Genomic DNA, 57,671 nt, shown 5'->3' with positions numbered 1-57,671 from the left:
CAGCATGCCCATGTGGTCGCCCACAACGCGGTTCATACCCGCTTTCGCCAGGCCAGCACCACGGAATAAGTTACCGCCACCAATCACCACACCAACCTGAATACCCAGTTCCACCAGTTCTTTGATTTCCTGAGCCATACGATCCAGTATGCTTGCATCAATACCGAAGCCTTCCGAACCCTGCAGAGCTTCGCCACTCAATTTAAGCAGAATACGTTTATAGACGGGTTTTGCATTGGTAGCCATGTTTCTTTCCTGAGACTGTCAACGATTGAGATGAGTTAATTCCGGCGACATTGTATGTCGACTTTCAGCATGCCCACTAGAGCGACTGGCTGATTTTACACATTAAGCACAAAAAGAAGCCGCCCTCAGGCGGCTCCTTTAGAAAATTAAGACTGCTTGGACATCGCAGCAACTTCTGCTGCAAAATCACTCTCAACTTTCTCGATACCTTCACCCACTTCAAAGCGGATGAAGCCAGTGACGTCAGCGTTGTGCTCTTTCAGCAGTTGACCAACGGATTTGCTCGGTTCCATAACGAACGGCTGGCCGGTCAGAGAAACTTCGCCGGTGAATTTCTTCATGCGGCCTTCAACCATTTTCTCTGCGATTTCTTTCGGCTTGCCAGACTGCATGGCGATGTCCAGCTGAACCTGGTACTCTTTTTCTACCACGTCAGCAGACACATCTTCCGGTTTAACGAATTCAGGCTTGCTTGCCGCAATGTGCATCGCCAGCTGTTTAACCAGCTCTTCACTCGCGCCTGTAGCCGCAACCAGAACGCCGATACGCGCGCCGTGCTGGTAGGACCCCAGAACCTCGCCTTCCAGAGAAGAAACGCGACGGATGTTGATGTTCTCACCAATTTTCGCCACCAGCGCAACACGTTCTTCTTCGAACTGTGCTTTCAGCACTTCAACATCAGTGATTTTGCCAGCAACTGCTGCATCCAGAACCTTGTTAGCAAACGCCTGGAAACCACCATCTTTAGCAACGAAGTCAGTCTGGCAGTTAACTTCCAGAATAATGCCATAGGTGCCGTCGATTTTAGTAATGATCACGCCATCAGCAGCAACGTTACCTGCTTTTTTCGCTGCTTTAATCGCACCAGACTTACGCATGTTTTCGATTGCCAGTTCGATGTCGCCATTCGCTTCAGTCAGCGCTTTTTTGCAATCCATCATGCCTGCGCCGGTACGCTCGCGCAGCTCTTTTACCAGGGATGCGGTAATTTCAGCCATTCTTTAATCCTCGGGAGATGTAATCTGCCCGGTTCAGGGAACCAGACAAACTTGAAAGTGAAAAAGGGGCCGCGAAGAGGCCCCTATTTATACACGGTACTAAATAAGGGTATGCCTTATTATTCAGCTTCTACGAAGCTTTCTTCCGCTTGAGAAGCCAGATCCTGGGAACGGCCTTCACGAACGGTAGCAGCAACAGCGCTCAGGTACAGGCTAACTGCGCGGATTGCGTCATCGTTACCCGGGATAACGAAATCAACGCCGTCCGGATCGGAGTTAGTATCAACGATAGCAAATACCGGGATACCCAGGTTGTTTGCTTCTTTGATTGCGATGTGCTCGTGGTCAGCGTCGATAACGAACAGTGCGTCCGGCAGACCGCCCATATCTTTGATACCGCCCAGGCTGTTTTCCAGCTTGTCCAGCTCACGAGTGCGCATCAGCGCTTCTTTTTTGGTCAGCTTGTCGAAAGTACCGTCCTGGGATTGCGTTTCCAGGTCTTTCAGACGTTTGATAGACTGACGAACGGTTTTCCAGTTAGTCAGCATACCGCCCAGCCAGCGATGGTTCACGAAGAACTGGTCGCAGCTGTTAGCCGCGTCTTTTACCGCTTCGCTTGCAGCGCGCTTAGTACCAACGAAAAGGATTTTACCTTTACGAGCAGCAATCTTGTTCAGTTCAGCCAGCGCGTCGTTGAACATCGGTACCGTTTTCTCAAGGTTGATGATGTGAACTTTGTTACGCGCGCCGAAGATGAAAGGCTTCATTTTCGGGTTCCAGTAACGGGTCTGGTGACCAAAGTGAACACCAGCCTTGAGCATGTCGCGCATGGAAACAGTTGCCATGTTTAAAACCTCTATAGATAAAAGTTGGGGTTATGCCTCCACGTATCCCATATTACCGACCCCAAAGGGCACCCCGGAATATGTGCCGATACGTGTGTGTTGTTACACAAAGTGAGATTTATCGCTTCCGTCCATCTTGTGTAGTCTTCGAATGGAGCAGAAGTCCGGCGCGCTTTATACCACAAAACAGGACCGGAAACCAACAGTTGTTGACGCGGCCTTGCCGTTAATGATTCTCAATTTGGCAGCAGGACACCCGGACTGTTAACATTGATCGCACATCATTTATTATTGTCGCAAAAACGACGCAGCTGGACACTATCCATGGCTATTTCTATCAAGACACCTGAAGACATCGAAAAAATGCGCGTTGCTGGCCGTCTGGCCGCTGAAGTGCTGGAAATGATCGAACCCTATGTGAAACCGGGCGTCAGCACCGGCGAGTTAGATCGTATCTGCAACGATTACATCGTTAACGAACAAAAAGCCGTCTCTGCCTGCCTCGGCTATCACGGTTTTCCCAAATCCGTCTGTATCTCTATCAATGAAGTGGTATGCCACGGGATCCCTGACGACGAAAAGCGGCTGAAAGATGGCGATATCGTCAACATCGACGTCACCGTGATTAAAGATGATTTCCACGGCGATACCTCAAAAATGTTTATCGTCGGCAAACCAACCATTCTTGGTGAGCGTCTGTGCCGTATCACCCAGGAAAGCCTCTACCTGGCGCTAAAAATGGTCAAGCCTGGCATCAACCTGCGAGCCATCGGCGCGGCAATCCAGAAATTCGTTGAAGCCGAAGGATTCTCCGTCGTACGCGAATATTGCGGTCACGGTATCGGCCGCGGCTTCCACGAAGAGCCGCAGGTATTGCATTACGACTCCCCGGAAACCAACGTGGTGCTCAAACCGGGTATGACCTTCACTATTGAACCGATGGTCAACGCGGGTAAAAAAGAGATCCGCAGCATGAAAGACGGCTGGACGGTAAAAACCAAAGACCGGAGCTTGTCTGCGCAATACGAGCATACTATTGTGGTAACAGATAACGGCTGCGAAATCCTGACGTTACGTAAGGATGACACCATCCCGGCGATAATCTCGCACAACGAATGATGAGAAGCCGGCGCCAGCCGGTTTTTTTATGACGGGCACGCCCGATACCTTCGGGCAGCCACAAGCGATTGTTGATGACGGGCGCCCTGCCCGTCCCCCCTTGGGCCGCCGCAAGCGACGTTAAAAATCGCTCCCGGCGATTTTTTATGGGCGATAGTTTTTTTATGGTGACGCAATGAGCAACTCTTTACCTGACGCTGTCCCCCCCGACCTGTCCGCTCAACCGGATAATCCGGGAGACTGGCCGCAGAGCGACTTTAACTGTGCCGACATTAAAGCGCATCTCGACACTTTCCAGCACTGGCTGGGAGAGGCTTTTGATAACGGTATCGCCGCAGAAAAGTTGATCGAAGCGCGTACCGAATTTATCGATCAGTTGCTCCAGCGACTGTGGATTGAGTACGGTTTCGGTTCGGTTAACCATATCGCTCTGGTGGCGGTCGGCGGCTACGGTCGCGGCGAGCTTCACCCGCTCTCCGATATCGACCTGCTGATTCTGAGCCGTCACAAGCTGCCCGATGGGCAGGCGCAAAAAGTCGGCGAATTGTTAACCTTATTGTGGGATATCAAGCTGGAAGTCGGCCACAGCGTGCGCACGCTCGAAGAGTGCCTGCAGGAAGGGCTGTCAGACCTCAGCGTCGCCACCAACCTGATTGAGTCCCGCCTGCTTATCGGCGACGTCGCGCTCTTCCTTGAGCTGCAAAAGCATATATTCAGCGATGATTTCTGGCCATCGGAAACGTTTTTTGCGGCAAAAGTCGAAGAGCAGAATGCACGTCATCAGCGCTATCACGGTACCAGCTATAATCTTGAGCCGGACGTCAAAAGCAGCCCCGGAGGCCTGCGCGATATCCACACACTGCAGTGGATTGCCCGTCGTCATTTCGGCGCCACTTCGCTGGATGAAATGGTCGGCTTCGGCTTCCTCACAGAAGCCGAACGGAACGAGCTTAACGAGTGTCTGCACCAGCTCTGGCGCATTCGCTTCGCCCTTCATCTTGAGCTAAATCGCTATGACAACCGACTGCTATTTGACAGGCAGTTCAGCGTCGCCCGCCGACTGCGCTATGAAGGCGAATGCAATCAGCCTATCGAGCACATGATGAAGGATTTCTTCCGCGTCACGCGACGGGTGAGTGAGCTGAACCATATGCTGATCCAGCTGTTCGAAGAGGCGATTCTCGCGCTCACTGAGGATGAAAAGCCGCGGCCAATTGATGATGATTTTCAACTACGTGGGACGCTTATCGATTTACGTGATGACACGCTGTTTATCCGCGAACCGCAGGCTATCCTGCGCATGTTCTTCACGATGGTACGCAACAGCAGTATTACTGGCATCTACTCCACCACCCTTCGCCACCTGCGCCACGCCCGGCGTCATCTGACGCAGCCGCTGTGCTACATTCCGGAAGCGCGCACCATTTTTCTCAGTATGCTGCGCCATCAGGGCGCGGTGAGCCGGGGACTGCTGCCAATGCACCGCCATAGCGTGTTGTGGGCCTATATGCCGCAGTGGTCGCATATTGTCGGCCAGATGCAGTTCGACCTGTTTCACGCCTATACCGTGGATGAACACACCATTCGCGTGCTGCTCAAGCTCGAAAGTTTCGCCAAAGAGGAGAACCGCGGCATTCATCCACTCTGCGTGGAACTCTGGCCACGCCTGTCGCATCCAGAACTGATTCTTATCGCTGCCCTCTTCCACGACATCGCCAAAGGGCGCGGCGGCGATCATTCGATTCTCGGCGCCCAGGACGTGCTCAAATTTGCCGAACTGCATGGCCTTAATTCCCGCGAAACCCAGCTGGTCGCCTGGCTGGTACGCCATCATCTGTTGATGTCGGTAACCGCCCAGCGCCGGGATATTCAGGACCCGGAAGTGATCAAGCAGTTTGCCGAAGAGGTACAGACGGAAAACCGACTTCACTATCTGATCTGTCTGACCGTTGCCGATATCTGCGCCACCAACGAAAATTTGTGGAACAGCTGGAAACAAAGTCTACTGCGCGAGCTCTATTTCGCCACCGAAAAACAGCTTCGTCGCGGCATGCAAAACATCCCGGATATGCGCGAGCGGGTTCGCCACCACCAGCTACAGGCGCTGGCGCTATTGCGAATGGAAAATATTAATGAACAGGCGCTGCACCAGATCTGGAACCGTTGTCGCGCCAACTATTTTGTGCGTCACACGCCAAACCAGCTCGCCTGGCATGCGCGCAACCTGCTGCAACACGATCTCAGCAAACCGATGATCCTGCTGAGTTCCCACGCTACGCGCGGCGGCACCGAGATTTTTATCTGGAGCCCGGATCGCCCATACCTGTTCGCGGCGGTCTGCGGCGAGCTGGATCGCCGTAACCTTAGCGTCCACGATGCGCAAATCTTTACGACCCGCGACGGTATGGCGATGGATACCTTCATCGTTCTTGAGCCGGATGGCAGCCCGCTTTCCACCGACCGGCACGAGATGATTCGCGTGGGCCTGGAACAGACCATCACCCAGCGCAGCTGGCAACCGCCGGCTCCTCGTCGCCAGGCATCGAAACTCAAACACTTTTCGGTCCCGACCGAGGTTAATTTCCTGCCGACGCATACTGAGCGGAAATCCTTTCTTGAGCTTATCGCCCTCGATCAGCCGGGTCTGCTAGCCTGCGTCGGCCAGGTGTTTGCCGACCTCGGGATCTCACTCCACGGCGCGCGAATTACGACAATCGGTGAGCGAGTAGAAGATTTATTTATAATCGCCACCGCAGACCGGCGTGCCCTTAATAATGAGCTGCAACAAGAAGTGCAACAACGGTTGACAGAGGCCCTCAATCCAAACGATAAAGGGTAGTGTGTTTATTCATATGGAAAGAGTTTAACAATGCAGCAGTTACAGAACGTTATTGAGTCCGCTTTCGAGCGTCGCGCCGACATCACGCCGGCAAACGTGGATACCGTAACCCGTGAAACGGTTAACCAGGTCATTTCTTTGCTTGATTCCGGCGCGCTGCGTGTCGCTGAAAAAATCGACGGCCAGTGGGTAACGCATCAATGGCTGAAGAAAGCGGTTCTGCTCTCTTTCCGTATTAACGATAACCAGGTTATCGATGGTGCGGAAAGCCGCTACTTCGATAAAGTCCCGATGAAGTTTGCGGATTATGATGATGCGCGTTTCCAGAAGGAAGGTTTTCGCGTGGTTCCGCCAGCGGCCGTGCGCCAGGGGGCGTTTATCGCTCGCAATACGGTACTGATGCCCTCCTATGTGAACATCGGCGCATTCGTTGACGAAGGCACCATGGTGGATACCTGGGCAACCGTCGGTTCCTGCGCGCAAATCGGTAAAAACGTTCACTTGTCCGGCGGCGTCGGCATCGGTGGCGTACTGGAGCCTCTGCAGGCTAACCCGACCATCATTGAAGACAACTGCTTTATCGGCGCGCGTTCTGAAGTCGTTGAAGGCGTTATCGTCGAAGAAGGCTCGGTTATTTCTATGGGCGTGTACATCGGTCAGAGCACCCGTATTTATGACCGTGAAACCGGCGAAATACATTATGGCCGCGTACCGGCAGGCTCCGTGGTGGTGTCGGGCAACCTGCCGTCAAAAGATGGTAAGTACAGTCTGTACTGCGCCGTCATCGTGAAAAAGGTCGATGCGAAGACCCGCGGAAAGGTCGGAATCAACGAACTCCTGCGAACCATCGACTAAGCAGTGTAAAAGCGGGATATCTCCCGCTTTTTTTCTCTTTGACGCTGGCGGAAATAGATTTTTTCGTTAATTATTCATAGATTACGATGACATCAAAGGTACCGTTATGTACGATAATCTGAAAAGTCTTGGTATTACCAATCCTGATGAAATCGATCGCTATAGCCTGCGACAGGAAGCCAACAACGACATTCTGAAAATCTATTTTCACAAGGATAAAGGCGAGTTTTTTGCCAAAAGCGTTAAGTTTAAATATCCGCGTCAGCGCAAAACCATTGTTGCTGACGGCGTGGGTCAGGGGTATAAAGAGGTTCAGGAAATTAGCCCCAATCTGCGCTATATCATTGATGAGCTGGATCAAATCTGTCAGCGCGATCGCACTGAAGTCGATCTGAAACGCAAGATCCTTGACGATCTGCGTCATCTGGAAAGCGTCGTTACCAACAAGATCAGCGAAATTGAAGCCGATCTGGAAAAACTGACGCGCAATAAATAAGTTTTGCTCTGTTTCCGGCGGGGATCAGCTCTGCCGGGAACAGCAGACTATCTTTGCTCATCAAGCTGCAGCGCGATATACAGCAACAGACGATCGTCAAAACTCCCCAGATTCAGCCCCGTCAGTTCAGCAATGCGATTCAAACGATATTCCAGGGTATTACGGTGAATAAATAGCGCCTTTGAGGTTGCCAGCGGCTGTACATTATGCCGAAACCATGCCAGCAAGGTACGCCGCAACAGACCGTTATTATCCATCGCTTTCAGGCGCACAAGAGGACGCGCCAGCTCGTTGGCCTGCCAGCCGCCACGCAGGCTATCGAGCAACACCGGCAGCATCAAATCCTGGTAATAATAGCTCCGGCTCTCCGGTATTCTCTGTTTGCCGACCATCATTGTGGTCCGGGCGGTACGATAAGAACGCGCGATGCTGCCCGGGCCGGTGAAGAAGTTGCCCAGCGCCACGCGAAAACGCAACTGGCCATTCTCTTTCATTCTGCTAATTAGCTGCTCAACACGTTTGCGGTGATCTTCCGCATCCCAGCGACCAAAAGCATTCAGAGCCGGTTTCAGCACCACCATTTCAGTCAGCGAAACAATGGCCACCAGATTATTTCGATCCGGGGTTGTCAGCGCGGTTTGTAACTGCTGAAGCTCCGCCATCGCGCTATCGACGCCCAACTGGCCGCTATCCACCTCAATCGTCGCGACCACGCGCGGCTGGTTCAGATCGATCCCCAGGCGCTGCGCCCATTCAGTCAGCGCTGGCGTATTCTCTTCCGCCTGAATCAGGTTCATGACCAGCTCTTCACGCAAACGGCTATCCTGGGCCAAAAGATGCATCAACCGTGATTGCTCCAGCATCATCTCGGCAGTCATACAAACCAGTTCGCCATATTTACGTAGCGACTCCGGTTCACCGGTCAGGCCGATAACGCCAACGATTTCGCCTTCCAGACGCAACGGCAGATTGATCCCCTGACGCACGCCGTGCAGATGCCGGGCTACGGCATCATCAATATCCACAACGCGTCCCTGAGATAATACCAACAGCGCCCCTTCGTGCAATTCCCCAATTCGTTCGCGGTCTCCGCTGCCAATAATGCGCCCGCGAGCATCCATTACGTTAATATTGGTATCAATGATGCGCATCGTGCGCGCCACGATATCCTGCGCCATTTTGGTATCAAGATGCCAGCCAGCCATGTAACCCTCCCGTGAGCAGGCTAACAGAATAGAAGAGTTGGCAACACGTCGCATTGTGCATTTGCACAAAGCCGGAAGAATAAGTATGGAGTTGTGGGAAGCATCACAGAACGCCGGAGAAAATAACCGGCAGCGCCCAAAAAGCCCCTTCCCTTCGCAAGAAGAAAAGAGGCTTCAGCGACAGAGAACGATTACTGCATCAGCAGATAGATAGACGTGTCGCCACGCTGAATATTCAGAGCCAGAACCGACGGTTTGGAATCGAATATTTTGCGCAGGTCGGCAATATTTTTCACCGGCTGCTGGTTAGCGCCAACAATAATATCGCCTTTCTTCAGACCAATCTGCGCAGCCGGGGTGCCAGCTTTTACGCTGCTCACCACCACGCCTTTATTCTGGCCTTTATTGCTCATTTCCGCCCCTTCAATACCATTGAAGATGGTGCTGGAGTCAACCTGATTCTGGTTGCTTTGCTGCAGTTCAACGGTCACGGTGACCGGTTTACCCTCACGCAACAGCCCAAGCTCAACTTTGCTGCCGACAGGCATCGTCCCCACCTGAGCACGCAGCGCGGCAAAACTGCTGATCGCCTTGCCATTCAGAGAGGTGATCACATCCCCCGCTTTAATGCCCGCTTTAGCAGCCGCAGAATTCGGCAGAACCTGGCTCACGAATGCCCCGCGCTGAGCGTCAACTTTCATCGCTTTCGCCAGTTCGGAATTCAGCTCGGTTCCCATGATCCCCAGTTCGCCACGTTTAACCTGACCATACTTAATCATCTGATCGGTCAGGTTTTTCACCATGTTGCTGGGGATCGCGAAACCAATACCAATGTTGCCGCCATCCGGCGCCAGAATCGCAGTATTGATACCGATCAATTCACCGTTCAGGTTAACCAACGCTCCGCCGGAGTTACCGCGGTTAATTGCCGCATCGGTCTGGATAAAGTTTTCATAATTTTCAACATTAAGCCCACTACGACCTAATGCGGACACGATCCCTGACGTCACGGTTTCACCCAGACCAAAAGGGTTACCAATCGCCACGGTGTAATCCCCAACGCGCAGAGCATCGGAGTCAGCCAGCTTAATCGCGCTCAGGTTTTTTGGATCCTGGATTTGAATCAGTGCGATATCGGAGCGCGGGTCTTTACCCACCACTTTCGCATCAAATTTGCGCCCATCGCTCAGTTGAACCTTGATGGTGGTGGCATTCTCTACAACGTGGTTATTAGTGACGACATAACCTTTAGCGGCATCAATAATTACCCCAGAGCCGAGAGCCATAAATTTCTGCTGCTGGCTACCATCGTTATTACCTGACGCGCCGCCCTGACAGAATGGAGAACCCTGGAACGGCGAACCATCCTGGCAGAACGGTGAATTATCGCCGAAGAACTGCTGGAAGTTACGCGGCATCCGCGGGGTATTAACGGTGGTGCTCCCCTCAACGTTAATGCTCACAACCGACGGCATCACCTTTTCCAGCATTGGCGCCAGACTCGGCATCTGCTGTGCATTCGTAGCCGAAGAAGCCGTTTCCGCCGCGCTCGCAGAGAGAGGGGACAACGCCAGACCTAAACTCAGAGCCAGAGCACTCATTGCTAACGTGGTTTTTTTCATATGTTTCAATCTCGATTTCAGATAATGAATAGTTGCTGTGTACGTGACTATCAGAGTCATTTTATAGCGCGAAGTTCCGGCATGATGTTTCGGCAAAAAGTAAAAATTTATTGTCCGTCTTTACAAAACTCATGCTTATTCCACGGCCATCAGTCGTCGATATTCATCCCATGCGTACAAATCAGTCATCCCGCTGATATAGTCCTGAATGAGACGGCAGCGATAATAATATTCCATCACCGGAAATTCTTTGCTGTCACGCGGGATCTTATTTACGGCTTCGACATAAGCCAGCCGATGACGGGCTGAAAGTTTCTGCAACAGGCGTGATGCGATGGGTAAGCTTCGCACCCGCTCTTTTTCCACCAGCAGACTGAACTCATCCAGCGATAATTTGAGCAGCGGCTGGTAAATATCTAACAAACCACTAATAACGCGGTAGCCCTGCAATTCCAGCTGCTCAACATCAGGATGACTAAACACATGTTTCACTGCGACATTTTTATAAAGTTCAAGCAACTGACTGCAGTCACTATCATCCTCAAGCAGCGCGTGATTAAAATCGCCGTGAAAAATTCTCGGCAAGTTATCAATAAATCTACGGGCCGCATATGGCGCCAGCCTATTCAGCGTATTGACCCGTAAATACATAAAGAATTGATCTTCAGTGCCTCGACTAAGAGAATTCGCACGCGATTTTTCCCAGGCATTTTCGACAATTTGATTAAACAGAGAACCTTTTTCGTGAACGCCCCAGGCATCATACAAATGTTGATAAAGCTGTTCCACGCTGAAGATCCGTTTTTCTACCGCGTCCTCAAGATCGGCGACACAATATGAGATGTCATCCGCCGCTTCCATAATCCAGGTTAACGGGAATCGATTGTAAGGGGCCAGATCAAGTTCTTTACGCAACCTCGCGACATACTCTTCTTCGGCTAAATAATAACCAGGCTTCTTCATTAAATAATTATGGCTAACCGGCGGTTCGCCGCGCCACCATGCCGGACGAGTATATTTTAAAATACAGCCTACCTGCGCCCAGGTCAGATTCATACGCATCAGGGTATGAACTAAACGAATACTCTGCGCATTTCCTTCAAACCAACATAAATCCTGGCGAACTTTACGGCGTAAGTCATTCAACGGGCTCTCCCCTTCCAGCAAACGCAGCACCTCAACCACGCAGCGATCGTCCGTTAATGGCTGGCTGGCCGCATCGCCGGGAAACAGCCGCTGGCTGAACCAGTCATTAATCGCCGCCTCACCAAAATGACCAAATGGCGGATTGCCAATATCGTGCATCAGGCAGGCCATCTCGACGATACTTTCGAACGGCCCGGTGAGCTCATCCAGCCCATAGCTCTCGAGCAGCTTTTGCTCTTTCAGACGACTCAGCACCTCTTTAGCGATGTAGCGCCCAACCTGCTGGACCTCAAGGGAGTGGGTGAGACGCGTACGCACCGCTGCATTACGCTCCAGCGGAAAAACCTGGGTTTTTTGCTGCAATCGACGGATCGCCGGTGAATTGATGATACGCCCGCGATCGCTTTCAAAAATGCGCAGGATTTCATGCTCCGTTTTGACCCCTTGCGGTGAACGGTAGCGGCGATGCCAGTTAATCTTATTGCGAAAATCAATCTTTGCCATGATCTCCCCCGAGCGAGCAATACGTTTCCTTCTAAGCGCATGATAGACTATGCCGTTAAAACCCACACATCGCGAGTAAATCTATGAAAATCGGCATTATTGGCGCTATGGAAGAAGAAGTTACCCTCCTGCGCGACAAAATCGACAACCGTCAGACTATCGCTATCGGCGGCAGCGAAATCTACACCGGCCAGCTTCAGGGCGCCGATGTCGCGCTACTGAAATCGGGTATTGGTAAAGTTGCCGCCGCCATGGGAGCGACTCTGCTGATGGAACACTGTAAACCAGATGTGGTTATTAATACCGGCTCAGCAGGCGGTCTGGCGTCGACCCTGAAGGTTGGTGATATCGTTGTCTCCGACGAAACGCGCTACCATGATGCCGACGTCACCGCGTTTGGCTATGAGTATGGTCAACTGCCGGGCTGCCCTGTTGGTTTCAACGCCGACGAAAAACTGATTGCCGCCGCGGAAACCTGCATCAAAGCGCTGAACCTTAACGCGGTACGCGGCCTGATTGTCAGCGGCGACGCCTTTATCAACGGCTCCACGGGTTTGGCCAAAATCCGTCACCATTTCCCGCAGGCCGTCGCGGTAGAAATGGAAGCGACCGCCATCGCACATGTCTGCCACAGCTACGGTGTGCCCTTTGTTGTCGTTCGCGCCATCTCCGATGTTGCCGATCAGCAGTCTCATCTGAGTTTCGATGAATTCCTCGCCGTCGCCGCTAAGCAGTCCACCCTGATGGTGGAAAACCTGGTGCAGCACCTGTCCCGTGGTTAAGTCGTTTAAAACAGCGCTTGCCGTTCTGCTGCTGGTTCCGGCGTGGCTATTCGCCGCGCCGCGAGTGATTACCCTCTCTCCCGCCAATACCGAACTGGCATTTGCTGCCGGCATTACGCCTGTTGGCGTGAGTAGCTATTCCGATTACCCTCCCGAAGCCGCAAAGATAGAGCAGGTTTCCAGCTGGCAGGGAATGAATCTGGAACGCATCGTCGCACTCAAACCGGACATGGTGCTGGCGTGGCGCGGCGGCAACGCGGAACGACAGGTCAACCAGCTAAGCTCGCTTGGGATTAAGGTTATCTGGGTCAAGACTTCGACCATCGAAGACATCATTGCCACGCTTCGTCAACTGGCGCAGTGGAGCCCGCAGCCAGAAAAAGCGCGACAGGCGGCGCAGAAGATGGAAGAGGCGTACCTGACGCTGAAAGCCCGCTATGCCAGAACGCCCAAAAAACGCGTGTTTTTACAGTTCGGAGCTAACCCTCTCTTTACCAGCAGCAAAGGATCGATTCAGGATCAGGTGCTGACGCTGTGTGGAGGAGAAAACATTTTTGCCGGCAGCCGGGTCCCCTGGCCGCAGGTCAGCCGTGAACAGGTGCTGGCAAGGCAACCTCAGGCGATTGTCATTGCTGGCGACGCCAGTGAACTTCCCGCCGTTGCCCGCTTCTGGCGGAATCAGTTAAAAATTTCGCTTATTGCGCTACATGGCGACTGGTTTGAACGGGCAAGTCCACGTATTATCCTCGCCGCAAAACAACTCTGTACGGCGCTTGAGCAGATAAAATAATCACCTGCTAACCAGGTGTCAGGAGCCTATCCCGGTAGGCGTAATTGTTGCAGCCAGTTTGGACACGCACAGCGCGGAACAACCGGAGTGTACATGCAGTACGTGAGGATTGTGAGCGCTGCCTGAGGCCAAAATGGCAAATAAAATAGCCTAATGGGATAGGCTCTAAGTGGAAACTAACGATGCTTGTCTATTGGCTCGATATTATTGGCACTGCCGTATTTGCCATCTCCGGCGTCCTGCTGGCCGGAAAGCTGCGTATGGACCCTTTCGGCGTGCTGGTATTAGGCGTGGTCACCGCAGTGGGCGGCGGCACGATTCGCGATATGGCCCTCGCTAACGGGCCGGTATTTTGGGTAAAAGATCCCACCGACCTGGTGGTGGCGATGGTCACCAGTATGCTCACTATCCTGCTGGTTCGCCAGCCGCGTCGGTTACCTAAATGGGTGCTGCCGGTACTGGATGCCGTCGGCCTGGCGGTATTTGTCGGCATTGGCGTCAACAAAGCGTTTCTTGCCCATAGCGGGCCATTAGTGGCCGTCTGTATGGGCGTGGTTACCGGCGTCGGCGGTGGGATTATCCGCGATGTGCTGGCGCGTGAAATCCCGATGATTCTGCGCACGGAAATCTACGCCACGGCCTGCATCATCGGCGGTATCGTACACGCAACGGCGTATTACATCTTTCATGTTCCGCTAGAAAATGCGGCAATGACCGGAATGGTCGTTACACTGACAATTCGACTGGCGGCAATTCGTTGGCACCTGAAGCTGCCAACTTTTGCGCTTGATGAGAACGGGCGCTGAAAATCTTCTCCGGCGGAGGAATATCCGCCGGGGCAAGTATCAGATGCTGAACGAAGACCCACAGCCGCAGGTGCTTTTCGCATTCGGGTTAGTGACGATAAAACGCGACCCTTCAAGGCCTTCAGTATAATCGACGGAACCGCCGACCAGATACTGCAGGCTCATTGGATCAACCACCAGGCCAACCCCCTGCTTCTCGATAGTCATATCCCCATCGTTAACCTGATCGTCAAAGGTAAAACCGTACTGGAAACCGCTGCAACCACCACCGGTGATATACACCCGCAGCTTCAGGTTCGGATTATCTTCATCCGCAATCAGATCTTTTACTTTTATCGCTGCGGCGTCGGTAAACTCAAGCGGCAACGCTACATCATCACTCATTTTATGCTCCCATTGATACTTCTGACCGGTTAAAGAATGACCCGGTCTTTTGAGCCATTATCCAATACCCGAGTAATTCGTTCAAGTATTCTCCCCACCGACCGGCTGCGCCTTTGCTGCCTGTTCAGCCTCTTGTTTCGCCAGAGTACGCTGCAGAATTGTCGAGTATAAAGGCTTGCCGCCGAGGAACTGCGCCAATAGTGTTGCGCCGAGACAGGTAATAATCATTGGCAAAATGAGCTGATAGTTGTCGGTCATCTCCAGCACCAGCACAATACCGGTCAATGGCGCACGTACCGAGGCTGCAAGCAATGCCCCCATGCCGGCGATGGCAAAGGTTCCCGCATCCAGATGATACGCCGGAAACAGCGGCATCGCAGCCATACCGAATGCCGTTCCCAACAGCGTCCCCAGCGCCAGCATCGGCGCAAAGATACCGCCAGGCGCGCCGGAAGAGAAGCACAGCAGCGTGGTAATCACCCGGGCGATAAAAATAAACAGTAGCAAACCAACAGAAAAGTTGCCTTCTGCGGCAATTGGAATCAGGTTAAATCCACCTCCCGCCGCCGCTGGCTGAATAAAGCCAAGAACGCCGCAGCATCCACCAATCAAGCCGCCAATCAGTACCCACTTCCGGGTATTTCCGCCATGAATATACTGGAACATATCCTGGGTACGCAGCACCAGAGTATTAAACAACGGGCCGATACAGCCAAAAATCATCCCCAGAATCAAATAGAGCCACAGCGTGTTAACCGGCGCATTGCTCAGTTTACCGACTTCAATAATCGCGTTCTCGCCATTAAAAATGCGATAAACAATGGTCGCCATAATCACGCCGGTAAACACAGCTTTAATGGAGATCAGATTGTAGCGAAACTGCGGGCGCATCTCTTCAATAATAAACAGAATACCGGCCAGCGGCGCGTTAAACGCGGCGGAAAGCCCGGCCGCCGCGCCGGTGGCCAGCAGCGTATGCCGGGCTTCCGCACTGCGCATGCGGAAAATATCGACCACCATACGCCCGATATTGCCGCCAAGCTGCACCATCGGCCCTTCACGCCCCAGCACCATACCTGCGCCCAGCGTTCCCATCCCGCCAATAAATTTTACCGGCAGCACGCGCCACCAGCGTACGGGCCGCAGTTCCTCCAGCGCGCCCTCAATTTCCGGGATCCCGGAGCCCCCGGCTTCCGGCGCAAAAAGACGCACCAGCAAATACCCCACCATCGCCAGCAAGCCGGAAAAAACAAAAGCCAGCAGCCAGACCAAAAAACCGTGGTCCGCCACCTCAACCAACGTACCGATACGTATGTTTTGCACCCAGTTAACGCTTTTCTCAAAAGCGACGCCAATCAGCCCGGCCAGGATGCCAACTACAGCCGCCATTAATAAGACCGCGAGGGGCGTTTTATCACGCTGAATCAGTCGCCGCACAGCATCGCCACGGCGAATCCGCACAAACTGATGTTCTGCATAAGAGGGGTTTTCTGCTTTCATGCCATTATCAATTATTGGTAATACAAATGGAAAGAGGGCATTTTAGCCGCACTAATCGGTTCCGTCGCCAAAAAAATGCACAATTGCCATACTGTTTCACTTGGGCAAAGCTTTTATACCTTAAATAATTCGAGTTGCAGGACAAAACGGTTAACCGTTTTGAACAGCGCTTGCGCGGGCCTCACAGAGGTGAGGCCACAGGCGGAATCACGCGGCGACGCAGTGAATCTCCGGGAGCGTACTCCAGTGCGTGACAGGGGTGAGCGACAAATCTGTCAGGAACAGATTTGCACGTCGCCGGGCGACGGCCCGTAAGAGTGAGTCTCATGGATGAGACGAGTCGCTCAGAAGCCAGGGCACATGCAACAGAAGTATGACGGGTATATAACCTTTCGGGAATAACTTAGAATAGCCAGCAAAACATTTTTCACGAACCAGGACCCTGGCAATGAGCAAATCTGAAAACCTGTATAACGCTGCGCGTGAACTCATCCCCGGCGGCGTGAACTCTCCGGTACGCGCCTTCACCGGCGTCGGCGGAACGCCGCTGTTTATCGAGCGCGCCGACGGCGCCTATCTCTACGACGTCGATGGTAAAGCGTATATCGATTATGTCGGTTCCTGGGGCCCGATGGTTCTGGGGCACAATCATCCGGCAATCCGCAACGCGGTTATTGAAGCGGCCGGGCGTGGTCTAAGTTTTGGTGCGCCAACGGAGATGGAAGTCAAAATGGCGGCGCTGGTCACCGAACTGGTTCCGACGATGGATATGGTGCGCATGGTGAACTCCGGCACCGAAGCGACCATGAGCGCCATTCGCCTGGCCCGCGGCTTTACCGGCCGCGACAAAATCATCAAATTCGAGGGCTGCTATCACGGCCATGCCGACTGCCTGCTGGTGAAAGCCGGTTCCGGCGCGCTGACCCTCGGCCAGCCGAACTCTCCAGGGGTCCCGGCTGATTTCGCTAAACACACCCTGACCTGCACCTATAACGATCTGGCATCGGTTCGCACTGCGTTCGAACAATATCCGCAGGATATCGCCTGTATCATCGTGGAGCCGGTCGCCGGAAATATGAACTGCGTCCCGCCGCTACCAGAGTTCCTGCCGGGGCTGCGCGCACTGTGCGACGAGTTCGGCGCGCTGTTGATTATTGATGAAGTGATGACCGGTTTCCGCGTGGCGCTGGCTGGCGCGCAGGATTACTACGGCGTCGTGCCGGATCTGACCTGTCTTGGCAAAATCATTGGCGGCGGTATGCCGGTCGGCGCCTTCGGCGGACGCCGGGAAGTGATGGATGCACTGGCACCGACGGGGCCGGTTTATCAGGCAGGTACCCTGTCCGGCAATCCGATAGCGATGGCGGCGGGCTTCGCCTGCTTAAACGAAGTCGCTCAGCCAGGCGTGCATGAAACCCTTACCGAACTGACTAACCAGTTGGCTCAGGGTCTGCTGGACGCCGCCGGCGACGCCGGAATTCCGCTGGTGGTGAATAACGTTGGCGGTATGTTCGGTATCTTCTTTACCGATGCGCCAGCCGTCACCTGCTATCAGGATGTGGTCAAGTGCGATGTGGCGCGTTTCAGACGCTTCTTCCACCTGATGCTGGAAGAAGGTATCTATCTTGCTCCGTCGGCGTTTGAAGCGGGCTTTATGTCCATCGCCCACAGCGAAGAAGATATTGATAATACCATCGCCGCGGCGCGGAACGCTTTCGCGAAGCTGTAAATAAAAATCCGGGCTATCGGGAGATGAGCGATAGCCCTGGCCTGTTCCGTTCACTGGCAATACGAGAATATTTTTGATATTCCTTGCGTGTGAACGGCATCAGGCCTGAAATCGGGGTTTTACGGTGCAGAGAGGTACAAACTACCGACGCTGATTTCTTAGCAGATAAATAAAGTACGGCGCGCCAATAAAGGTCGACAACAGCCCAGCCGGGATCTGATACGGAAACATCATCATCCGCCCGCACCAGTCAGCAAACACTAACAACATTCCGCCAATCAGCCCCGACATCACCATATGCGGCATCGTACGCCGGAACCCCATCATGCGGGCAATATGCGGCGCCATCAGTCCCACGAAACTTAGCGGGCCGATTGTCAGGGTTGCCGCCGCCGTCAGGCATGCCGCTAACAGCAATAATCCAATACGCGACCACGTCAGCGCCATCCCGACGGCCCTCGCCGTCTCAGCACCTAATGGCAGAATCGTCAGCCAGCGACGACAAAATGGAGACACCCCCAGCAGGATCAGCATCACGATACCGCTACGCACCACTAATTCTGGCGTTGCGCTGTAGGTTGAACCGGAAATCCACGTCAGGATCTGCGCCATTCTCGGGTCTCCGCTGGCCTGCAGCATCATCAGCAGCATGGTAAACGCGGTACTCAACGCCATACCGGCCAGCAGCATACGATGCGGCGAAAACCCGCCGCGCCCGGCAGCGATCAGAATAACCAGCAGCGTTGCCGCCGCCCCAAGGCTACCGGCAGGCAGCAACCAACCAAACGCATTACCCGGCACAAAGAACAGCATCACAACCACGCCGAACGCTGCGCCGGAACTGATGCCGAGTACCTCCGGGCTGGCCATCGGGTTACCGGTCAAACGCTGAATAATACAGCCTGCAACCGCCAGCATCATCCCGGCAAACAGCGCCGCCAGGATGCGCGGCCAGCGCCAGGGCAACAGTTGATCCAGTAAGGTACCGCTGGCCCAGTGCCAGCCTTGCGCATCACGGCCAAAGGCCAACGCAACGATGATTGTCAGCAGCAGGATCAGTAGCCCACCGAGCGCAAACCCCAGCACATTTTGTCGTTCAGCCCGGATGTTATCGCCGCCGTTCATCACCGGGGCACTCATACTACGCAGACGTGGCAACAGCCACAGCAGTAGCGGCGCCCCAATCAACGCGGTCACCGAACCGGTGGAAACTTCCATCCATACTCGGGTCAGCCACAGGATAAGCTGATCGGAGAGCCACAGTAACAATGCGCCCATCACGGTTGCCAGCAGCAGGCGCGATAGCAACCGGCGAGCGCCGAGCATCTTCGCCAGCAGCGGCGCAAACAGACCGATAAAGCCGATGATCCCCACCGCATTAACCAGCAGCGCACTGAGCACTATCGCCAGGGTCAATGCCCCCAGACGCGCCAGAGACAGCGCCAGCCCGAGGTTACGCGCCACGCCATCGTCCAGCCCCATCAGGGTCAGGGGACGCAGGAGCAGTAACGTGAGGATCCCACCGCCCAACAGTTGCGGCCACAGGCGCTGTACCACGCTCCAGTCGGTCTGCGTCAACGTTCCGGTGCTCCACAGGAACATACTTTGCAGCTGGTCATGGTGGAAAATCACCATCAGTTGGTTAATCGCCCCGCAATACAGGCTCACCACCAGCCCCGCCAGGATCAGGGTGACCGGTGACAGGCGTTTTCCCCAGGCGACGCCAAACACCAGCGCCCCCACCACGCACGCGCCTGCCAGCGCCGCAAATTGCGTGGCCAGCGCGCCGGGAATCGCCCACAGCGTCGTTACCGTAATCCCTAGCTGCGCCCCTGTCGCCACGCCAAGGGTCGTTGGCTCCGCCAGCGGGTTACGCAGTACTTGCTGGAATAGCACCCCGACCAACCCAAGCCCGGCGCCAACCAGCAGCGATATCGCCAGCCGCGGCAGCAGGCTGTAGTGGAACAGCATTTGCGCGATATTGTCGATATCCGGCCGCCAGAGCGCCTGTCGCCAGGCGGTTCGCGGCAAAACCGTATTGAGGTTGGAAAGCGTTAACCCGAAAGCGGCGATAAATAGAATGGCGAGTAACACCATCGACAGAGGAGAAATTCGCGCTCTCACGCCGGACCTCCCTGCGCATCGGCCAGAATGCGGGCAAAATGCATCGCCGACAGCGTCGCGCCATAGAACCACACCGCCGGAACGCGCTGAAAACGCCCTGCGCGGACAAAGGGCATCGCTCGCCACAGCGGTGTCGCCATTAATTGCGCCATTTCCCGTTCATTACCATGATCGAAGCAGATAACGTCGATGTCTCTGTAGGCCGCCAGTCGGTCGATGCCGACGGTGACGCTGCCCCAAAAGGTCGTTTCGCCCTGCCAGGCGTTGTTGATACCAAAACGATTGAGCACATCCTGAAACAGACAGTTTTGCGCAAAGATCAGCGCATGACGGGCATCCAGCAAGGTCATCATCAGCAATGGACGATCGCCACGTTTTGCAAAGCGCGGACGAAGGTTCGCCATGAGCGCGTCAAATTCCGCCAGATGGCGCTTCGCTTCCCGCTGTCTGCCGAGCAGCTCAGCCATTTCATTAAGCGATTGCCGGGCCACCTGCAGCGGTTTTTTGCCGTCGCTGAAGGTAAATCCTCTCCCCGGCGCAATACGCGCCAGCTTTTCCGCCGAAGGACCATATCCTGCCGACCAGACGAGGAACGAGGGTTTCATCTGCGTCAGCAGTTCCAGATTCGGCTCGGTGCGCAAGCCAACATCAATCACCGATGACGGAAGCGCCGGTTCGTTTACCCATAGCGTATAGTTCGGAATATCGGCGACGCCGTAAGGGGTCACCCCCAGCGCCAGCAGCAACTCTACCGGCAGCCACTCCAGAGCGACAATTCGCCGCAGATCAACCTCTGCCGCCCGTGCGTCGCGCATCTGCCACAGCAGCGGTGACAACGCCATTGCGGCCAGCAAACGTCGCCGCGTGATTACATTCAAATTTTCCATCAATAGACAAAACTTACCGGTGCAGCGCCCGCCGGATGCGGCAGAATTCCCATCGGAATACCATAAATGTGTTCCAGGGTTTCGCCACGCATCAGTTCCGTCGGCGTTCCCTGGGCAATCATTTCACCGCCGCGCAGGGCCACCAGATAGTCGCAGTAACGGGCAGCCATATTAATGTCATGCAGCACGGCAATTACCGTCAGCCCTCGCTGCTGGCTGAGGCGATGAACCAGCGCCAGGACATCCACCTGGTGGGCAATATCCAGCGCCGAGGTGGGTTCATCAAGCAACAGGCAGCGGCTATCCTGAGCCACCAGCATGGCAATCCACGCGCGCTGACGTTCACCGCCGGAGAGGCTGTCCACCAGCCGATGAGCCAGGGATTTCAGGCCGACCAGCGCGATGGCCTCTTCCACTTTCTCCCGATCCGCCACGCCAAATCGCCCCAGCGCCCCGTGCCACGGATAGCGGCCAATCGCCACCAGTTCGCGCACCGTCATGCCTTCCGCCGACGGCAACTGCTGCGGCAGGTAGGCGACTTTGCGGGCAAACGCTTTGCTGCCCCAGTTGTCGAGCGGCTGCCCGCCGAGCAGGATATCCCCATCAGAAGGGGGCTGGTGGCGACCAAGCATTTTTAGCAGCGTCGATTTACCGGAGCCGTTATGGCCAATCAGGCCCGTCACTTTCCCCGCAGGGAAAGTTAATGAGAGAGGATGTAAAAGCGTGCGGCCAGGGACGCGAAAAGCGACATGACGGAGGGCGAAAGTCGTATCGTGATGAGAGATGTTTTCCTGCATAGCGGCCAACTTGTCAAGCGGGCACGGTAAACCGTGCCCAAAGGGAAATTAGAAACGGAAGGTTGCGGTTGCCACGACCTGACGGTCGGCGCCCCAGAAGCAACCATAGGTATTAAAGCAGCTTGCGACATACTCGCGATCAAACAAGTTATTCACATGCAATGCCACGTTGGAACCCGTCATACCGACACGTGCCAGATCGTAACGAACCAACGCATCGACGACCGTGTAGCTTCCAACCTTGAAGGAGTTCGCCGGATCGCCATAGCTGGAGCCAGTGAAACGTCCACCGGCCCCCAGCGTCAGACCGGACAATGAACCATCAAAGAAGGTGTAATCACCCCATAGTGACGCCATATGTTTTGGCACCTGAGCAGGCGTATTCCCTTTGTAGCTGGTATCTGTAGTGTATTCAGCATCAGTGTAAGTATAAGATCCCACGACATTGATACTTGCCGACAGCGCCGCTTTCGCTTCAACTTCCACACCACGAGAACGAATTTCACCACCAGCAACGGAGAATATCGTACCGTTTGGATCCGCCATCAAATTATTCGTTTTGGTCAACTGGTACACAGCACCAGTAATGACAATCGGACGGTCGTTCGGTACATACTTCACGCCGGCTTCGTATTGCTTACCTTTAGACGGCGAGAAAATATTACCGGTTGCCCCCGTTTGTGAAGCTGGCTCAAATGACTCACTATAGCTGAAATAAGGTGTTACCCCATTGTCGAACAAATAGTTAACACCGCCACGCCAGGTAAATTCTTTATCGTTACGGGAATTCTGAACGCCAGAATCACGGTTTAAAGAGTCCTGCTTCGCCCAGTCGTAACGCCCACCGAGGGTCACCAGTACTTTATCCCACTGCATTTGATCCTGTACATACAGACCAGTCTGCTGCTGTTTATTCAGTACCTGATATGCGCCAGACGGCCCCGGATGTGAACTGAAATCAAAGTCGCCACGATCAAGATTATAAATATCAGACGGCGTGACAGAACCTGCGTAACCAAACCAGGAATTGATATCATTACGCATACGCATATAGTCAATGCCAGTCAGCAGCGTGTGCTCTAAAGCTCCGGTCACAAACTTGCTTTGCAGTTGCGTATCGACAGAAAAGTTCTGTAACTTCTCGCTATCAATCACGTATTGACGAGTCAGCGTGTGATCCCATTGTGATTGTGGAATACTGGCACAAGGGCTGTTATTCGGATCCTTTGTATAGAGAGGATCCGAACACATGCCATAGCCATAAACGCTGTTCTGCGAGACCTTGTTTTGCGCATAGCGCAGGTTCTGACGCACGGTAAAGGTATCGTTGAACTCATGGTCAAAGCTGTAACCCACCATTTTCTCGTTACGAGAGTAAGTATTATTGTCAGCACCTTCATTGAAATCAGTGGGAAGACGCTTACCGTTCGGCAATGTCGTTACCGTTCCCTCTTTTGGCAGCCAGCCGTAATAACCCGTCTCCGGCTCGTTCTGGAAGTAAGAGAGGAACGTAAAGTTGGTTTTATCATCCGGACGCCAACTGAAAGATGGTGCGACTGCATAGCGTTGTTCTTTCGAACCTTGTTGCTGGGCATTCGCAGAACGGGCAAGACCAGTTAAGCGATAAGAATAAACACCGTCATCATCCAGCGCATCACTAAAATCGAAGCTGGTCTGGAACAAGCTGTCGGTACCCATCTTAAATTGAACTTCTTTCAGCGGTTCCGTTGTCGGACGCTTGCTGACCATATTCAACAAACCACCTGGGTTACTTTTTCCGTAGAGAACGGAAACCGGGCCCCGCATGACTTCAGCGCGCTCCAGCATGTACGGATCAATCACTGCGTCATTGTAGAAATTGCCCTGCATCTTCAGGCCATTCAGATAGTTATTCTGGCTTTGGCCGTCAGCGGCGAAACCTCGGATAATCAGGTAATCATATGTGTTAGACCCGCCACGCGTTCCCACAGCAACACCTGGCGTGTAGCTTAGCGCTTCTTTCACCGATTTAGGCTGATGCAGCGCCATCTCCTCCGCGGTCACCACAGAAATAGACTGCGGCACTTTTTGAATGGGGGTATCCGTTTTGGTCGCCGTAGCGGATTGTCTGGCCGCGATAGTCGCCGCCGGCCCCCAGGCGCTCTCTTGTGGGGCTGGTGCCGCGGTAACGGTGATGGTGTCTTCTTTCGGTTCAGTTGCTGCCTGCGCATAAACAGACATGCCGCTAACCGCTGTGGCTACTACCACTGCGAGTTTACGCAGCGAGTGATTTTGCTGAGCAGTTTTTGGACGCGCCATGAGGATATCTCTAATAGAATTGAATGATAAAGAAAACGAGAATTATTATTATGCCGAATGGAATAATAGGCGAAAAATGGAATATATGGCAAGGAATATGCCCCCGAAAAGGAGGCGATGCTGAATAAATAACCAGACAGTTATTATGGAGTTACATTTCCGTTAGGCAGTTTGTAGTCATCATACTTCGGGCTACAGATACCCAACTCATTACGGCAATATGGCAATATAAAGAAAAAACCCCGGCAGCATCGATAACGATGCCACTGGGGTTTCTGAACGTCGCCAACAAAAAGCGGCTTTAAGGCTTAAGCGAGTAATTATTTACTGCCAAACATCTCTCTAATCCAGCCCGCGACGCCGTCGCTTTTCTCCTGCTCAGGCTGCTGATTTTGCTGCTGTTGCGGCGGCTGCCCGGAAGACTGATTGAACGGGTTATTCTCCTGCTGCTGCTGGAGCTGCTGCTGTTGCATCTGCTCTCCCTGGCGACAGAGCTCATCCGGCGACGTTGTCCATACCGGCAGCGAGCGCATCCCACCGCTGCAAACGAAGTTACCGTTACTGTCGATCCCCATATCCACCACATCTTCCGGCGCCGTCAGATCCAACGGCGTTGGGGTTTCGTTAGCCAGATAGCGCTGATAAATCGACATCGCGCCGCTCGCACCATAGAGCTTCGTCGGCTGGTTATTATCGCGCCCCACCCAGGTAATGGTCACCTGGCTACCGTCAATACCGGCAAACCAGGTATCGATGTTATTGTTGGTGGTCCCGGTTTTACCCGCCAGATGGAGTCCGGGATATTTCGCGCCCAGTTGACGACCGGTACCGCGCTGCACCACCTGCTGCATAGTCCATAAGGTCATGTAGGCGGCCTGGGCCGGAACCACGCGCTCCGCCTGCGGATAGCTCTGATACAGCACGGTGCCATCTTCGGCGATAACCGAACGCAGCGCCGACAGCGGCGCGCGGTTACCGCCGCTGGCGATGGTCTGAAACGCCTGAGCCACTTCTATCGGCGTCAGGTTCAGTGCCCCCAGCAGCATAGACGGAACCGCATTAAGCTGATCTTTCGATACCCCCAGTTTTGTCCAGGTATCAATCACCGCCGGTAAACCCAGCGTCATGCCGAGGTTCACCGTCGGCACGTTCATTGAACGCGTCAGCGCATCCACCAGCATCACTTTGCCGCCATCGCTATAACGATGATCATCGTTTTGCGGCGACCACGTCTGGCCGTTAGACAAATGAATGGAGATTGGCGCATCGGCAATCCAGGTGTTGAGACGATACAAATTCGGCTGACTCAGGGCGGTTAAATAGGTCGCCGGTTTCGCCAGAGAACCAATCGAACGGCGTGCCTGCATCGCCCGGTTGTAACCGGCAAACTGCGGTTCCGCGCCGCCGACCATCGCCCGCACTTCGCCGGTAAAGCGATCGACTACCACGATCGCGGTTTCCAGATCCGGCAGCTTACGCTGTTTTTTCAGTGCCGGAATACCGTCTATCGCCGCTTTTTCCGCCGCATCCTGCGCGACGGGATCGAAGGTGGTAAAGATCTTCACGCCGGAAAGATCTTTCACTTTATCGCCCAGCTTCGCCTGTAGCTCCTGACGTACCAGTTGCATAAACGCGGGCTGCGGCGAGATCACCCCGCCACGCGGCTGCACCCCCAGCGGACGCGCACTCAGCATGTCATACAGTTCCTGATCGATAATCTTCTGCTGTTGCAACAGACGCAGCACAAGATTACGTCGCTCCAGCGCCAGCTTCGGATTACGCCACGGGTTATAGATCGACGCGCCTTTCACCATCCCCACCAGCAGCGCCTGCTGATCAAGGCTCAGCTCTTCCACCGGGCGGCCAAAGTAATACAGGCTTGCCAGCGGGAAGCCGCGAATTTCGTTGTCGCCGCTCTGACCGAGATAAACTTCGTTCATATACAGCTCAAGGATGCGATCCTTGCTATAGCGCGCATCGACAATCAGCGCCATATAGGCTTCATTAAGCTTACGCCAGTATGAACGTTCGCTGGAGAGGAACAGGTTCTTCACCAGTTGCTGGGTCAGGGTACTCGCGCCCTGCACCGTACGGCCGGCGGTCAGGTTGGCCAGCACCGCACGACCAATGGAGTAAAGGCTAATCCCGTCGTGTTCGTAGAAATGGCGGTCTTCCGTCGCCAGCAGCGTATCGACCAGCAGATCCGGGAAGCCATTGCGCTTCACGAACAGGCGTTGTTCGCCATTCGGCGATTGCAGCATGGTAATCAGACGCGGATCGAGGCGGAAGAAACCGAACTGGCGGTTGTTATCCATATTCACAATGGTTTCCAGATGACCGCCAGAAAAGGTCAGACGCGCGCGCACCTGCCCTTCTTTACTGTCCGGGAAATCGAACGGACGACGGATCATCTCGATGCTGTTGGCCTGAACGGTGTATTCGCCCGGGCGCGTCATAGCGCTCACCTGGCGATACTGCGTGGCGTTGAGCAGACGCACCATTTCGTTTTTGCTGATCTGCATATCCGGTTCAAGGTTAACCATCCGACCGTATACCGCGGCAGGCAGGTCCCAGACTTTACCGTCAATTCGGCTACGGATTTTCTGATCGAGATAAACGCCGTAGGCAGCAATCACTACCGCACAGACGATGCCAATCTTAATCAGCAGCCACAACCAGGTGCGTTTACGACGAGGGGGTTTACCGCCTTTGCCTCTTCCTTTCCTCGGCATCGGTTTTTCATCCTCATAGTCATCATCATCGTAATCATCGTCGTAGTTCTCTTCCCGAACCCGACGGCGAGTTACCTTTTGTTTTGTCGGACGCGAGGGTCTCCCCTTACGTCCGATCGGCTCGCGGTCATCTCCCGCCATGCTGTTTCTCCGCAACTTACAGGCGTAAAGGCCTGATTCTCAATATTTCCCCGAATCAGGGAAAGAAGAAATCTCTCAAATTGACGCCAAAATCTCCTGGCCTTCAGGCTGCCATTCATGGATGACGCCATGGATGATCATTTTGCTTGTATCATTTTTAATTTAAATTAAACATATAAATCAAATAATTAGAAGCATCATCAGCAAAACAGTTCATGACATCGCCCTGCCTGCCCGAAAGAGACAGGATAGCACTAAACCGCGACATTCTTAACCAGCATTTTACATGTTCACCAGCGCCAAAAATGGAAATAATTATGTTTTTTAATGACATAAAAATACATTCTATTCCCACCGGAACCGGGACAGTCACCAACACGCTATGAATACTTTTTGCTGCGCCGGGTTGGGGCGGTATTGACCGGATCGTCCGGCCAGACATGCTTCGGGTAGCGCCCTTTCATCTCTTTTTGTACTTCGCGGTAGCTCCCCTGCCAGAACGCGGCCAAATCGCGGGTGATTTGCAGCGGACGCTGCGCGGGTGAAAGCAGCTCCAGCACCAGCGGCACGCGCCCCCGAGCGATAACCGGCGTAGTGGCTTCGCCAAACATCTCCTGCATCCGTACCGCCAGCGCCGGTGGGTTTTCAGCGTGGTAACGAATCGCGATGCGGCTACCGCCAGGCACCGTGTAGTGCGTGGGCAGTTCGCTATCCAGCTTCTGGCGCAGCGGCCACGGCAGCCAGTTTTGCAGCGCCTGACGCACATCCAGCGCCTTCAGCGCGCGCAAAGAGTGGACTCCGCTCATCTGCGGCAGCAGCCAGGCCTCAAGGGATGCCAGCAGCGAAGCATCATCCACTGCCGGCCATGCCTCTTCCGGCAACCACTGCGCGGCGCAATGCAGTCGCAGACGCAGTTGCTCCGCCTCCGGCGTCCAGTTGAGCACGCTTAATCCTTTATCACGGATACCGTTGAGCATCGCCTGATGCAGCTCTTCTTCAGAAGGCTTCGCCAGCGGCTGAGTCTTGATCACCAGTTGACCAATGCAGGTGCGTCGCCAGGCCTTCAGGGTACCCAGCGCGTCATCCCACTCCACAATATCGGCGCACCGGGCCAGCAACGGGCACCGGGCGATCAGCGCGTGAATATCCACCGGCAGCGCCAGTAAGATCCGCGCATCCGGCGATGAACTGCCCTGCAACAACAGCGGTGCAATCAGCCATTCGTGGCGATTCAGCGCATCATCGACGTCAAGCATCGCCCCCATCCCGTTCGCCAGTTGATAGCGCCCCTCCTGACCACGACGCTGAGCGATACGATCGGCAAACGCGGCAACCAGAAGCTCGGCCATACGATCCGCATCAGGCTGGCCGCTGCGAACCGCCAGCCGTTTCATTAGCTGCTGCGCCCGCTGCTGCCAGTTGCTCTGCTGACGGGAAAACACGGTACTGAGATCGCCACTACCGCCGCGCGGCGGCTCTTCGAGGATCGCCGCCAGCTTTGCTGCCGTCGCCACGCCATCAGCATCATCTGCGGCTGTCAGCACCGCCGCCAGCCGTGGATCGTTACCCAGAGCGGCCATTTTGCGCCCATGCGCCGACAACCGTTCGCCATCCAGCGCAGAGAGCGCCGTCAGCAAACGACGGGCCGCCGCCAGGTTAACCGCTGGCGGCAGATCCAGCCAGCGAAGCTGGGACGGTTCCGGACATCCCCACAGTAAAAGCTCCAGCAACAGCGCCGACAGATCGCTGTGCAGAATTTCCGGATCGCTCTGCGCCGCCGCGCGCTCGGCCTGCTCTTTACTCATCAGATGCAGACAGATCCCCGGCGCCAGCCGCCCGGCGCGTCCGGCGCGCTGGGTCATTGAGGCCTGACTAATACGCTGCGTCACCAGACGGGTTAATCCCGTCCGGGCATCAAAGCGGGCGACCCGTTCCTGTGCGCTATCGACCACCAGGCGAATACCTTCAATGGTCAGACTGGTTTCAGCAATATTGGTCGCCAGCACCACCTTACGCATCCCGGCAGGAGCGGGAAGTATCGCCTTACGCTGTGCGCTCAGCGGCAGCGCACCATACAGCGGACAGAGGACAACATCGTTCGCCACTCGTTCAGCCAGTTGCTCCTGCACCCGCTGAATTTCCCCGATGCCGGGCAGAAACAGCAGCATCGATCCGCTTTCACCGCGCAGCAACTCGCTGGCGGCAATAGCCACCGCCTCATCAAATCGCTGGTGGATCGGCAGCGGCGCAAAACGCCGCTCAACCGGAAATGCACGCCCTTCAGAAACAATTACCGGCGCATCCGGCAGCAACCGCTGCAGACGGTCGTTATCCAGGGTTGCCGACATGATCAGCAACCTGAGATCGTCGCGAAACCCCTGCTGAACATCCAGCAGCAGCGCCAGCGCCAGATCCGCCTGCAGGCTGCGCTCGTGGAATTCATCAAGGATCACTAGCCCGACATCGGTCAGTTCAGGATCGCGCTGGATCATGCGTGTCAGAATGCCTTCCGTCACCACTTCAAGACGTGTATCCGGTCCGACACAGGTCTCAGCGCGCATACGATAGCCCACGCTCTCGCCGGGTTTCTCCCCTAGCTGTTCCGCCAGCCTTTGCGCCACATTCCGCGCCGCCAGCCGTCGCGGCTCCAGCAGGATAATACGACCGTTAATTTCACCTTCCGCGAGAATACGCAGCGGCAGCCAGGTGGATTTCCCGGCACCGGTCGGCGCATTGAGCAGAACCTGCGGCGCATGCCGCAGGGCAGAGAGAAGTTCAGGGAGAACGGCGGCAACCGGCAATGAAGACACGAAAAACTCCGGAGGTTAACATTTGAAGGCTGGCATTGTAGCATTCTGATAATTCATTACCGAGTCTCTATCATGTCCGAGCCGAAAAGGCTGTTTTTCGCCCTTGAACTTCCTGACGAGGTTCAGCAGCAGATCGTTCACTGGCGCGCCGCCTGCTTTCTCGCCGATGCCGGTCGGCCAGTCGCAGCGGATAACCTCCATCTGACGCTGGCGTTTCTCGGCGAAGTCAGCGCGGAAAAACAGCGGGCGCTGGCGGCGATGGCCGGTCGTATTCGCCAGCCGGGCTTTACCCTGACCCTTGACGATGCCGGGCAGTGGCTGCGCTCACGGGTGGTGTGGCTGGGCATTCGTCAGCCGCCGCGCGGGGTGCTGCAACTGGCGAATATGCTGCGCGCCCAGGCGGCCCGTAGCGGCTGCTACCAGAGCCCGCAGCCGTTCCATCCTCATATCACCCTGCTGCGCGACGTGCGCCACGCGGTGCCTATTCCGCCGCCCGGCTTCAACTGGTCGTTTGCGGTCAATGAATTTGTGCTCTACGAGTCCGGTTTTAGCCGCGGACGTACCCGCTACAACGTGCTGGAACGTTACCCTTTCGACAAGGAAAGCTGATGCAATTTACTCCTCCGCTACAGTCCGCCACCTTAATTAAACGTTACAAGCGGTTTCTCGCCGACGTAGTAACCCCCGATGACCGCGAGCTGACCCTGCACTGTCCCAACACCGGCGCGATGACCGGTTGCGCCGAACCCGGCGATACTGTCTGGTATTCCACCTCGGAGAATCCTAAGCGCAAATATGCGCATACGTGGGAATTAACGGAAACCGTACAAGGCGCGGTAATTTGTGTGAATACTCTACGCGCCAACGCCCTGGCGAAAGAGGCGATTCTGGCGGGAAATATTCCGCAGCTTTTGGGTTATCAAACGCTTAAAAGCGAAGTGAAATACGGTGATGAAGGCAGCCGCATTGATATTTTGTTACAGGCAGATTGCCAACAAGACTGCTATATTGAAGTGAAATCGGTTACGTTGGCGGAGAAAGAATACGGTTATTTTCCCGATGCGGTCACCGCGCGCGGTCAGAAGCACCTGCGGGAGCTGATGAGCGTCGCGGCGACGGGTAAACGGGCGGTGATTCTTTTCGCCGTGCTGCATTCGGCAATCGACCGTTTCTCACCCGCGCATCATATTGATGCCAGATACGCACAGTTATTGATTGAAGCGCAAAGCAAGGGGGTAGAAATTCTCGCATACAAGGCGGAACTTTCTACTGAAATGATGACTCTGAATAATCCGATTACCGTGGCGTTAACCCCCGGTAAGTAAACGGCTAAATAGTATTCTGATCGTGAGCGCGAATACGCTTTTCTTCACAGGGTTGTCAAGTGTAACGTTTAGATAATTGCTATCCGGAAAAGCATCTGCTATTTATAGCGGCCTGATTTTCCCCCAACACGGGGATCGATAGTGCGTGTTAAGGAGAAGCAACATGCAAGAAGGGCAAAACCGTAAAACATCGTCCCTGAGTATTCTCTCCATCGCTGGGGTGGAGCCGTACCAAGTGAAGCCGGGCGAAGAGTATATGAACGAAGCCCAGCTGGCGCACTTCAAGCGCATTCTTGAAGCATGGCGTAATCAACTTAGGGATGAAGTGGATCGCACCGTAACGCATATGCAGGATGAAGCCGCTAATTTTCCGGATCCGGTAGACCGTGCCGCTCAGGAAGAGGAGTTCAGCCTGGAGCTGCGTAACCGCGATCGCGAACGTAAACTGATCAAAAAGATCGAGAAAACACTGAAAAAAGTGGAAGACGAAGATTTCGGCTTCTGTGAATCCTGTGGCGTCGAGATTGGTATCCGTCGTCTGGAAGCGCGCCCGACCGCTGACCTGTGCATTGATTGCAAAACGCTGGCGGAAATTCGCGAAAAACAGATGGCAGGCTAATCACTTCGCTGGCATCTTTCCGGCGGGAGTTTTCTCCCGCCCTGATGTTTTTGTCACCTCATGAAAGATTCACACTATATCGGGCGCTTTGCTCCCTCACCTTCCGGCGAACTTCACTTCGGCTCATTGATTGCCGCGCTTGGCAGCTATCTACAGGCACGGGCGCAGAACGGTATCTGGCGCGTACGCATAGAAGATATCGATCCGCCGCGTGAAATCCCCGGTGCCGCAGAGACGATTCTCCGTCAGTTAGAACATTACGGCCTGCACTGGGACGGCGAAGTGCTCTGGCAGTCGCAGCGCCATGACGCTTATCGCGAACGCCTGGCCTGGCTGCATGAGCAGGGACTTTGCTATTACTGCACCTGTCCCCGTGCGCGCATTCACGCAATTGGCGGCCTGTATGATGGCCATTGCCGGAGTTTAAGGCTCGGCGCAGAAAACGCCGCTTTGCGGTTGCGGCAAACCCGCCCGGTGCTGGCATTTTACGATCGGCTGCGCGGCACCATTATCGCCGACGAACCGCTGGCGCGTGAAGATTTCATTATCCATCGCCGCGACGGCCTGTTCGCCTATAATCTTGCGGTGGTCGTGGACGATCACTTTCAGGGCGTCAGCGAAATTGTCCGCGGCGCCGATCTTATCGAGCCGACGGTGCGGCAGATTTCGCTCTATCAGCATTTTGGCTGGCAGGCGCCGGACTATATCCATTTGCCGCTGGCCCTTAATGCGCAGGGCAATAAACTGTCGAAGCAAAACCATGCGCCTGCGCTTTCGCAAGGCGATCCGCGCCCGGAAATTGTGCGGGCGTTAACGTTTCTTAACCAGGATGTTATTCAGGAATGGCAGGCGTTGAGTATTGAAGATTTACTCAAGCACGCGGTAGCAAACTGGCGGCTGGAACAAATCCAGCATTCTCAAACGCTTTCTCCTGAGCTATGATTAGCCGCTATTTTTACTCGTCGACTTTCAGGTTGCTCCGGCGTTGGCTGCGCTTGTTTCCCCCGGTCCGTTGCTTTTCTGTGCGTCCGGGCGTCGCAAGTTTACCATCTTGCTGCAATCCGCAATGCATAGAGTAATATTTTTGTCCTGAAGTCCGTCTGACACTACGAGGTGTACCATTTTTACCCGAGTCGCTAATTTTTGCCGTAAGGTGCTAAGCCGTGAAGAACGCGAGACTGAAGCCGCCGTTGAACAGCAACATATGACGGTTATCCCGCGAGATCAGCATGCAATTTCCCGCAAAGATATCAGTGAAAACGCTCTCAAGGTCATGTACAGACTCAATAAAGCGGGCTACGAGTCGTGGCTGGTCGGCGGCGGGGTTCGCGACCTGCTGCTAGGCAAAAAGCCCAAAGATTTCGACGTTACCACCAATGCGACACCTGAGCAGGTACGTAAACTGTTCCGCAACTGCCGTCTGGTAGGCCGTCGCTTCCGCCTGGCGCACGTGATGTTCGGGCCGGAAATTATTGAAGTCGCCACCTTCCGCGGCCATCACGAAGGCCACACCACCGATCGCGTCACCTCTCAGCGCGGTCAGAACGGCATGCTGCTGCGCGACAATATCTTCGGTTCAATTGAAGAAGATGCCCAGCGCCGTGATTTCACTATCAACAGCCTTTATTACAGCGTGGCTGATTTTAGCGTGCGCGACTATGTCGGCGGCATGAAAGATCTGCAGGATGGCGTGATCCGCCTGATCGGCGATCCGGAAACCCGCTATCGCGAAGACCCGGTGCGGATGCTGCGCGCAGTGCGTTTTGCGGCCAAGCTGAACATGAGTATCAGCGAAGAAACCGCCGAGCCGATTCCACGCCTGGCGACGCTGCTGCACGATGTGCCCCCGGCGCGTCTGTTTGAAGAGGTATTAAAGTTGCTGCAGGCCGGCGACGGATATCAAACCTACCTCCTGCTGCGCGAATACAATCTGTTCCAGCCCCTGTTCCCCAGCATTACCCGCTATTTCACCGAGCGCGGCGATAGTCCGATGGAGCGCATCATCAGCCAGGTGCTGAAAAATACCGATAACCGTATTCGCAACGATATGCGCGTTAACCCGGCGTTCCTTTTTGCGGTGATATTCTGGTATCCACTGCTGGAAACGGCGCAGAAAATCGCCCAGGAGAGCGGTCTGGCCTACTACGATGCCTTCGCGCTGGCGATGAACGACGTGCTGGATGAAGCCTGCCGCACGCTGGCGATCCCTAAACGCATCACCACGCTGGTGCGCGATATCTGGCAGCTTCAGCTACGGATGTCTCGCCGCCAGGGCAAACGCGCATGGAAACTGCTGGAGCATCCAAAATTCCGCGCCGCCTACGATCTGCTGGAGCTGCGCGCGGGTGCGGAAAACAACAGCGAACTGCAGCGTCTGACCAAATGGTGGGGCGAATTTCAGGTCGCCACACCGCCAGATCAGAAAGATATGCTTGACGATTTGGGGGACGATCCTGCTCCCCGCCGCCGTCACCGTCGTCCGCGCAAACGCGCGCCTCGCCGCGAAGGTAGCGCATGACCCGCGCCTGGATTGCCATCGGCAGCAACCTCGCCTCGCCGCTGGCGCAGGTCAACGCTGCCATTAGCGCGCTGGCGGAAATTCCTGACAGCCAGGTAGTCAGCGTATCCTCATTCTACCGTACGCCGCCGCTGGGGCCGCAGGATCAGCCTGACTACCTGAACGCCGCCGTTGCGCTGGAAACCACGCTTACAGCTGAAGCGCTGCTCAACCATACCCAGCGCATCGAACGCCAGCAGGGACGCACGCGTAAAGCCGAACGCTGGGGGCCGCGCACGCTGGATCTCGATATCATGCTGTTCGGCGAAGAGGTGATAAATACCTCGCGCCTGACCGTTCCGCACTACGATATGAAAAACCGTGGTTTTATGCTGTGGCCGCTATTTGAAATCGCCCCGGAACTGCGTTTCCCGGACGGGCTGGCGCTAAGTACCGTTCTGGCGAATCTCGCCGCGGATAAACCCGCGTTCTGGTAATATTTCTCCGTTTTTCAACAATGGCGGCAATCGTGGTAATCGGTTGCCTAAAACCATTGCCCCCCCGAGTACTGCTGTTAGAATGCCGATTAATATGACTTTCATCATCAGGAAACGTTATGAAACCGACGACTATCGCCCTGCTGCAGAAATGTAAACAGGAGAAGAAGCGCTTCGCTACCATCACCGCCTATGACTACAGCTTTGCGAAGCTGTTTGCAGACGAAGGGATTAACGTGCTGCTGGTCGGAGACTCGCTGGGCATGACGGTACAGGGCCACGATTCCACTCTGCCAGTGACAGTAGAAGATATCGCCTACCACACCCGTGCGGTGCGTCGCGGCGCGCCGAACTGCCTGCTGCTCGCGGATCTGCCGTTTATGGCTTACGCCACACCGGAACACGCTTTCGGGAACGCCGCTGTCGTGATGCGCGCCGGGGCCAATATGGTGAAAATCGAGGGCGGCGCATGGCTGGCTGATACCGTAAAAATGCTTACCGAGCGCGCAGTACCGGTGTGCGGACATCTCGGCCTGACGCCCCAGTCGGTGAATGTCTTCGGGGGTTACAAAATCCAGGGACGCGGCGATGCCGGGCAAGTTTTGCTTGATGATGCGCTGGCATTAGAGGCGGCTGGCGCGCAGTTGCTGGTGCTGGAGTGCGTGCCGGTCGAGCTGGCGAAACGCATCACTGAAACGCTAAGCATCCCGGTGATCGGCATCGGCGCAGGCAACGTTACCGACGGGCAAATCCTCGTGATGCATGACGCCTTCGGTATTACCGGCGGCCATATACCGAAATTCGCCAAAAATTTCCTTAGCACGGCGGGCGATATGCGCGCTGCGGTGCGGCAATATATTGCCGAAGTAGAAGCCGGCGTTTATCCGGGAGATGAACACAGTTTCCATTAAATTTCTCAGGCATCCCCGGGTGGCGGCGTCATCGTCTTACCCGGGTTATCAGACCATACGAACCTGTCGCCCGCCACGCGGGGATAAGGTTTAGCGCTACAGGAGTGTTGTTGTGCTGATTATTGAAACCCTGCCGCTACTGCGCCAGCATATCCGTCGTTTACGCCAGGAAGGTCAACGCATTGCGCTGGTTCCCACCATGGGCAACCTGCACGAAGGGCATATGAAGCTGGTGGAGACGGCGAAAGCCAGCGCGGACATTGTGGTAGTCAGTATTTTCGTTAACCCAATGCAGTTTGATCGCGCCGATGATTTAACGCGCTACCCGCGCACGCTGCAGGAGGATTGCGAAAAGCTGAATAAACGTAACGTCGATTTTGTCTTCGCGCCGGCCCCGGCGGAAATCTATCCCCAGGGGACCGAAAACCAGACTTACGTTGATGTTCCCGGCCTGTCGACCATGCTTGAAGGCGCCAGCCGTCCGGGTCACTTCCGCGGCGTTTCCACCATCGTCAGTAAGCTGTTCAACCTGGTTCAGCCGGATGTCGCCTGCTTCGGCGAAAAAGATTTCCAGCAACTGGCGCTGATTCGCAAGATGGTGGCCGATATGGGCTATGACATCGAGATTATCGGCGTACCCATTATACGCGCCAAAGATGGCCTGGCGCTGAGCTCGCGTAACGGCTATCTCAGCGCCGATCAGCGCAAAATTGCGCCGGGGCTGCATCAGGTAATGAGCAACATGGCAGAAAAACTGGCAGCCGATGCGCGTAATCCTGATGAGCTAATTGCCATCGCGGCTCAGGAGTTGAACGAGAAAGGCTTTCGTGCCGATGATATTCAGATCCGCGACGCCGACACGCTGCTTGAGCTGACGGAAACCAGTAAACGGGCAGTGATCCTGATGGCCGCATGGCTCGGCCAGGCACGACTGATCGACAACCAGATCGTGACGCTCGCCCGGTAGACAGGGGTTAAAAATCGGGCAATACTTGCCTGGAATTTCCTCAAAGCGGGTGCCGCATCCGCTTTGTTATCAATAAGCTTTAAAGGTAGACGTTATGATTCGTAATATGCTGCAGGGCAAACTCCACCGCGTTAAAGTCACGCAGGCCGACCTGCACTATGAAGGCTCCTGCGCTATTGATCAGGACTTTCTCGATGCATCCGGCATTCTTGAGAATGAGGCCATTCATATCTGGAACGTGACCAACGGTAAGCGCTTTTCCACCTACGCCATCGCCGCGGAACGCGGTTCGCGAATAATTTCCGTCAACGGCGCGGCGGCGCACTGCGCGAGCGTCGGCGATATTCTGATTATCGCCAGCTTCGTGACTATGCCTGACGAAGAGGCCCGCAGCTGGCAGCCGAAAATCGCCTATTTTGAAGGCGACAATGAAATGAAGCGCCAGGCAAAAGCAATTCCGGTGCAGGTGGCCTGATTTACCCCTGCGGCTGGTTGCTAATCATCCGCGACATGGTCTCCAGTGAATCCGTTCTTAAAATATAGAGTCTTTTCAATAAGAACGGATTATCTCCCGGTTTGACCTTTCCTCTCACCGTCGTCACCGCCATGTGAAAACCGGCGTCGTTGGCCGCGTTGATCGCCGTCGCGTTATAGCCGCCAAAAGGGTAAGAAAGATAGATTACATGCGGATTAAACTGCGCCAGCGCCCGCCGTGAATGTTCAAAATCGAACAAAATATTATGATAACTGCGGCTGAGCAGGATCGGATGGCGATGTGCATCAACCCGGTGCAGAAAATGCGTATGCGACTGGATATCAAAGACGTCCTGAATCTGTTTTAATTCAGAAACGCTCATAAACTGCAACGAGTTCGGCGCCCATTTCTGTGGGTGGCGCTTGATGCGTGACGAGATAATAAACGCCGTCGCATGAAAACCATACCGTTTGAGTATGGGATACGCATAGCGATTGACCGACTTCAGACCATCGTCAAAAGTAATAACGACAGCACGCGCAGGAAGATTCACGCTATTGTGCAGATAACCTTCCAGCTGATACATGCTCAGAGTGGTATAACCCTGGTCGCGTAGCCAGGTCATCTGGTTGCTGAAGGCGCGTACGGAGGTGGTGGTCGACGTATGGCGGAATCGGGTGTTTTCTTCGTCACGCAGGATATGATGATAAGTGAGCACTGGAATGCCATTGTCTATCTGCGCGTCCAGGCTACTCACCCATGCCAGCCGGTTGCCGATGCGGATCTGAAACCAGGTTTGATGCAGCCTGTCTTTAAGCTTGCTAATAATGGGATAGCGCAAATTACTGGCCAGCATGCCAAACTTCTCGCTACCGATAGAAGGCGCATTATAGACCGGCGTATCTTTCCAGGTAATGAGGTTTTGATTGCTCAGCGGTTTGTTCAGGTCACCCAGGCTATCTTCAACCCGCCGTTTGCCCCGCACCGGCTGCAGATGCCCTTTATCAATAAAACCCGTCGCAAAACCAAAATTAAACGTGTCGTAATCAGCCGCTGACGGCATCACCGCCAGAATTTGCCCTGCCCTTACGTTGCCCACGCTCACCACCTGATGACCAACCTGCGCCCAGATATCGGCATTTTCCGTGGTTTGCATGTAACGAACAGAGGCACTCTGCGGAGTGAGCAGACTGGCGGAAACGCTAAGTGACATAAACAGGAAAAGTAAAGCAAGAACTCGGGCAAACATGCGTATCGAACCGGTAAACAAAGGCGGTTATCATTGTAACAAAAGCGCTATCAATACCAATGCTTAATTCCCGTACGGCTCATGCAACAGCCGGAAAGGCGGATTTTTTTGCTGCTGATGCCAAAGGCTGCTGACGGCAGGGCCGCCGGCGCTGACGATGGCCTGACGAAAGGCCGCGCTGCTCAGCGTCTGGCGCAGGAGATACATCTCCTCCAGCAGGGGGTAGCTAATCCCGGAGATCACTTCGCAATGGGTATGTTTATGGCTCATCAGCGCTGCCACGCGATAAGGCGCCGCGCCGGTTTTATCGGTAAGAAAAATCACCCCTTCGCCGCTGTCCGTCTCATGCAGCGCATCGCACATCATGCGACTCAACATATTACTGCTGAGATTACGCCAATAATTCACCGCCCGGCATTGCGCCAGAGGGCCAAACTTTTTCTCCAGACGATCCCGCATTTCCTGCGCCAGTTCATCATGGCAGATAATTACCCAACCTAACATCGCCCCCTCCTTAGCAAGCAAACAATCTAACAAGGAAAGTGATGAATATCGGTGATGACAGTCAAAGATTGCCTGATAGCGCTTCGCTTGATGGGCCGCGAAGCGCTACTGCTGAATTCATTAGCTGCGGAGCCCGCGCCCACGCTGAATCAGATACCAGCACAATAAATAAAAGGTGATGATAAACACCACCAGCACGCCAACAGTGGTGGCCAGTGGCACATCGTTAATGCCGAGGAAACCATAGCGGAAACCGCTGATCATGTAGACGATAGGATTCAGGTGCGACAGCCCTTGCCAGAACGGCGGCAGTAGCGTCAAAGAATAAAAAACCCCACCCAGATAGGTCAGCGGCGTCAGTACAAAGGTCGGAATCAGGCTGATATCATCAAACGTTTTGGCAAATACCGCATTCAACAGGCCCGCAAGGGAAAATAACACTGCGGTCAATATCAGCGTCAAAGCAACAAATAGCCAGGAGTGAACCTGAAACGGAACGAAAAACAGCGATATCGCGGTTACCAGAATCCCGACGCACAGACCACGGGCGACGCCGCCGCCAACATAACCGGCAATAACCACATGCGTAGGCACTGGCGCGACCAGCAGCTCTTCAATATTGCGCTGAAATTTTGCGCTAAAGAAAGAAGAAGCCACGTTGGCATAAGAGTTGGTGATCACCGCCATCATAATCAGACCCGGCACAATAAACTGCATATAGGTAAAACCGTGCATTTCACCAATACGCGAGCCGATCAGATTGCCGAAGATAACAAAGTAGAGGGTCATCGTAATAACCGGCGGTACCAGAGTCTGGATCCAGATGCGCATAAAACGATGAATTTCTTTGGTCCAGATGCTTTTCAGCGCAATCCAGTACAGCTGTATCATGCTGATTCTCCTTTTCTTTCATGTACCAGCGTGACAAACAGCTCTTCCAGGCGGTTAGCCTTATTACGCATACTTAACACCTGTATTCCCTGCGCACTCAACTGGGTAAATACGCTGTTAATTCCCTGCTCACGCAGCACTTCAACCTCCAGCGTCGAGGTATCAACCAGGCGATAGTGGTAACCCTCCAGTACCGGTAACGGGCTTTTGGGCGCCAGATCGAGAATAAACGTCTCTGATTTCAGCTTGGAAAGCAGCGCTTTCATTGAGGTGTTTTCCACCAGTTCACCACGCTGAATAATGCCGATGTTGCGACACAGCATCTCAGCTTCTTCCAGATAGTGCGTGGTCAGGATAATCGTGGTGCCTTTATCATTTAAATCTTTCAAAAATCCCCACATTGAGCGGCGAAGTTCAATATCCACCCCCGCCGTTGGTTCATCAAGAATCAACAGCTTAGGCTCATGCATTAACGCCCTGGCAATCATCAGGCGACGTTTCATCCCGCCGGAGAGCATCCGCGCGCGTTCATGACGTTTTTCCCAAAGATCGAGCTGTTTGAGATACTTTTCACTACGAGCAGTGGCTACCTTACGTTCAACGCCATAGTAGCCCGCCTGATTGACGACGATCTGTTGTACGGTTTCAAAGGGGTTAAAATTGAACTCCTGCGGCACCAGGCCGAGCTGCCGTTTCGCGTTGACCACATCTTTTTGCAGGTCATAGCCAAATACATTGACCTCGCCGGAGGTTTTATTTACCAGTGAACTGATAATGCCAATAGTGGTGGATTTCCCGGCGCCGTTTGGCCCCAGGAGCGCGTAGAAATCGCCAGCTTCAACCTGCAGATCGATTCCTCGCAGCGCCTGAACCCCGCCGGGGTAGGTTTTCTTCAGCTGTTTTAGTTCCAGAGCAATGGTCATTAAATATCTCTTCTCGTGTCCTGACACGCGATGGGTTGTTTTAAAAACGGTAAGGTTAACCTATATTAGCGCAACGCACTTACTTGGTTACAGGCCCGTAAACATCCATGAACGATATAGATACACTCATCAGCAATAATGCACTATGGTCAAAAATGCTGGTGGAGGAAGACCCCGGTTTTTTTGAAAAACTGGCACATACGCAGAAACCGCGCTTTCTGTGGATTGGATGTTCTGATAGCCGCGTCCCCGCTGAACGTTTGACTGGCCTGGAACCTGGCGAACTGTTCGTCCACCGTAACGTCGCTAATCTGGTGATTCATACCGACCTGAACTGTCTTTCCGTTGTGCAATACGCCGTTGACGTACTGGAGGTTGAGCATATCATCATTTGCGGCCACTATGGCTGCGGCGGCGTACAGGCGGCAGTTGAAAATACCGAACTCGGTCTTATCGACAACTGGCTGCTACATATTCGCGATATCTGGTTTAAACACAGCTCATTGCTGGGCGACATGCCGGAAGAGCGTCGTCTGGACACCCTTTGCGAATTGAATGTGATGGAACAGGTCTACAACCTGGGGCATTCCACAATTATGCAGTCGGCATGGAAACGCGGACAAAAAGTGACTATCCACGGCTGGGCTTACGGTATCCACGATGGGATGTTACGCGATCTTGACGTGACCGCCGTCAGCCGTGAAACGCTGGAACAGCGCTATCGCCAGGGCATTTCCAACATTAAAAGCCGGCACGCCAGCCACAGGTAACTCACCCGCTTGCATCTATCCCGGATAAGCGGCAGCACGCTCCGGGATAGGGTGTAAAATCTTACTCGTCCAGCAGAATCACTTTGCCGATATACGGCAGATGGCGATAGCGCTGAGCATAATCAATGCCGTAGCCCACGACGAACTCATCAGGGATGGCAAAACCAACAAACTCCACCGGAACATCCACTTCACGACGGCTTGGCTTGTCCAGCAAAGTACAAATTGCCAGTGATTTTGGTTCGCGCAGGCTAAGAATTTCACGCACTTTTGACAGCGTGTTGCCAGAGTCGATGATATCTTCCACGATCAGCACATCTTTACCGCGGATATCTTCATCCAGGTCTTTGAGGATTTTTACATCACGGGTAGTAGACATACCGCTACCGTAGCTGGAAGCGGTCATGAAATCGACTTCATGTGGTACCTGAACTTCACGACACAGGTCGGCCATAAACATAAATGAACCGCGTAATAGCCCCACCAGCACCATTTCGCTACCGCTCTCTTTGTAACGTTCGTTGATTTGACGCCCCAGCTCAGCGATACGGGCTTTGATCTCGGTTTCCGGGATCATCACTTCTACAGTATGTTTCATAAACTAACCATTTGATTCTTAATATAAATCATCAAATCCGCTGCTATCGCAGCCGACATTGACCGGCAAGCCACGCAGTATACCAGTAAAAAGAAATTTACGGTGCAGGGATTAATAAAGCCAATTTTGTGATATCGGTCACACTTGTTAAATCCTATAATTAATTGCAGTTAAAAATTTACAAACAACCGAGTGTTTTTTTATGGCAGAAACAAAAAATCAACAATCACGGCGACTCGTGACGCTGACGGCACTTTTTGCAGCGTTCTGTGGCCTGTATCTTTTGATCGGCGGAGTGTGGCTGGTCGCGATTGGCGGCTCATGGTATTACCCTATCGCAGGCCTGGTGATGCTGGGTGTTACCGTTATGCTACTCCGCGGTAAGCGTTCTGCACTTTGGCTTTACGCCGCACTACTGCTGGCGACCATGATCTGGGGCGTATGGGAGGTTGGCTTCGATTTCTGGGCGCTGACGCCGCGCAGCGATATCCTGGTCTTCTTCGGCATCTGGCTTATTCTGCCCTTTGTCTGGCGTCGTCTGCCTGTTCCATCCAGCGGCGCGGTGGCCGGACTGGTTATCGCCCTGCTGATCAGCGGCGGCATCCTGACCTGGGCTGGCTTCAACGACCCGCAGGAGATCAATGGTACATTGAACGCTGATGCGACGCCCGCTGCAGCCATCTCCGATGTTGCCGATAGCGACTGGCCGGCATATGGCCGTAATCAGGAAGGCCAGCGTTACTCGCCGCTGAAACAGATCAATGCCGATAACGTGAAGAACCTGAAGGAAGCGTGGGTCTTCCGTACCGGGGATCTCAAACAACCTAACGATCCGGGTGAAATCACCAACGAAGTGACGCCGATCAAAGTCGGCGACACGCTCTACCTCTGTACCGCTCATCAGCGTCTGTTCGCCCTTGATGCGGCCACCGGGAAAGAGAAGTGGCATTTCGATCCGCAGCTCAATGCCAACCCGTCCTTCCAGCACGTTACCTGCCGTGGTGTCTCTTATCATGAGGCCAAAGCAGATAACACGCCTGCCGATGTGCTTGCAGACTGCCCGCGCCGTATCATTCTGCCGGTCAACGATGGTCGGCTGTTCGCCATCAACGCCGACAACGGAAAGCTGTGTGAATCCTTTGCTAATAAAGGCATTCTCAACCTGCAAACCAATATGCCGGTCACCACACCAGGCATGTATGAACCCACTTCACCGCCGATTATTACCGACAAAACCATTGTCATCGCCGGTGCTGTGACTGATAACTTCTCAACCCGCGAGCCGTCGGGCGTGATTCGCGGTTTTGACGTCAACACCGGTAAGCTGCTGTGGGCATTCGACCCGGGTGCCAAAGATCCAAACGCTATCCCGGCAGATGAACATCATTTCACCCTGAATTCGCCGAACTCCTGGGCACCAGCGGCCTATGATGCGAAGCTGGATCTGGTCTATTTGCCCATGGGCGTGACCACGCCGGATATCTGGGGCGGCAACCGGACGCCAGAACAGGAACGTTATGCCAGCTCCATCGTGGCGCTGAATGCCACCACCGGTAAGCTGGTGTGGAGTTATCAGACCGTTCACCACGATCTGTGGGATATGGATATGCCGTCGCAGCCAACGCTGGCCGATATCGACGTTAACGGCAAAACCGTTCCGGTGATCTACGCCCCGGCAAAAACCGGCAACATTTTTGTGCTGGATCGCCGCAACGGAGAACGGGTTGTCCCGGCGCCGGAAAAACCGGTTCCGCAGGGCGCGGCCAAAGGTGACTATGTTGCGAAAACTCAGCCGTTCTCCGACCTGAGCTTCCGCCCGAAGAAAGATCTGACCGGCGCAGATATGTGGGGCGCCACCCTGTTCGATCAGCTGGTGTGCCGCGTTATCTTCCATCGGTTACGCTATGACGGGATTTTTACGCCGCCATCTGAGCAAGGTACGCTGGTCTTCCCCGGCAACCTGGGTATGTTCGAATGGGGCGGAATCTCCGTCGATCCGAACCGTCAGGTCGCTATTGCTAACCCGATGGCGCTGCCGTTTGTGTCAAAACTGATCCCTCGCGGCCCCGGTAATCCAATGGAGCAGCCGAAAGACGCCAAAGGCTCCGGCACCGAATCCGGTATTCAGCCACAGTACGGCGTTCCTTATGGCGTGACGCTGAATCCGTTCCTGTCGCCGTTTGGCCTGCCGTGCAAACAGCCTGCCTGGGGCTATATCTCCGCACTGGATCTGAAAACTAACGAAGTGATCTGGAAAAAACGTATCGGTACGCCGCAGGATAGTCTGCCGTTCCCGATGCCGATTAAGCTACCGTTCACCCTGGGTATGCCGATGCTGGGCGGCCCCATTTCAACCGCCGGTAATGTGCTGTTTATTGGTGCGACAGCGGATAATTACCTGCGCGCATACAATATGAGCAACGGTGAGAAGTTATGGCAGGCCCGTCTGCCTGCTGGCGGCCAGGCAACCCCAATGACCTATGAAGTGAATGGCAGGCAGTATGTTGTCATTTCTGCCGGCGGTCACGGTTCGTTTGGCACGAAGATGGGCGACTACATCGTCGCTTACGCTTTACCTGACGACGAGCAGTAAACGCAAGGCCCGGAAAAAGGCCCGGAAATCGGGCCTTTTTTAATGGTTCACATCAGGCGCGTTCACCAGAACGACAGGCCCAGACGATAACATCCTACACCGTAAATCCCAGCATCATGCCGGTATCTTCATGCTCCAGCAGATGACAATGCGCCATATACGCGTGTTCTTTCGGCGCGTCGTGGTCAAATTTCACCAGCACTTCACTGACATCGCCCTCTACCCGCACGGTATCTTTCCAGCCGCTACGATGCGCAGCGGGCGCTTTGCCGTTTTCAGATAAGATACGGAACTGGGTACCGTGGATATGGAACGGGTGGAGCATCATGTCGCCAGTACCAGAAATCACCCAGCGCTCATACTGGCCTTTGGCCGCCGCAAACATGGGAACATTCATATCAAAGGCTTTACCATTGATGCGGTTAGCATTATGAAAATCAAAGCCTCCCTCACCGTGACTCATATGCCCCGTGCCCGCGTGGTTCATATTATTCATATTTCCCATCGCCCCGTGATCCATCATCATGTCCCGATCCATTCCGGACATCGCCTGGTCGCCATATTTTTGCATCAACGCCTGCATGCCCATCATATCAAGCATCGGATCCATAGAAAGCTGTAGCGTCCGCTGCGTTAACCCGTTTAAAGCGGGGAGCGCTGGCATAGCCGCCAGGCGATCAGGCAGTTTACCCGAAGCCTGAATCACCAACGGTTGAATGCGCAGTACCGGCTGCGGTTTATCAAACGGTGGGATCGCCATGCCCATCTGGCTCACCGGCAGCGTTATCAAATCAAAAGGTTTACCGTCAGAGGTATCCACCAGCACTTCGAAACGCTCCCCCATTAACAGCGGCAATTCGTCAACTTTCACCGGTTCAGCCAGCAAACCGCCATCGCTGGCGACGACATACATAGGCCGATTATCGCTGGTGGAGAAATTCAACGAACGCGCATTACAGCCATTAAGCAGACGCAAACGCAGCCAGCCGCGAGGCGCAGCATGTTCGGGATAAATCGCCCCATTAGTCAGCAGCGTATCGCCAAACCAGCCAACGGCGGCGCTCATCATATCGAGCTGATAATCAATCTCGCCCGATGAAGTGAATTTTTTGTCCTGTACAATCACCGGGACATCATCGATCCCCCACTGTTTTGGCAGCAGCAGCTTTTCGCTCTCTTCATCGGTAATCACTACCAGGCCTGCCAGCCCCATCGCCACCTGACGACCGGTTTTGCCATGCTTGTGAGGATGAAACCAGCAGGTAGCGGCCCGCTGGGTGGGGGTAAAGCTCACCGAACGGGAGGCACCTGCGGCAATCACGCCCTGCGGGCCGCCATCCACCTCCCCGGCAACCTCCAGACCATGCCAGTGCACGGTAGTCTCCTCTGGAAGGCGGTTATGGATATCGATCGTTACCGTTTCGCCTTGTTTAAGCTGCAGCGCTGGCCCCAGCAAACTGCCGTTATACCCCCAGGTGGTCGTAAGGTGAGAATTAAACTGCGTTTTGCCCGCCTGAATAGTTAAACCAATATGATTACGCGCGTCACCAGTCAACAGATCGGGTACCGGTAGCGCCGGACGACCGGCAGCCAAAACCGAGCGACTCCACAACGGCAATGCGCTGGTTACGCTAAGCGCAGCGGTTAATTTGAGAAACTCACGACGTTGCATTCTCACATCCTTTCATTCTGCTGATGAATGTTTAAGCTTAAACCTTCCCGTTGCTGGAAGGTCAAGCAGAAGAGTAAGAATAAAGCTCAGCGTACTATAAAGAAGTATGCTAACGTTATTTGTCCGTGATCCAATGGTAGAAAAAATGAAGACGCTTTTCAGAACAATAGTGCTTGGCAGCCTGCTTACTCTTTCCGCCAATAGCTATGCATTAAGCGAGTCCGAAGCGGAAGATATGGCTGATTTAACGGCAGTATTTGTCTTTCTGAAGAACGACTGCGGTTATCAAAATCTGCCTAACACGCAAATCCGCCGGGCGCTGATCTTCTTCGCTCAGCAGAATCAGTGGGATTTAAACAATTATGATAGCTTCAACATGAAAGCATTGGGCGAAGACAGCTACCGGGACCTCCGCGGAATAAAAATCCCCACCAGTAAAAAATGCAAAGCGCTGGCGCGTGATTCACTGAGCTTGCTGGCTTACGTAAAATAATTATCGCCAATAATTCCTGTGACAACGCAGCAGAGCAGGCGCGTATTGATCCTTGCCGACAGGCGCTATAAGCGCGGAAACATCCCCGACAAGCCGCCCGAAAATATCATCCGGCCGCAGCTCACAAAGTCTGAGCCATCCATCAACTACAGAAGCCACTTGATGCTAAATCACACAACAGTGATGACCTGTCGGTGGTTTTGGCGAAAACCCGATATTGTTTACTTACCGGAAGCTTAGATCCTATCCCACCAGGCGTTATTGGCGCAGACAGTTTGAACGCGGCCAGCGCGGAAGAACCGGAGCGTACACGTAGTACGTGAGGATTCTGAGCACTGCCCAGGTTCAAAATGACAAGCAAAATAGCCCTAACGGGATAGGCTCTTAATTCCATCTGAATTATTTCGGTGAGCATTTACTTTTATGACCTTCGGCCCCACGTAGCCACAAGACGTTACCCTCCTTAGAAAATCGGCCTGACCGCGAGGACGACAGCCAGAAGGCGGTTCGTGACAAGGCTATTCACCGGAATCCCCCGATCGACGGCTTAACTGTCCGGCATCAGAGTATCCCCTGCTGATTTATCCACCGTGCATCATCATCTATAGTTGGCTATGATGTTGCGCTCATTTTAATGGGGGTAACGGATGTTAACAAAGGAGGAACGACCTGTGGCTGACAACGAGCTGTGGCATGAAACATTGCACGACCATTTTGGTCAGTATTTCACTGTGGATAATGTGTTGTATCATGAAAAAACCGCGCATCAGGACTTAATCATTTTCGAAAACGCCGCCTTTGGCCGGGTGATGGCGCTGGACGGCGTGGTGCAAACGACTGAACGCGATGAGTTTATCTACCATGAAATGATGACTCATGTTCCTCTGATGGCCCACGGTCAGGCAAAACATGTATTGATCATCGGCGGCGGCGACGGCGCCATGCTACGCGAGGTCTCTCGTCATCGCAGTATAGAAACCATTACGATGGTTGAGATCGACGCGGGCGTCGTTTCTTTCTGTCGCCAGTACCTTCCTGCCCATAACGCCGGGGCGTATGACGATCCGCGTTTTACGCTGGTGATTGACGATGGCGTCAATTTTGTTAACCAGACAACGCAAACGTTCGACGTAATAATCTCCGACTGCACCGACCCGATCGGCCCCGGTGAGAGTTTGTTTACTTCCGCATTTTATGAAGGCTGTAAACGTTGCCTGAATCCTGGCGGGATTTTTGTCGCCCAGAATGGCGTCTGCTTCCTGCAGCAGGACGAAGCTATTGACAGCCACCGTAAGCTTAGCCACTACTTCCGCGATGTGAGTTTCTATCAGGCGGCGATTCCAACCTATTACGGCGGCATAATGACCTTCGCATGGGCCACGGATAACGAAGCCCTGCGCCACCTTTCCAGTGAAATTATCCAGGCGCGTTTCCATCAAACTGCGCTCAAATGCCGTTATTACAATCCGTCTATCCACACAGCGGCATTCGCGTTACCGCAATATTTGCAGGATGCGCTGTCCACCGTTAAGTAAGGGGGTGATCTAAATTGAAAAAATTGAAACTGCACGGCTTTAACAACCTGACAAAAAGCCTGAGTTTTTGTATTTACGATATCTGCTACGCAAAAACAGCAGAAGAACGCGATGGTTATATCGCCTATATTGATGAGCTCTATAATGCCAACCGCCTGACGGAAATTCTGTCAGAGACATGCGCCATTATCGGCGCAAATATCCTGAATATCGCTCGTCAGGATTATGAACCCCAGGGCGCCAGCGTCACTATCCTGGTTAGCGAAGAACCGGTCGACCCACAGTCTATCGACAAAACAGAGCACCCGGGCCCGCTACCCGAGGCCGTCGTCGCCCATCTGGATAAAAGCCATATTTGCGTGCATACCTACCCGGAAAGCCACCCTGAAGGCGGACTATGCACCTTTCGCGCCGACATCGAAGTTTCCACCTGCGGCGTGATTTCCCCGCTGAAGGCGCTGAATTACCTGATCCACCAGCTAGAGTCCGATATCGTCACCATTGATTATCGCGTGCGTGGGTTTACGCGTGATATCAACGGCATGAAGCACTTTATCGATCATGAAATTAACTCTATTCAGAACTTTATGTCTGAGGATATGAAGTCGCTGTACGACATGGTGGATGTGAATGTCTATCAGGAAAATATCTTCCATACCAAAATGCTGCTTAAGGAGTTCGATCTTAAGCACTACATGTTCCATACCAAACCGGAAGATTTAACTGAAGAAGAGCGCAAGGTCATTACCGACCTGCTGTGGAAAGAGATGCGCGAGATCTATTACGGCCGCAATATCCCTGCCGTGTAAACATAACGGGGGAGCACGGAGGCTCCGCCATATTTAACCTTGCTGGATGAAATGACGATACGCCACCACCACCTGCAGAAAGTCTTCCACGCCGCAGAGTGATAAGCTCTCTTCGTCGTAATAGCGCATCCCCTCTTCAATCTCATCGCCAGAAAAATCCAGCTGATTGGCGCGGATCATCACCTCCTCACCATCCATCCAGAGCGTATACTCATGCCCTGCCCGTTGCCAGGAACGCTCACTGCCCTTTAGCGCACGCGCCGCTTGTTCCACTTCATCAAGCAAGGCCAGGTTCTCTTTCACTTCTTCGTTAAACCAGTGCCCTACCACCTCGTGGCCCATGGACATACGCACTTTTACCACTCCGGTAATATCGCGCAGAAATTCGTAATCCATAATGTGTTCCTCTGCTCCCGGCAATGCGCCATTACCGCATTGCGTCTGTGCTGTAATTATCGCAGTACAACGGAAGAAAAAAAGCGGAACGGGCGGAAGGAATAGAAATAAAAATGCCCGGTGACGCAAGGTTCACCGGGCATTGATGCGTTTTTACGCAGAGCAGGTCGGAGCCGTTACACCGCGGTCTGGAAAATAACCCCGTCAGCTTTCTCAGTATACTGACCCAACTGGTCGAAGTTCAGATAACGGTAGGTATCTGTCGCCGTTTTATCCACCTGCGCAATATAAGTCTGGTACTCTTCCGGCGTCGGCAGTTTACCGATCAGCGCCGCGACCGCCGCCAGCTCTGCTGAGGCCAGATAGACGTTCGCCCCGGTCCCCAGACGGTTCGGGAAGTTACGGGTTGAGGTCGAAACCACCGTCGCTCCATCGGCGACGCGCGCCTGGTTACCCATACACAGGGAACAACCGGGGATTTCAATCCGCGCGCCGCTCTTACCAAAGACGCTGTAGTAGCCCTCTTCGGTCAACTGCGCCGCGTCCATACGGGTTGGCGGAGCCACCCACAGACGAGTCGGCAACTGGCCTTTATGACTATCCAGCAGCTTACCGGCGGCACGGAAGTGACCGATATTGGTCATGCAGGAACCAATAAACACTTCATCAATCTTCTCACCCTGCACATCAGAGAGCAGACGCGCGTCATCAGGATCGTTCGGCGCGCAGAGGATCGGTTCTTTGATATCGGCCAGATCGATATCGATCACTGCCGCATATTCGGCATCCGCATCGCCTTCCAGCAATTGCGGATCCGCCAGCCACTTTTCCATCCCCTGAACGCGACGTTCCAGAGTACGACGATCGCCGTAGCCTTCCGCGATCATCCACTTCAGCAGAACAATGTTGGAGTTCAGGTACTCGATGATCGGCTCTTTGTTCAGTTTGATGGTACAACCCGCGGCGGAACGCTCGGCAGAGGCATCGGTCAGCTCAAACGCCTGCTCGACTTTCAGATCCGGCAGCCCTTCGATCTCCAGAATGCGGCCGGAGAAGATGTTTTTCTTACCTTTCTTCTCAACGGTCAGCAGACCCTGTTTGATCGCGTACAGCGGGATCGCGTGTACCAGATCGCGCAGGGTAATACCCGGCTGCATTTTGCCTTTGAAGCGCACCAGCACCGACTCGGGCATATCCAGCGGCATAACGCCGGTCGCCGCCGCAAAGGCCACCAGGCCAGAACCCGCCGGGAAGGAGATGCCAATCGGGAAACGGGTATGGGAATCGCCGCCGGTACCCACGGTATCCGGCAGCAGCATCCGGTTCAGCCAGGAGTGGATGACGCCATCGCCCGGGCGCAGAGAGACACCGCCACGGTTCATGATGAAATCCGGCAGCGTGTGATGGGTGGTCACATCGACCGGTTTAGGATAGGCCGCGGTGTGGCAGAAAGACTGCATCACCAGGTCGGACGAGAAGCCCAGGCACGCCAGGTCTTTCAGTTCGTCACGGGTCATTGGGCCGGTGGTATCCTGAGAGCCTACGGAGGTCATTTTCGGTTCGCAGTAGGCGCCCGGACGGATACCGGCGACGCCGCAGGCGCGGCCAACCATTTTCTGCGCCAGCGAGTAGCCACGAGCGCTTTCCGCCACGTCTTTCGCCTGACGGAACACATCGCTGTGCGGCAGTCCCAGCGCTTCACGTGCTTTGGTGGTCAGGCCGCGACCGATGATCAGCGGAATACGACCACCCGCGCGTACTTCGTCGATCAGCACGTCGGTTTTCAGTTCAAAGCTCGCCAGCAGTTCACCGGTTTCGTGATGGCGGACTTCACCCTTATACGGGTAAACGTCAATCACATCCCCCATATTCAGGTTGCTTACGTCCACTTCAATGGGCAGCGCGCCCGCATCTTCCATGGTGTTAAAGAAGATCGGCGCAATTTTTCCGCCGAGCACCAGTCCGCCGCCGCGCTTGTTCGGCACGTTCGGAATGTCATCTCCCATAAACCACAGCACAGAGTTGGTGGCGGATTTACGCGAAGAGCCGGTGCCAACAACGTCGCCCACGTAGGCTAATGGGTAGCCTTTTTGCTGTAACGCTTCGATCTGTTTGATCGGCCCCACCACGCCGGGCTGATCCGGGTCGATACCTTCACGGGCATTTTTCAGCATTGCCAGAGCATGCAGCGGGATATCCGGGCGCGACCAGGCATCCGGCGCTGGCGAGAGGTCATCGGTGTTGGTTTCGCCGGTGACTTTAAAAACGGTAACGGTAATTTTGTCGGCCAGTGGAGGACGGCTCAGGAACCACTCCGCGTCAGCCCAGGATTGCATTACCTGTCTGGCATATTCATTGCCCGCTTTGGCTTTCTCTTCAACATCATAGAAGTTATCGAACATCAACAGAGTATGGGACAACGCCTTAGCGGCAATCGGCGCCAGCTTCGCGTCTTCCAGCGCATCAATCAGGGGATGAATGTTGTAACCACCCTGCATGGTGCCCAGCAATTCGATGGCTTTTTCCGGGGTAAGCAGTGGGGAAGTCGCTTCGCCTTTGGCAATCGCGGCAAGGAATCCGGCTTTAACATAGGCGGCTTCATCGACGCCCGGCGGTACACGGTTAATTAACAGGTCTAACAGGAATTCTTCTTCACCCGCAGGCGGGTTTTTCAGCAGTTCTACCAGCGCGGCCATTTGGGTTGCATCTAAGGGTTTGGCAACAATCCCCTCGGCGGCACGCTCAGCTACGTGCTTACGGTATTCTTCTAGCACGACGGTTCTCCTCGCTCTCATTGTAAAATGCGGCAGGCGATTCTCTTCACGCTCCTGTGAGACAGCAGTTTGTAGGGTAAATGCCCGATACCGCATCGGCAGCATAGCAGGATTTTCGCGGGGTGTTAATCTGTTTACAAAAAAGCAACATTAAAAATTAGCTGAATCGTTAAGGACAGGATATTGCAGGTTTTCTGGTCAGTGAGCGGAATATTTGTCCTATGCGATCAGGAGTGTTTGGCAGACAGTGACAGGCATGTCGTATTATTTACACCGAGACGTTCTCAGCATCGGGAATTAAAAAAGCGGCTCACCGAGCCGCCTGTTCATTTTGCCAGAACGAAAGCTTATTTCTTCTTCGCTTTCGGGTTCGGCAGGTCGGTGATGCTGCCTTCGAACACTTCGGCTGCCAGGCCAACGGACTCGTGCAGAGTCGGGTGAGCGTGGATAGTCAGCGCGATGTCTTCAGCATCACAGCCCATCTCGATCGCCAGACCGATTTCGCCCAGCAGCTCGCCGCCGTTGGTGCCGACAATCGCACCACCGATAACACGGTGAGATTCTTTGTCGAAAATCAGCTTGGTCATACCGTCTGCGCAGTCAGAAGCGATAGCACGGCCAGATGCAGCCCACGGGAAGGTGGCGGTCTCAAAGCTGATGCCTTTCTCTTTCGCTTCTTTCTCCGTCAGACCTACCCATGCAACTTCTGGCTCAGTGTAAGCGATGGACGGAATAACTTTCGGATCGAAGTAGTGTTTCTTACCAGCGATAACTTCAGCGGCAACGTGACCTTCGTGAACACCCTTGTGCGCCAGCATCGGCTGACCGACGATATCGCCGATAGCAAAGATGTGCGGTACGTTAGTGCGCAGCTGTTTGTCTACGCGGATGAAGCCACGGTCGTCAACTTCTACGCCAGCCTTGCCAGCATCGAGGTTTTTACCGTTCGGCACACGGCCGATAGCCACCAGCACCGCATCGTAACGCTGTGCTTCTGCTGGTGCTTTTTTGCCTTCCATAGAAACGTAAATACCGTCTTCTTTCGCTTCAACGGCAGTCACTTTGGTTTCCAGCATCAGGTTGAATTTCTTGCCGATGCGTTTAGTGAAGACCTTAACGATGTCTTTGTCTGCCGCCGGGATAACCTGGTCGAACATTTCAACCACGTCGATCTCTGAACCCAGCGCATGGTACACCGTACCCATTTCCAGACCGATGATACCACCGCCCATAACCAGCAGACGTTTCGGTACGGATTTCAGTTCCAGTGCGTCGGTGGAGTCCCAGACGCGCGGATCTTCATGGGGAATGAACGGCAACTGGATCGGGCGGGAACCGGCTGCGATAATCGCGTTGTCGAAGTTGATCACGGTTTTGCCGTTCTCGCCTTCCACTTCCAGGGTGTTGGCCCCGGTGAATTTACCCAGACCGTTTACCACTTTCACTTTACGGCCTTTCGCCATACCAGCCAGACCGCCGGTCAGTTGAGTGATGACTTTTTCTTTCCAGGTGCGGATCTTATCAATATCGGTATTCGGTTCGCCGAAAACGATGCCGTGTTCAGCCAGCGCTTTCGCTTCTTCAATAACTTTCGCAACGTGCAGCAGTGCTTTAGAAGGGATACAGCCGACGTTCAGGCAAACACCGCCAAGGGTGTTGTAACGTTCTACGATAACGGTTTCCAGACCTAAATCAGCGCAACGAAAGGCAGCAGAATAGCCTGCGGGGCCTGCCCCAAGTACCACGACCTGAGTTTTGATTTCAGTACTCATCATGACCTCTGTAATTTGTATCCGGCGGGTCTGACGCTATTGTTATACACTTCATCCTTCAAGCCGCCTCTGCGTTGGCTGCGCTCGCTCACCCCGGTCACGTACCGCTTGTACGCTCCAGGGATTCACTCCCTTGCCGCCTTGAAGCAACTCGAATTTTTTTGTGTAAATTACGCCCATATCCACCGGGACGTTCTATCCGCCTGCATTTTACAAAATTGTTAACAATTTTGAAACAACAAACGAAAAACGATTTTGTCCTTTATTGCCGATAACCTCAAAACACAGAAGAGATTACCAGAAAAAAGCCGGCCGTCAGGCCGGCTTTTTCGCTTACATCACCAGGCGGCGAATATCGCTCAGCATGTTATTGATGATAGTAATAAAGCGCGCGCCATCGGCACCGTCAATCACGCGGTGGTCGAAGGAGAGAGAGATCGGCATCATCAGACGCGGAACAAACTCTTTGCCATTCCACACCGGCTCCATCGCGGATTTAGACACGCCCAGGATGGCCACTTCCGGCGCGTTAACAATCGGCGCAAAGTGAGTGGTACCCAGGCCGCCGATGCTGGAAATAGTGAAGCAACCGCCCTGCATTTCGCCAGCAGTCAGCTTACCATCACGCGCTTTTTTGGAGATAGTCGTCAGTTCGCGAGACAGCTCGGTAACGCTCTTCTTATTCACGTCTTTAAAGACCGGAACAACCAGACCATTCGGCGTATCAACCGCGACACCAATGTTGATGTATTTCTTCAGCGTCAGGCGCTGACCGTCTTCAGACAGAGAGCTGTTAAAGCGCGGCATCTGCTCAAGCGCAGCGGCAACGGCTTTCATGATGAAGACAACCGGCGTGAATTTCACGTCCAGTTTGCGCTTCTCAGCTTCGGCATTCTGCTGCTTACGGAACGCTTCCAGATCGGTGATATCCGTTTTGTCGAAGTGCGTAACGTGCGGGATCATCACCCAGTTACGGCTCAAATTGGCGCCGGAGATTTTCTGGATGCGGCCCAGTTCAACTTCTTCCACTTCACCAAACTTGCTGAAGTCCACTTTCGGCCACGGCAGCATACCCGGCAGACCACCACCCGCAGCAGCCGGAGCCGCTTCAGCGCGCTTGATAGCGTCTTTCACGTAAGCCTGAACGTCTTCGCGCAGGATACGACCTTTACGGCCAGTGCCCTTCACTTTCGCCAGGTTAACGCCGAACTCGCGCGCCAGGCGGCGAATCAGCGGGGTCGCGTGAACGTAAGCGTCGTTTTCAGCAAACTCAGATTTGCCTTCCGCTTTTGCCGCAGGCGCGGCGGCCGGTTTAGCGGCCTGAGCAGGTGCAGCGGCAGGTGCCGGAGCAGCAGCAGCCGGCGCTGCGGCAGGGGCGGCGCCTTCCACTTCGAAGACCATAATCAGCGAGCCGGTAGAGACTTTGTCGCCAACGTTAACTTTCAGCTCTTTCACCACGCCCGCAAACGGCGCAGGGACTTCCATAGAGGCTTTGTCGCCTTCTACGGTGATCAGCGACTGTTCAGCTTCCACTTTATCGCCGACTTTAACCATCACTTCGGTGACTTCAACTTCGTCGCCGCCGATGTCCGGTACGTTAACGTCTTTCGCGCCAGCCGCTGCTGCCGGAGCCGCCGCTGGTGCCGCCGCCTGAGCGGGCGCAGCAGCAGGCGCAGCGCCCGCTACTTCGAAGACCATGATCAGAGAGCCGGTAGACACTTTATCGCCAGCGTTGACTTTGATCTCTTTAACCGTACCCGCGAACGGCGCCGGCACTTCCATAGAGGCCTTGTCGCCTTCTACGGTGATCAGCGACTGCTCAGCCGCAACGGTGTCGCCCACTTTCACCAGGATCTCGGTGACTTCAACTTCGTCGCCGCCGATATCCGGTACGTGTACGTCTTTCGCTGCCGCAGCCGCAGCCGCAGGCGCGGCTGCCGGAGCGGCTTCTTTCTTCTCTTCTGCCGGAGCTGGCGCAGCGTCAGCTGCACCGTCGGCGGAATCGAAAATCATGATAAGTGCGCCCGTCTCAGTTTTGTCGCCAACAGAGACTTTAATCTCTTTAACGACGCCCGCCTGCGGCGATGGAACTTCCATAGAGGCCTTGTCGCCTTCTACGGTGATCAGCGACTGTTCAGCTTCAACTTTGTCGCCCACTTTGACCAGGATCTCGGTGATTTCAACTTCATCAGCCCCGATGTCCGGTACGTTGATTTCGATAGACATTATTCTTTTACCTCTTACGCCAGACGCGGGTTAACTTTATCTGCATCGATGTTGAATTTGGTGATGGCTTCCGCTACCACTTTCTTATCGATTTCGCCACGTTTAGCCAGCTCGCCCAGAGCCGCAACAACCACATAAGATGCATCCACTTCGAAGTGGTGACGCAGGTTTTCACGGCTGTCAGAGCGGCCGAAACCGTCAGTACCCAGTACGCGGTAATCATCCGCCGGTACATAAGTACGCACCTGCTCGGCGAACAGTTTCATATAGTCAGTCGATGCCACTGCTGGCGCGTCGTTCATTACCTGAGCAATGTACGGAACGCGTGGCGTTTCCAGCGGGTGCAGCATGTTCCAGCGCTCACAATCCTGGCCATTACGCGCCAGTTCAGTAAAGGAGGTGACGCTGTAAACGTCAGAACCTACGCCGTAGTCTTTCGCCAGGATCTCTGCGGCTTCACGAACGTGACGCAGAATAGAACCGGAGCCCAGCAGCTGAACTTTACCTTTGCTGCCTTCGAGGGTTTCGAGTTTGTAGATACCTTTACGGATACCTTCCTCAGCACCTTCCGGCATGGCTGGCATGTGGTAGTTTTCGTTCAGCGTGGTGATGTAGTAGTAAACGTTCTCTTGTTTCTCACCGTACATACGCTCCAGACCATCGTGCATGATGACCGCAACTTCGTACGCGTAAGACGGATCGTAAGAGATACAGTTCGGGATAGTCAGAGACTGAATGTGGCTGTGGCCATCTTCGTGCTGCAGACCTTCGCCGTTCAGCGTCGTACGACCGGAAGTACCACCGATCAGGAAGCCGCGCGCCTGCTGGTCGCCCGCCTGCCAGCACAGGTCGCCAATACGCTGGAACCCGAACATGGAGTAGTAGATGTAGAACGGGATCATCGGCAGGTTGTTGGTGCTGTAAGAGGTCGCAGCAGCCAGCCAGGATGCGCCAGCGCCCAGTTCGTTGATACCTTCCTGCAGAATCTGGCCTTTCTCGTCTTCTTTGTAATACGCAACCTGTTCACGGTCCTGCGGGGTGTACTGCTGGCCGTTCGGGCTGTAGATACCAATCTGACGGAACAGACCTTCCATACCAAAGGTACGCGCTTCATCGGCGATGATCGGCACCAGACGGTCTTTGATGGATTTGTTCTTCAGCATCACGTTCAGGGCACGAACGAAGGCGATAGTGGTAGAGATCTCTTTACTCTGCTCTTCCAGCAGCGGGCCGAAATCTTCCAGGGTCGGCAGCTCCAGCTTCTCAGAGAAGTGAGTCTGACGGCTCGGCAGGTAGCCGTGCAGTTTCTGACGCTGCGCGTGCAGGTAGGTGTGCTCTTCGGAACCTTCCGGGAAGGTCACGTACGGCAGTTTTTCGATATCGGCATCGGATACCGGCACGTTGAAACGATCGCGGACGTAGCGTACGCCGTCCATGTTCATTTTCTTAACCTGGTGGGCGATGTTTTTACCTTCAGCGGTGTCGCCCATGCCGTAACCTTTAATGGTATGGGCGAGAAT

At 54.2% G+C, this 57,671-nt stretch carries 47 protein-coding genes (2 of these 47 only partly in view); 22 read left to right on the top strand and 25 right to left on the bottom strand.

What is annotated here, in order from left to right:
- The 3 genes from pyrH to rpsB form a co-directional block, all read right to left on the bottom strand.
- A protein-coding gene (gene pyrH, locus FE839_RS17340; RefSeq protein ID WP_004098747.1) for a UMP kinase crosses the window boundary here: on the bottom strand, positions 1 to 246 show its start. 480 nt of this gene lie to the left of the window's left edge; the window shows 246 of its 726 coding nt (coding positions 1–246); the start codon lies at positions 244 to 246; its stop codon lies off the left edge, out of view.
- A gap of 146 nt (positions 247 to 392) precedes the next feature.
- A complete protein-coding gene (gene tsf, locus FE839_RS17335) occupies positions 393 to 1,244 on the bottom strand; it encodes a translation elongation factor Ts (protein WP_138362022.1) in 852 nt (283 codons plus the stop codon).
- Between the two features lie 119 nt (positions 1,245 to 1,363).
- Positions 1,364 to 2,089 carry a 30S ribosomal protein S2 gene (gene rpsB / locus FE839_RS17330; protein WP_138362021.1) on the bottom strand — a complete coding sequence of 242 codons (726 nt, stop codon included), beginning with the start codon at positions 2,087 to 2,089 and terminating at the stop codon, positions 1,364 to 1,366.
- A gap of 324 nt (positions 2,090 to 2,413) precedes the next feature.
- Here rpsB and map point away from each other — a divergent pair, with 324 nt between their 5' ends.
- From map to FE839_RS17310, 4 genes are all read left to right on the top strand, one after another.
- Positions 2,414 to 3,208 (top strand): type I methionyl aminopeptidase, encoded by a 795-nt coding sequence (gene map / locus FE839_RS17325; RefSeq protein WP_138362020.1) that lies wholly within the window; start codon positions 2,414 to 2,416, stop codon positions 3,206 to 3,208.
- Between the two features lie 175 nt (positions 3,209 to 3,383).
- Positions 3,384 to 6,047, top strand: coding sequence for a bifunctional uridylyltransferase/uridylyl-removing protein GlnD (glnD, locus tag FE839_RS17320; RefSeq protein WP_138362019.1), 2,664 nt, complete (start codon positions 3,384 to 3,386; stop codon positions 6,045 to 6,047).
- Between the two features lie 30 nt (positions 6,048 to 6,077).
- Complete coding sequence (gene dapD / locus FE839_RS17315) at positions 6,078 to 6,902, top strand: 2,3,4,5-tetrahydropyridine-2,6-dicarboxylate N-succinyltransferase (protein ID WP_138362018.1); 825 nt, start codon at positions 6,078 to 6,080, stop codon at positions 6,900 to 6,902.
- 106 nt (positions 6,903 to 7,008) lie between these two features.
- Entirely contained in the window at positions 7,009 to 7,398 is a 390-nt protein-coding gene (locus FE839_RS17310) for a DUF3461 family protein (RefSeq protein ID WP_138362017.1), read from the top strand.
- Positions 7,399 to 7,445: 47 nt separating this feature from the next.
- Here the strand turns inward: FE839_RS17310 and FE839_RS17305 are convergent, their stop codons facing one another.
- From FE839_RS17305 to dgt, 3 genes are all read right to left on the bottom strand, one after another.
- Positions 7,446 to 8,603 carry a CdaR family transcriptional regulator gene (locus FE839_RS17305; RefSeq protein WP_138362016.1) on the bottom strand — a complete coding sequence of 386 codons (1,158 nt, stop codon included), beginning with the start codon at positions 8,601 to 8,603 and terminating at the stop codon, positions 7,446 to 7,448.
- Positions 8,604 to 8,794: 191 nt separating this feature from the next.
- Positions 8,795 to 10,225, bottom strand: coding sequence for a serine endoprotease DegP (degP, locus tag FE839_RS17300; RefSeq protein ID WP_138362015.1), 1,431 nt, complete (start codon positions 10,223 to 10,225; stop codon positions 8,795 to 8,797).
- 135 nt (positions 10,226 to 10,360) lie between these two features.
- The gene (gene dgt / locus FE839_RS17295; protein WP_138362014.1) at positions 10,361 to 11,875 is read right to left on the bottom strand and encodes a dGTPase; all 1,515 of its coding nucleotides are present in this window, start codon (positions 11,873 to 11,875) and stop codon (positions 10,361 to 10,363) included.
- A gap of 83 nt (positions 11,876 to 11,958) precedes the next feature.
- On the opposite strand from dgt, the gene mtnN reads away from it, so the two are divergent.
- The 3 genes from mtnN to FE839_RS17280 all read left to right on the top strand — a co-directional run bounded on the left by mtnN (position 11,959) and on the right by FE839_RS17280 (position 14,253).
- Positions 11,959 to 12,657: a 5'-methylthioadenosine/S-adenosylhomocysteine nucleosidase gene (mtnN, locus tag FE839_RS17290; protein WP_138362013.1), complete on the top strand. Its 699-nt coding sequence runs from the start codon at positions 11,959 to 11,961 to the stop codon at positions 12,655 to 12,657.
- Complete coding sequence (btuF, locus tag FE839_RS17285) at positions 12,650 to 13,447, top strand: vitamin B12 ABC transporter substrate-binding protein BtuF (RefSeq protein WP_138362012.1); 798 nt, start codon at positions 12,650 to 12,652, stop codon at positions 13,445 to 13,447. The genes mtnN and btuF overlap by 8 nt, the downstream gene beginning before the upstream one ends.
- Before the next feature lie 182 nt (positions 13,448 to 13,629).
- Positions 13,630 to 14,253, top strand: a complete 624-nt coding sequence (locus FE839_RS17280; RefSeq protein WP_138362011.1) for a TRIC cation channel family protein — start codon at positions 13,630 to 13,632, stop codon at positions 14,251 to 14,253.
- Positions 14,254 to 14,292: 39 nt separating this feature from the next.
- Here the strand turns inward: FE839_RS17280 and erpA are convergent, their stop codons facing one another.
- A complete protein-coding gene (gene erpA, locus FE839_RS17275; RefSeq protein ID WP_138362010.1) occupies positions 14,293 to 14,637 on the bottom strand; it encodes an iron-sulfur cluster insertion protein ErpA in 345 nt (114 codons plus the stop codon).
- Positions 14,638 to 14,718: 81 nt separating this feature from the next.
- The gene (gene clcA, locus FE839_RS17270) at positions 14,719 to 16,137 is read right to left on the bottom strand and encodes a H(+)/Cl(-) exchange transporter ClcA (RefSeq protein WP_138362009.1); all 1,419 of its coding nucleotides are present in this window, start codon (positions 16,135 to 16,137) and stop codon (positions 14,719 to 14,721) included.
- 448 nt (positions 16,138 to 16,585) lie between these two features.
- Here clcA and hemL point away from each other — a divergent pair, with 448 nt between their 5' ends.
- A complete protein-coding gene (gene hemL, locus FE839_RS17265; RefSeq protein ID WP_138362008.1) occupies positions 16,586 to 17,866 on the top strand; it encodes a glutamate-1-semialdehyde 2,1-aminomutase in 1,281 nt (426 codons plus the stop codon).
- 141 nt (positions 17,867 to 18,007) lie between these two features.
- Here hemL and fhuB read toward each other — a convergent pair whose 3' ends face one another.
- From fhuB to hrpB, 6 genes are all read right to left on the bottom strand, one after another.
- A complete protein-coding gene (gene fhuB, locus FE839_RS17260) occupies positions 18,008 to 19,990 on the bottom strand; it encodes a Fe(3+)-hydroxamate ABC transporter permease FhuB (protein ID WP_138362007.1) in 1,983 nt (660 codons plus the stop codon).
- Positions 19,987 to 20,877: a Fe(3+)-hydroxamate ABC transporter substrate-binding protein FhuD gene (gene fhuD / locus FE839_RS17255; RefSeq protein WP_138362006.1), complete on the bottom strand. Its 891-nt coding sequence runs from the start codon at positions 20,875 to 20,877 to the stop codon at positions 19,987 to 19,989. Before fhuD ends, fhuB begins: the two co-directional genes overlap by 4 nt.
- Positions 20,877 to 21,674 carry a Fe3+-hydroxamate ABC transporter ATP-binding protein FhuC gene (fhuC, locus tag FE839_RS17250; protein ID WP_138362005.1) on the bottom strand — a complete coding sequence of 266 codons (798 nt, stop codon included), beginning with the start codon at positions 21,672 to 21,674 and terminating at the stop codon, positions 20,877 to 20,879. Before fhuC ends, fhuD begins: the two co-directional genes overlap by 1 nt.
- A 48-nt stretch (positions 21,675 to 21,722) precedes the next feature.
- Positions 21,723 to 23,972 (bottom strand): ferrichrome porin FhuA, encoded by a 2,250-nt coding sequence (gene fhuA, locus FE839_RS17245; RefSeq protein ID WP_138362004.1) that lies wholly within the window; start codon positions 23,970 to 23,972, stop codon positions 21,723 to 21,725.
- A gap of 320 nt (positions 23,973 to 24,292) precedes the next feature.
- Positions 24,293 to 26,845 (bottom strand): bifunctional glycosyl transferase/transpeptidase, encoded by a 2,553-nt coding sequence (gene mrcB / locus FE839_RS17240; RefSeq protein WP_138362003.1) that lies wholly within the window; start codon positions 26,843 to 26,845, stop codon positions 24,293 to 24,295.
- A 380-nt stretch (positions 26,846 to 27,225) separates the two neighbouring features.
- Positions 27,226 to 29,655: an ATP-dependent helicase HrpB gene (gene hrpB / locus FE839_RS17235; RefSeq protein ID WP_138362002.1), complete on the bottom strand. Its 2,430-nt coding sequence runs from the start codon at positions 29,653 to 29,655 to the stop codon at positions 27,226 to 27,228.
- Positions 29,656 to 29,727: 72 nt separating this feature from the next.
- On the opposite strand from hrpB, the gene thpR reads away from it, so the two are divergent.
- The 9 genes from thpR to panD all read left to right on the top strand — a co-directional run bounded on the left by thpR (position 29,728) and on the right by panD (position 36,946).
- Complete coding sequence (gene thpR, locus FE839_RS17230; protein ID WP_138362001.1) at positions 29,728 to 30,264, top strand: RNA 2',3'-cyclic phosphodiesterase; 537 nt, start codon at positions 29,728 to 29,730, stop codon at positions 30,262 to 30,264.
- Positions 30,264 to 30,980: a DNA/RNA nuclease SfsA gene (gene sfsA, locus FE839_RS17225; protein ID WP_138362000.1), complete on the top strand. Its 717-nt coding sequence runs from the start codon at positions 30,264 to 30,266 to the stop codon at positions 30,978 to 30,980. Before thpR ends, sfsA begins: the two co-directional genes overlap by 1 nt.
- 163 nt (positions 30,981 to 31,143) lie before the next feature.
- Positions 31,144 to 31,599, top strand: coding sequence for an RNA polymerase-binding protein DksA (gene dksA / locus FE839_RS17220; protein ID WP_004098689.1), 456 nt, complete (start codon positions 31,144 to 31,146; stop codon positions 31,597 to 31,599).
- Between the two features lie 60 nt (positions 31,600 to 31,659).
- Positions 31,660 to 32,541 carry a tRNA glutamyl-Q(34) synthetase GluQRS gene (gene gluQRS / locus FE839_RS17215; protein ID WP_138361999.1) on the top strand — a complete coding sequence of 294 codons (882 nt, stop codon included), beginning with the start codon at positions 31,660 to 31,662 and terminating at the stop codon, positions 32,539 to 32,541.
- 178 nt (positions 32,542 to 32,719) lie between these two features.
- Positions 32,720 to 34,117: a polynucleotide adenylyltransferase PcnB gene (gene pcnB, locus FE839_RS17210; RefSeq protein ID WP_138361998.1), complete on the top strand. Its 1,398-nt coding sequence runs from the start codon at positions 32,720 to 32,722 to the stop codon at positions 34,115 to 34,117.
- Entirely contained in the window at positions 34,114 to 34,593 is a 480-nt protein-coding gene (gene folK, locus FE839_RS17205; protein WP_138361997.1) for a 2-amino-4-hydroxy-6-hydroxymethyldihydropteridine diphosphokinase, read from the top strand. Before pcnB ends, folK begins: the two co-directional genes overlap by 4 nt.
- 119 nt (positions 34,594 to 34,712) lie before the next feature.
- Positions 34,713 to 35,504 (top strand): 3-methyl-2-oxobutanoate hydroxymethyltransferase, encoded by a 792-nt coding sequence (gene panB, locus FE839_RS17200; protein ID WP_138361996.1) that lies wholly within the window; start codon positions 34,713 to 34,715, stop codon positions 35,502 to 35,504.
- Positions 35,505 to 35,616: 112 nt separating this feature from the next.
- Positions 35,617 to 36,471 carry a pantoate--beta-alanine ligase gene (gene panC, locus FE839_RS17195; protein ID WP_138361995.1) on the top strand — a complete coding sequence of 285 codons (855 nt, stop codon included), beginning with the start codon at positions 35,617 to 35,619 and terminating at the stop codon, positions 36,469 to 36,471.
- 94 nt (positions 36,472 to 36,565) lie between these two features.
- The gene (gene panD, locus FE839_RS17190; RefSeq protein ID WP_138361994.1) at positions 36,566 to 36,946 is read left to right on the top strand and encodes an aspartate 1-decarboxylase; all 381 of its coding nucleotides are present in this window, start codon (positions 36,566 to 36,568) and stop codon (positions 36,944 to 36,946) included.
- A 1-nt stretch (position 36,947) separates the two neighbouring features.
- Here the strand turns inward: panD and FE839_RS17185 are convergent, their stop codons facing one another.
- The 4 genes from FE839_RS17185 to FE839_RS17170 form a co-directional block, all read right to left on the bottom strand.
- The gene (locus FE839_RS17185; protein WP_138362059.1) at positions 36,948 to 38,201 is read right to left on the bottom strand and encodes a polysaccharide deacetylase family protein; all 1,254 of its coding nucleotides are present in this window, start codon (positions 38,199 to 38,201) and stop codon (positions 36,948 to 36,950) included.
- Positions 38,202 to 38,258: 57 nt separating this feature from the next.
- Complete coding sequence (locus FE839_RS17180) at positions 38,259 to 38,699, bottom strand: PTS sugar transporter subunit IIA (protein WP_138361993.1); 441 nt, start codon at positions 38,697 to 38,699, stop codon at positions 38,259 to 38,261.
- A gap of 120 nt (positions 38,700 to 38,819) precedes the next feature.
- Positions 38,820 to 39,590: an ABC transporter permease gene (locus FE839_RS17175; RefSeq protein ID WP_138361992.1), complete on the bottom strand. Its 771-nt coding sequence runs from the start codon at positions 39,588 to 39,590 to the stop codon at positions 38,820 to 38,822.
- A complete protein-coding gene (locus FE839_RS17170) occupies positions 39,587 to 40,513 on the bottom strand; it encodes an ABC transporter ATP-binding protein (RefSeq protein ID WP_138361991.1) in 927 nt (308 codons plus the stop codon). The genes FE839_RS17175 and FE839_RS17170 overlap by 4 nt, the downstream gene beginning before the upstream one ends.
- Before the next feature lie 107 nt (positions 40,514 to 40,620).
- Between FE839_RS17170 and can the strand changes: the two genes are divergently transcribed.
- Positions 40,621 to 41,283, top strand: coding sequence for a carbonate dehydratase (gene can, locus FE839_RS17165; protein ID WP_138361990.1), 663 nt, complete (start codon positions 40,621 to 40,623; stop codon positions 41,281 to 41,283).
- 61 nt (positions 41,284 to 41,344) lie between these two features.
- Here the strand turns inward: can and hpt are convergent, their stop codons facing one another.
- Positions 41,345 to 41,881, bottom strand: coding sequence for a hypoxanthine phosphoribosyltransferase (hpt, locus tag FE839_RS17160; RefSeq protein ID WP_138361989.1), 537 nt, complete (start codon positions 41,879 to 41,881; stop codon positions 41,345 to 41,347).
- A gap of 202 nt (positions 41,882 to 42,083) precedes the next feature.
- Here hpt and FE839_RS17155 point away from each other — a divergent pair, with 202 nt between their 5' ends.
- On the top strand, positions 42,084 to 44,474 hold the full coding sequence (locus tag FE839_RS17155; protein ID WP_138361988.1) for a glucose/quinate/shikimate family membrane-bound PQQ-dependent dehydrogenase: 2,391 nt from the start codon (positions 42,084 to 42,086) through the stop codon (positions 44,472 to 44,474).
- A gap of 94 nt (positions 44,475 to 44,568) precedes the next feature.
- On the opposite strand, the gene cueO is transcribed toward FE839_RS17155, so the two are convergent.
- On the bottom strand, positions 44,569 to 46,146 hold the full coding sequence (gene cueO / locus FE839_RS17150; RefSeq protein WP_138361987.1) for a multicopper oxidase CueO: 1,578 nt from the start codon (positions 46,144 to 46,146) through the stop codon (positions 44,569 to 44,571).
- Positions 46,147 to 46,291: 145 nt separating this feature from the next.
- Between cueO and FE839_RS17145 the strand changes: the two genes are divergently transcribed.
- From FE839_RS17145 to speD, 3 genes are all read left to right on the top strand, one after another.
- Positions 46,292 to 46,639, top strand: coding sequence for a YacC family pilotin-like protein (locus tag FE839_RS17145; protein ID WP_138361986.1), 348 nt, complete (start codon positions 46,292 to 46,294; stop codon positions 46,637 to 46,639).
- Between the two features lie 671 nt (positions 46,640 to 47,310).
- Positions 47,311 to 48,174 carry a polyamine aminopropyltransferase gene (gene speE, locus FE839_RS17140; protein ID WP_138361985.1) on the top strand — a complete coding sequence of 288 codons (864 nt, stop codon included), beginning with the start codon at positions 47,311 to 47,313 and terminating at the stop codon, positions 48,172 to 48,174.
- Between the two features lie 14 nt (positions 48,175 to 48,188).
- Positions 48,189 to 48,983 carry an adenosylmethionine decarboxylase gene (gene speD / locus FE839_RS17135; protein WP_138361984.1) on the top strand — a complete coding sequence of 265 codons (795 nt, stop codon included), beginning with the start codon at positions 48,189 to 48,191 and terminating at the stop codon, positions 48,981 to 48,983.
- Between the two features lie 33 nt (positions 48,984 to 49,016).
- On the opposite strand, the gene yacL is transcribed toward speD, so the two are convergent.
- The 5 genes from yacL to aceE form a co-directional block, all read right to left on the bottom strand.
- On the bottom strand, positions 49,017 to 49,379 hold the full coding sequence (gene yacL, locus FE839_RS17130) for a protein YacL (protein ID WP_138361983.1): 363 nt from the start codon (positions 49,377 to 49,379) through the stop codon (positions 49,017 to 49,019).
- 176 nt (positions 49,380 to 49,555) lie between these two features.
- Positions 49,556 to 52,153: a bifunctional aconitate hydratase 2/2-methylisocitrate dehydratase gene (gene acnB, locus FE839_RS17125; RefSeq protein ID WP_138361982.1), complete on the bottom strand. Its 2,598-nt coding sequence runs from the start codon at positions 52,151 to 52,153 to the stop codon at positions 49,556 to 49,558.
- A gap of 347 nt (positions 52,154 to 52,500) precedes the next feature.
- Positions 52,501 to 53,925: a dihydrolipoyl dehydrogenase gene (gene lpdA, locus FE839_RS17120; RefSeq protein WP_138361981.1), complete on the bottom strand. Its 1,425-nt coding sequence runs from the start codon at positions 53,923 to 53,925 to the stop codon at positions 52,501 to 52,503.
- A 333-nt stretch (positions 53,926 to 54,258) separates the two neighbouring features.
- Positions 54,259 to 56,151 (bottom strand): pyruvate dehydrogenase complex dihydrolipoyllysine-residue acetyltransferase, encoded by a 1,893-nt coding sequence (gene aceF, locus FE839_RS17110; RefSeq protein WP_138361979.1) that lies wholly within the window; start codon positions 56,149 to 56,151, stop codon positions 54,259 to 54,261.
- 14 nt (positions 56,152 to 56,165) lie between these two features.
- Positions 56,166 to 57,671, bottom strand: partial view of a pyruvate dehydrogenase (acetyl-transferring), homodimeric type gene (aceE, locus tag FE839_RS17105; protein ID WP_138361978.1) — the 3' portion only. The gene runs 1,158 nt beyond the window's last position; 1,506 of the gene's 2,664 nt are visible here — the last part of the coding sequence; the start codon falls outside the window, past its right edge; the stop codon is at positions 56,166 to 56,168.

This window comes from Klebsiella indica (assembly GCF_005860775.1).
GTDB classification, from domain to species: Bacteria; Pseudomonadota; Gammaproteobacteria; order Enterobacterales; family Enterobacteriaceae; genus Klebsiella; species Klebsiella indica.
The sequence above is the reverse complement of the archived record's forward strand: the minus strand, read 5'-3'. Positions and strand labels throughout refer to the sequence as shown.

Coding starts and splice junctions, on each gene's coding strand:
- tsf (WP_138362022.1), bottom strand. CDS start 1,244: ATGGCTGAAATTACCGCATCCCTGGTAAAAGAGCTGCGCGAGCGTACC.
- rpsB (WP_138362021.1), bottom strand. CDS start 2,089: ATGGCAACTGTTTCCATGCGCGACATGCTCAAGGCTGGTGTTCACTTT.
- map (WP_138362020.1), top strand. CDS start 2,414: ATGGCTATTTCTATCAAGACACCTGAAGACATCGAAAAAATGCGCGTT.
- glnD (WP_138362019.1), top strand. CDS start 3,384: ATGAGCAACTCTTTACCTGACGCTGTCCCCCCCGACCTGTCCGCTCAA.
- dapD (WP_138362018.1), top strand. CDS start 6,078: ATGCAGCAGTTACAGAACGTTATTGAGTCCGCTTTCGAGCGTCGCGCC.
- FE839_RS17310 (WP_138362017.1), top strand. CDS start 7,009: ATGTACGATAATCTGAAAAGTCTTGGTATTACCAATCCTGATGAAATC.
- FE839_RS17305 (WP_138362016.1), bottom strand. CDS start 8,603: ATGGCTGGCTGGCATCTTGATACCAAAATGGCGCAGGATATCGTGGCG.
- degP (WP_138362015.1), bottom strand. CDS start 10,225: ATGAAAAAAACCACGTTAGCAATGAGTGCTCTGGCTCTGAGTTTAGGT.
- dgt (WP_138362014.1), bottom strand. CDS start 11,875: ATGGCAAAGATTGATTTTCGCAATAAGATTAACTGGCATCGCCGCTAC.
- mtnN (WP_138362013.1), top strand. CDS start 11,959: ATGAAAATCGGCATTATTGGCGCTATGGAAGAAGAAGTTACCCTCCTG.
- FE839_RS17280 (WP_138362011.1), top strand. CDS start 13,630: ATGCTTGTCTATTGGCTCGATATTATTGGCACTGCCGTATTTGCCATC.
- erpA (WP_138362010.1), bottom strand. CDS start 14,637: ATGAGTGATGATGTAGCGTTGCCGCTTGAGTTTACCGACGCCGCAGCG.
- clcA (WP_138362009.1), bottom strand. CDS start 16,137: ATGAAAGCAGAAAACCCCTCTTATGCAGAACATCAGTTTGTGCGGATT.
- hemL (WP_138362008.1), top strand. CDS start 16,586: ATGAGCAAATCTGAAAACCTGTATAACGCTGCGCGTGAACTCATCCCC.
- fhuD (WP_138362006.1), bottom strand. CDS start 20,877: ATGGAAAATTTGAATGTAATCACGCGGCGACGTTTGCTGGCCGCAATG.
- fhuC (WP_138362005.1), bottom strand. CDS start 21,674: ATGCAGGAAAACATCTCTCATCACGATACGACTTTCGCCCTCCGTCAT.
- fhuA (WP_138362004.1), bottom strand. CDS start 23,972: ATGGCGCGTCCAAAAACTGCTCAGCAAAATCACTCGCTGCGTAAACTC.
- mrcB (WP_138362003.1), bottom strand. CDS start 26,845: ATGGCGGGAGATGACCGCGAGCCGATCGGACGTAAGGGGAGACCCTCG.
- thpR (WP_138362001.1), top strand. CDS start 29,728: ATGTCCGAGCCGAAAAGGCTGTTTTTCGCCCTTGAACTTCCTGACGAG.
- sfsA (WP_138362000.1), top strand. CDS start 30,264: ATGCAATTTACTCCTCCGCTACAGTCCGCCACCTTAATTAAACGTTAC.
- dksA (WP_004098689.1), top strand. CDS start 31,144: ATGCAAGAAGGGCAAAACCGTAAAACATCGTCCCTGAGTATTCTCTCC.
- gluQRS (WP_138361999.1), top strand. CDS start 31,660: ATGAAAGATTCACACTATATCGGGCGCTTTGCTCCCTCACCTTCCGGC.
- folK (WP_138361997.1), top strand. CDS start 34,114: ATGACCCGCGCCTGGATTGCCATCGGCAGCAACCTCGCCTCGCCGCTG.
- panB (WP_138361996.1), top strand. CDS start 34,713: ATGAAACCGACGACTATCGCCCTGCTGCAGAAATGTAAACAGGAGAAG.
- panD (WP_138361994.1), top strand. CDS start 36,566: ATGATTCGTAATATGCTGCAGGGCAAACTCCACCGCGTTAAAGTCACG.
- FE839_RS17180 (WP_138361993.1), bottom strand. CDS start 38,699: ATGTTAGGTTGGGTAATTATCTGCCATGATGAACTGGCGCAGGAAATG.
- FE839_RS17175 (WP_138361992.1), bottom strand. CDS start 39,590: ATGATACAGCTGTACTGGATTGCGCTGAAAAGCATCTGGACCAAAGAA.
- FE839_RS17170 (WP_138361991.1), bottom strand. CDS start 40,513: ATGACCATTGCTCTGGAACTAAAACAGCTGAAGAAAACCTACCCCGGC.
- can (WP_138361990.1), top strand. CDS start 40,621: ATGAACGATATAGATACACTCATCAGCAATAATGCACTATGGTCAAAA.
- hpt (WP_138361989.1), bottom strand. CDS start 41,881: ATGAAACATACTGTAGAAGTGATGATCCCGGAAACCGAGATCAAAGCC.
- FE839_RS17155 (WP_138361988.1), top strand. CDS start 42,084: ATGGCAGAAACAAAAAATCAACAATCACGGCGACTCGTGACGCTGACG.
- cueO (WP_138361987.1), bottom strand. CDS start 46,146: ATGCAACGTCGTGAGTTTCTCAAATTAACCGCTGCGCTTAGCGTAACC.
- FE839_RS17145 (WP_138361986.1), top strand. CDS start 46,292: ATGAAGACGCTTTTCAGAACAATAGTGCTTGGCAGCCTGCTTACTCTT.
- yacL (WP_138361983.1), bottom strand. CDS start 49,379: ATGGATTACGAATTTCTGCGCGATATTACCGGAGTGGTAAAAGTGCGT.
- lpdA (WP_138361981.1), bottom strand. CDS start 53,925: ATGAGTACTGAAATCAAAACTCAGGTCGTGGTACTTGGGGCAGGCCCC.
- aceF (WP_138361979.1), bottom strand. CDS start 56,151: ATGTCTATCGAAATCAACGTACCGGACATCGGGGCTGATGAAGTTGAA.